The sequence below is a fragment of the Fibrobacter sp. HC4 genome, from assembly GCF_023373925.1.
Classification (GTDB): Bacteria; Fibrobacterota; Fibrobacteria; order Fibrobacterales; family Fibrobacteraceae; genus Fibrobacter.
In genome coordinates this window covers 1-57671 of sequence record NZ_JALCZV010000019.1, presented here as the reverse complement: position 1 = coordinate 57671, position 57671 = coordinate 1, and the positions used below count along the sequence as shown (strand labels likewise).

The window sequence follows — 57671 nt, the reverse complement described above, 5'->3', positions numbered from 1 at the left end:
GTACTGAACGTATGTGGGCAGGACGCTCCTACCCCGTCAACATCATGTATGCAGAAGAATGGGCTACTATCTATAGCGGTATCGCAGTATCCATCATTTCTACTAACCCGAACCTGATCGCATGCGACTCCCTGGGCAACATCATTGACGAAGTGGTCCTGGTAGCAGGCCATGCCAGCTTCTATATCAAGGCCCAGGACGAAGTGATTAACGCCACCTTGACAATCAAGAGTGCAGGCGCCAAGAACGCTTCTGTAGACTGGACAAACATCAACATTGCAGTCCCGCCTGTTCCGCAGATTGATTCCGCATTCATCTACGACAGAAATGGCGATGGACGCGCTGACAGCATCTGGCTTCACTTCAACAAGGCCCTCGGCGGCCAGAGTGTTCTGGATTCCCTGAAGTTCGTATTCGGAAGCAATTTCGATACCCCCTACAAGGCAGTCTACAACGACGGTGAAGATTTCGCCTATGTCGTTGCAAGTGGTTCGGGATTCAGCACCTCGATCTATACCGGCGGTGCAATGGCTCCCTACAACGGAAAGATTACCGTTTACTACACCTACACTGACGAATCCGGCAAGCAGTCCTACTTCCCTGTGGAAGGCATCCTGTACGACAGAGTCGGTCCTGTTATCGTCGCCGCTGAAATTGAATACATGAGCGACGGTAATACGTTCCTGAGACTGTCCTTCAGTGAAGGCGTCAACGAGGAAAACGCAAACATTGATTTGTTCAGTTTCCACTGCTGGAAGGACAAGGTTCTTCATACTGTAGTAAAGACCCCCGGAAGAATCGGCGCAGGACAGCCCAACCAGTGGAGTCTTGTATTCTCCAAGGGTAGCACACAGGATATCGTCCCTGCCGTAGGCGACTCCATCAGGTTCACGGTTCCCTCTATGGGCGGACAGGCTCACGACCTAATCGGAATTCTCCCCCACGAAGGAAACCCCTGGGTACGAATCACCGGCGAGCAGAAGGTTACCGTTACCAGCCCGAAGGTTGTGGCCCTGGATCCTGCCGCAGAGAATTTCGAGAGAGCAAAGGAAATCATTACCAACCCCAACGCCACGGTTCCGAAGCTGGTCGTTAGCGAACAGGCCATGAGCGCAGAGCAGGTCGCCGCAGTTTACGGCACACAGGGTCATTACCTGGGAGACCTGGACATGGCACAGTTGGTAGAAAATGAGATTGCCGAAATTGTGAAGGCCGTTCAGAGCACTCCCAGCTACGTAGACAAGAAGGCAGCAAACGATCCCGCTAACGCCGACAAGACCTACACCATCGATGAAATCATCACCGCCGTCGCAAACGGTACCATGAGCATCGGTGAAGCCAAGGACAGATTTGACCTCAGCGAAGTCATCGTAGACGCTTACGAAAACGGTCTTCTGAATGTCGAAAATCTGCACTACTACTCCAGCGGTACCGAAGCCGACATCAAGAACATCGTCTCTACCGTTGCAGAAAGCACCGTGCTGACTTACAAGACCTTCTACTACACCAGCCTTGGCCACTATGTTAGCGGTCAGACCGGCAGACTGACCTGTAACGACGACATCTTCAAGGATGGCGGACGCAAGAACTGCCTGGATTCCGACGGCAAGCTGTTCCTGGCCTGGAACATGCGCGCAGACAACGGAAGACTCGCCGCAACCGGTGTCTACATCGCCCGTCTGGAAATCAAGATCAAGGTAAACACCAAGACCATTACCGACAAGACCCAGGACTTCCTCTGGGGCGTCCGTCGCGGTCAGGTTAACGCCATTGACCTTGGTCTCTAATTAGACTGTCCTAAAAAATTCTTACACGGAATCCCCCTGCCAAAGGGGGATTTTTTTTGGAACGAACTCCCCCAAAAAGGCCTCAAAAAAAGTTTTCTCCGGTATTTTTACAAAAACGCACTCTTTACTTGTTGCATTCCAATCAGGAATAATTTATTTCTACGGAGACCTAGAGACTCGTTTGGTGTAGCGAGCCTCACTAAGGAGAGATTGGATGGTGTGTAGAGTACTTCTTGAGAAGGCAAGGAAGTTGCCTTCCCTTGTTTCGTTTAACAAATTTAAACCCCTTCGTGCGATCGCACAGGCAGGGTTAGTCTTGGGCCTTTCGGCCGCAGCGTTCGCCGCAGATTACACCGCTGACGTGGAATACGCCGACGGAAATCTCTATTACACCGTTACTTCAGGCAGAAACAATCTCACGAGATGTACAAGCCTCGCCAATGGCATTTCTTTCTCTACAGTGGATGCCAAGAACGTCACCATCAATTTATACACCAACAGGAACTGCAATACTCCCCTGACAGTCCAGCGCAGAAACGTCACCATCAAGGGCGCGGACCTCTTCAAGGACGGAGCCACTTCAGCAACAGCCACACTCGGCAAAGACGGCAAGCTGACTCTCGAAGAACCCGGCAGCCGAAAGACGATCGCCTTCTTTACCCCCTGGAGCAACACCAACGCCATCCTCTTCATGAACGGCGACTCCGTGGGCATCATGCAGCCCATCAAGAATTATTGTGGCTGGTTCGCCGCATCGGTCAAAACTCCCGAAAATGGACTCAAGGTTTACTTTAAACAGACTGTCGGTCGTAACTATGTAGGCGCAGAAGGCGTCACCATCACCGAACCGACCATCGCCAGCGAAATCTCCCTGGATTCCATCGCCAGCATTTCCGACACCATCTGGGTGCAGGGTTACAAGGCAGACGTTCCCGCCTTATTCTCCAAGTACCCCGGCGTCCTAGGAGACTGCCCCCTCAAGAAATTCCCCGTTACCGTATTTGACTGGCTTCATGGCGACAAGGGCGACGGTGACGATCCCGGCAAGAACGGCGACCCCGCCAACGGTGTCAGCGCCGACTTCGGTTCTGGCGGTTGTGGCGGATCCAACAACAACAAGGGATATATGGGAGGCATGGTCCAGAAGAATCTGGGTCCCAACGGCGTTCCCGTTCCCGCAGATCCGTTCCCCGGAGACTGTAAGATTACCACCCACCTGGCAAACTGGTTCCTGCCCGAAGTGGTGGCTACCGATGCCGCCGGCACCCAGTACACCAACATGACCTGCCGCGACATTTACATCTCTATGGACAAGGAAGGTTTCTGGCTGGCCGAAGTTTCCTCTGACAATGTTTCCGAAGGAAATGACGCCACCAAGGGCGGCATGTTCCTTGTAGACGACTTTGAATTCCTGGATGACGCCAAGACCGTCAAGAATCCCTACTTTGACCAGCTAGGCAACGGCCAGAAGCATAACTTCGGTTTCGCCGTCAAGATCCAAGCCACCTTTGAATACGTTCCCGGTCAGTACTTCGACTTCTACGGCGATGACGACGTGTGGGTCTTTATCGACAACCGCCTGGCAGTAGATATCGGTGGCCAGCACCGACAGGTTGCAGGTGCCGTAGACCTGGACACCATGGGACTTGTCGAAGGAACTACCTATGACTTCCATATTTTCTATGTGGAACGCCATACCAGTTCTTCTAATTTCCGTATGCGTACATCCATCGACCTGCAGGTGGACGCCTCCATTTTCGTAACGTCCATCCCCCTGGGTGATGAAACCAATTACAAAGTCTGGCAGGTCAATAAGAAGAACAAGCTTTCCTGCGGTTATGACGCCAACTCTACAGAAACGGATACTACAGGCGGCGCTTCCACATTCAAGCTTACCGGCGGCAATCTTTCTGAACCCCAGATTCTTGATGTGGGCTTGCATTACGAAGGCCTCAACATTACCAGCGACTCTACATTCAGCGTCAACGTAGAAGCCATCAAGGCTAACGGCGCCCTGGCTCCGGGCCACTACTTCCTGGAAATCACCCTGAAGTCCGATCCCAGCCAGACTACAAAGGTCGAAATTACCGTCCCTGCCTACGACCTCCCCAGCGTAGCATTCGCAAAGGAAGACTGGACAGTCCTCGGCACGGCCGTTTCTGGCGACACCACTCAGATCGGCGAATGGGCTTACGCCACCTACCAGGTCAACATCACCTTCTTTGAAGAATGGGCTACAGTCAATAATTATAACAGAAAGATCAACCTGTCCTTCTCTGACGTAAACATCGACATTCTTGATACCATCGGCGGAAAGAAGATTACTTCCGTCAACCTGGATTCCAACGGCAGAGCCACCTTCTACGTACACGCCAACGCCCCTGTTACCGGAGCAACACTTACCATCAAGGGCGCAGCAGCAGGTTCTTCTGCCTGGACAAAATTGAATTTTGCCGATCCGCCAATTCCGCAGATCGTTACAGCAACCATTTTTGACAGAAACGGTGACGGTCGAGCCGACAGCCTATATGCACAGTTCGACAGAAGCCTTTCTGACAAGAGCCGTCTGGATTCCATTCAGTTTGAATTTGGCGAAGCCTTTATGGCAACCGACAAGTTCAGACTCATCAACAACAATACCATCGTCCTGACCGCCGAAGATATCGATGTTGAAAAATGCACCGACGCCAAGTGCGGTTTCGGTAGCCGCCAGTTCACCGGAGGTGCAACCAATATCTACACAGGTTCCCTGAACAACTGGTTCACCTACAAGGACAATGGAAAGACAAGTCAGTTCTACAAGGAAAACGAGCCCATCAGCGACGGCATGGGCCCCATTATCGTAAGTGCCGTGAAGTCCAAGAGCAACGATGGTAACCGCCACCTGGCACTGACTTTCAGCGAAGCCATCTCAGACGATTCCCGTATTCAGTTCGCCACCATGTTTGAATTTATCTGCATGCGCGGTGGCATCAACGAGAAACCCGAAACCCCGGTACTGCAATCCGGTAGCGGCAATACCATGACCCTGGTTTATAGTTCGACCACACAGGACGCCGTATTGCCCAACAATGGAGACCTGATCCGCTTTGTCCCCGGAAACGGTTCCGCAAACGAGACCATCGACCTTGTTGGCAACGCTCCCCACAAGGACAACGCCTGGGTAACCATCACTGGCGACCAGGAACTGACCAACGAAAGTCCGGGAGTCATTTCTATCGGCGATGACCCCTACGGCATCATCAAGAAGGATACCGTCACACAGAGCCTGCTGATCACCAACACTACCCAGGACGCTCAGCAGATCGGCGACTCCCTCGGTGTTCAGGGCAGCCTCATTGACTACGACATTTCCAAGATCATGTTGGAAGAAACCCAGAAGGACATCAACTCGCTGGACGCATTCATCGAATCTCAGCTGGGAAGCACCACGACCTACGATACGACATATATATGCATCAGCGAAGAAGAAGCCCTGACGCAGGTCTTTGCCGATATCAGAACCGGAGTGGTTGGCGAAAACTTCGGCTTTAGCGAAGCCACCGTCATCGCCATCATGGAAGGTACTATCAACGAAAGCAATTACCAGTCCGCCCTAACAGCAGAAGAAAAGGGCATCATAGCCAAACTGACCGAAGACAATATTGAAGCCAGCAGGGACACCCTGACCGAAATCAGTTCCATTTCGACCACCACCCAGACGGATTTGTTCAACTCGATCAGGGCAGGTCTACTTGATGAAAAATTGAAGCAGGCCGGAGTCAGCCAGACCGTCATTGACGCCATCAAGGACGGCACCCTGAACGAATACAACATCGAAGAATTCCGCAACGGTTCCAAGTCCCTGATTGCAGACGACGCCATAGAACTCTTCTACCGTACACGTTACTACAGCCAGTATGGCGAATATGTGGGCGGAACTTCCAAGTCCATCAAGTGCTCCGACAAGGAAATCTATGGCGAAGAAGGCTGCATGAAGAACAAGGGCAAGATCTTCCTGGCCTGGAACATGCGCTCCAACAACGGCCGCCTCGTGGGAACCGGTGTGTATATCGCCCGACTGGAATTGAAGATTATCGTAAACGGCAAGACCACCATGCATCAGACCCGCGACAAGCTGTGGGGCGTGCGCCGTGGAAAAGTCAACAAGCTTGGCCTAGAATTCGGGCCCTAGAAAAGAAATTAAACCTCTCTCATTAAAGGTGTCCGGCCAAATGCCGGCGCCTTTTCTTTTTTTTGCCCGCTGACCTTCAGTTTTACACACTTACTAAACAAAATCAGCAAATTCTTACACAGTTATTTTTAAAAAACATTGATTTTTACAAGATTTTAAATATTTTTGGAAAACTTCTTCAAATATTTGAAATTATTTCTAAACACTTCGTCTAAAAATGGGATTAGAGCAAATGGGTGTTTAGAAGGAGAAATCTATATGTGGTGTAAGAATCTCTCCAAAACAATCCTCATGGGACTCGCCTTGAGCGCATGTCTCGTTGCCGCTAGACCCGGAGCCAACAATACAGACCGCCCGGGCAACGAAACTCCCGCAACAAAAACCCCGGCCAAAGTCCTCCGTTTTCTTGCCCCCTGGACCAACACCAACGCCATCGCCTACGTCAACGGAGATTCCATCGGTGTCATGACTGCCGTAGACAAATACTGCGGCTGGTACGAAACGGAAATCAGCAAACCCGATGGTGAGTTCAGCGTCTATTTCAAGCAGACCGTAGGAAACAAATTCTACAGCGCAGAAGGCGTCGTTTCTAAAGCCCCCGGCACCGAAAACGAAATCAGCCTGGACAGTCTGGCGGCCGAAGGCGACACCCTCTGGATTCGCGCCTATAAGGCAGACGCACCCGCCCTCTTTACCCAATACCCAGGCATCCTGGGAGATTGCCCCACCAGAAAACTCCCCGTCATGATGTTCGACTGGTATGACGGCAGCCGCGACAACCACAAGAAATTCAGGCCCACCACCCGCGACGAAAGCCTCTGCAACCTGGGCGACGGCGCGGACCACTGCACCGACACATTCGGCGGCGTGGGAACCAGCGCAGACTTCGGCGGCGACAACGTAAACCTCTGCTGGCCCAATTCGCCCATGTCCAAGAGGGACTACGCCGAAGAAGACCGCAATCTCATTGACTACACCGCCAGTCTCGACCAGGTGCTGGAAGGCATGGTGGAACGCAAACTGGGAAAGAACGGTGTCCCCGTCCGAAATGAGAATTTTGACTGGAAAGGAAAGTGCCGTAACGCAGAACATCTGAATCAATGGTTCCTGCCCGAAACGTTGGTGGTCAAGAATGGCAAGGCCTACACAAACGCCACCTGCCGCAACATGACCCTGCAACTGGACGAAGACGGCATTTGGCGCGCCCAGATGGACAGCGATACAAAATCTTCCGTAGGCGAGGCCCGTGGCGGCATGTTCCTGATCGACGATTTCCAATGGCTGGATTCAGCAAAGACAATTCCCAACCCTTATTACGATTCCATCCCCAGCGGATTCGCCGGCATTGACGGCAGCGGGAAAAGTTCCAGCAACGCCTACCATAATTACGGCATGTCCATGAAGGTGCAGGCCAACTTCGAATATGTCCGCGGCCAGTACTTTGAATTTTTGGGCGACGATGATGTATGGGTTTACATCGACGGAAAGCTAGTAGTGGATATCGGTGGCGTTCACGACAGAAGAAGCCGCGCCGTAGACCTGGACACCCTTGGCCTGATCGAAGGAAATACCTACGTATTCAACATCTTCTACACGGAACGCTACAAGGTCGAAGGGAACTTCAAGATGCGAACATCCATGGACCTGAAAGCCGACGCCAGCCTACTCATCTCCAGCTACGCAGAAAAGAATCTAAAGAGTTACGAAATCTGGCAGGTCAACAAGCGCGACGCCCTGAGCTGCGACTTTTCCAACAGCCAAACTACAACGGATACAACCGGCGGCGCCTCCACCTTCAAGCTGTCCGGAGGAAACCTGGACGACCCTCAGGAGCTGGGAATCGGCGACTGGTACGAAGGCATTCATATCACCAGCGACTCTACGTTCAGCATCGACTCGGCCGCCATCGTCGACAATTACACTCTGGCTCCGGGACATTACTTCCTTGAAATTTCCCTGAAGTCCGATCCCAGTCAGACAACCTCTATTGAGATAACCATCCCCTCTTACAGCATTCCCAGCGTTGCGTTCACCGACAGCACCTGGAAAATCCTGGGACAGGAAATCTCCGGTGACACCCTGCAAATCGGACACTGGGCCAACACCGAATACGACGTGTACATTTCCTTCTTCGAGGATTGGGCACAGGTCAACAATTACAACAAGAAAATTAATTTGTCCATTTCACATCCGGCTGTAGACATCCTTGATACAAATGGGGACGTCATCACTTACGTCAACCTGGACAAGGAGGGCAGAGCCCACTTCAGGATTCGCGCAAACAGTGCCGTCGAGGGAGTCACCTTGGTCGCCAAGGGATCCGCAGCCTCGGCATCCTACTGGAAGAACCTGAACTTCGATAACTCTCCGGAACCCCACATCACCAAGGCCATCATCTTTGATAGGAACGGCGACGGCAGAGCAGACAGCCTTTATATTGAACTGGACAAGAAGCTGGATTCCAAGAACATACTGAATGACATCCAGTTCACGTTTGGAGAATCCTTCCCCACCACAAAGGATTTCGACATTTCTTCTAGCAGAGACGAAATCATCGTCACGGTGGACTGCGACGACAACATCTGCGGTTTCGGCAAGAAGCAATTTACCGGCGGAGAATCCGAAAAATATTTCGGTTCCATCAAGGCCAACTTTACCTACAAGGAAAATGGAATCGAGGAACACTTCAGCCCTTATTACGAAAACATCATCGAAGACGGCATCGGCCCCATCATCGTAAAGGCTGTCGCCGCCAAAAAATCCGATGGAAACCGCGAACTCGCTCTCACTTTCAGCGAAGCCATTACAGACAAATCAAGGGAATATTTCAAGAATCTTTTTGAATACACCTGCATGCGTTCCGGAGTCAACGAAAAGCCGGAATCCGCCATCCAGCAAAGCGGCAGCGACAACACCATGACTCTCATCTTTAGACAGTCTACGGATAACGCTATCCTGCCCACCAACGGCGACCTGATTCGTTTCGCCACCTCCGCAAGCAACACCGCAGAAGACCTGCTGGGCAACGCGCCCCATCGCGACAATCCCTGGGCTACCATCACCGGCAACCAGGAAGTTTCCAACGAAAGTCCGTCCCTCATTACAGTCAGTACCGAAAACGAAATTATTGCCAACCCTGCAGCCTCCCAGCCCATGCTCAACGCCGACAGCAACTTGACCGCGCAGGAGATCGGCGAAAAGTACGGCGTGCAGGGCAACCTCCTCAGTTTCAACATCGCAAAAATCATGCTGGACGAAACGGGAGAACAGTTCAACATCCTGGACGCATTCATCGAAAGCCGCACAGGCACCGAAGCCACGGATCGCTACGACACCACCTACACCCTCACCAAGGACGAAGCCCTGGAACAGCTCTTCGTGGACATTAGCGCAGGTATCATTGGCGAATCCTACGGCATCAGCGATGAAGCCGCGCAGCTGATTTCCGAAGGAAAGGTGACCGCCAAAAATTACAAAAGCGCCGGCCTGGCCGACAGCGTCATTGAAGCCATCGAGAGCCTTTCCCTGAAGAACTACGAAGACGGCATGAAGGTTACAAAGGTCACCTCCACCACAACAGTTTCGATCCAGGACATTCTGGATTCCATCGCAAGCGGCTGCTTCGACAAGGAACTGAAAGAGGCGGGCATTAGCGATGCCACCTTGCAGGCCATCAAGGACGGAAGCATCGACGAGGCACTCATCAACGAATACCATCTGGCAGGAAATACAGACAAAGAAACCTTCCTGCGAGAACATTCAAACCTGATCGTTTCCGCAGATGCAGTCACCCTGAAATACCGCACCCGCTACTACAGCCAGTATGGCGAATACGTAGGCGGAGCCGCAGGCGAAATCAACTGCAACAGCGACCTCTATAAAGATGCGTCCGGTGAAGGTTCCTGCCTAGACCACGAAGGGGAACGCCTCTTCCTGGCATGGAACATGCGCGACAGAACCGGCAGACTGGTCGGAACCGGCGTCTACATCGGACGACTGGAATTAAGAATAGAAGTCAACGGCAAGACCATACTGAACCAGACCCGCGACAAGCTCTGGGGAGTCCGCCGAACAAGGCCGTAACTCCAGACAAAAAGAAATCCCTCCAAACCAACCAAACCAAAAGGACCGCGCGATTTATTTCGCGCGGTCTTTTTTGCGCTGACGGAACAGCAAGAAGCCAACCATAAAAAAAAGAGCCCGCGATTACAACCGCGAACTCTCTTACAGTTCCAAGAAAGTCTTACTTGTTTTCTACACAGCGAACGTTGTAGGCACGAGTATCGCCACCCACATGCTGGACTTCGTGAGGTTTATCGCCAGAATAGTTCTTGATACGATAGGAATTGTTGGTTCCGTTATCTTCGTACCAGATATATCCCTGGTCACCTTCATTTCCAAAGCTATTGCCTTCTTCAACGTTCACACGGCCGCCAATGGACCACCATTCATGTTCTACAGCATTATCCAGCGCGAGAACTTCTGCCTCGGTAGGAAGTCTCCATCCAGTGGGGCAGGCGGACAATGCAGCGGCATAGGTATAATACCTGCCATACTTGGCACACATATCAGCACCGTCCTTAGTGGGGCAGAAACTATTGGCCTTGGTTTCGTAATTCAGGTTCTGGGTCATCCAATGAACACCGGCGATAGTCTTCAAGGCGTAGGTCTTGTTGTCTCGCAGGTCAACCATCTGAGTTTCTGTTACGTTGGGCCACACTTCCGCCTCGGAAGAGACTCCAATAACGATGGTATCCATGCTAGCGCTGGAGGTAACCGCAGCCGCTTCGCACTTTTCGCTCCAGCAGAAAACACCGCTACTAATGTAGGGGGTCTCATAATTGCTGGCAGAAGACAAATACACAGTCTTGTTGACAGTATCTGTTACGGCAGAACCACTAGACTTGACTTCAGCCTGTACCCCAGAATCCTTCTTAGAAGACGATGATGCAGGAGCGTCACCCTGAGGGGCGTTAGAATCGCTGGAAATAGAGCTATCCTGCTCAGCAATTATCACATCAACGTCTGAGATGGTATCGGAACAAGCCGAAATCATGCTCACTACACCCACAAATCCCAATAATGCAGTGATCTTTTTCATAGGCTCAAATATAGTTTACAAAACCATACCTAAACAGCAAAAAGTTTTTTACTATCTTTGTGCTCACTATGACGAACGTTGAAATTTTCGACACCACTTTTGCCATGACCATCCTGGTCATTTTGGCCCTCTGCATCCCCACTGTCCTCTTGGTTGCCAACTGGCTTCTGCATCCGGGCAAAATCAAGGAAACCGCCATCAAGGGTACCTCCTATGAATGTGGTATCGCCCATGTATCCGGCACCTCCAGCGAACGCTACCCGGTCAAGTACTACATGGTGGCAATGCTGTTCCTGGTGTTCGACCTCGAAGTTGCATTCCTCTACCCCTGGACCATCCAGTTCCTGGCTGGTGGTTGGGAACTGCTCTTTGTTCTTCTCGCCTTCCTGGTGATTCTCGAAGCCGGTTACTGCTACCTCATGAAGAAGGGCGTGCTGAACTGGACTCGCATTCAGGACTAATTCCTGAATCCACAGATATTCTATCTCAAAAATGGTGGTTGCGACCTTCGGGGCGCAACCACTTTTTCATACCCGACCTTCGGGGCGCAACCACTTTTTCATACCCGACCTTCGGGGCGCAACCACTTTTTCATATCCGACCTTCGGGGCGCAACCACTTTTTCATACCCGACCTTCGGGGCGCAGCCGCATTTTTACTTCCGCCCTGCGGGGCCTATTTTTTGTTTAAACCTCGGGAACTAGAACGCAGACCGGATATAAACAGTCATGCCGAACTTCTCGTAGTCCACCCAGGAAATCTCACCACGGGCGTAAAGCCGTTCCTTCAAGTTAAGGGCCAGCATCCCTCCAAACCCAACAGCCTGATGCCACCGATTCCGTAGAAGTTCGCTAAAGTGGTCCCCCACCTTGGCCCCTTCAAAAAAGATATCACCGGCCAGGCGCCAACCTAAATATTTACGAAGTTCCGCCTGTAAAATCAGACTCTGGTTATCGCGAAAAAACAAGCTCTCTACACCGCGAAAGCGTTTCGTTCCATCAGGGCCAGATAGCATGTCAAAGGGAACATCCCCGCTAGCCCTTTGCCAGAGGGCTGCCGTCGCCACGGAGATATTCCAGAACAAGGGCGTGTACCCACGGAGGTCCAGATCCTGAACACCGAAGTCATAATCCCCTAGCCAGTCGCTGTAGAACATCTGCTGCCAGCGAACAAGGAAACCGCTCCGGGTCCAGTTCAAATTGTCGCGGGTGTCGTAACTAAGAATATAGCCGCCCCCATTCCGCCAACCATTATGCAAATCCGGTAAGTCCATATCGGCACAGCGATCCTTGGTGCAGTCATTAAAATCGGTAGACGACCTTTCTGCAACAACCTTCACACCATAATTGAACGACCGGGGCAACCCTATGGAAGATTTCAATTCCGTAGAAAAATGCAGACGTTCTCGATCGAAGCCGATGTACTTGTCGAAGTCCACATCGTTCCCCATGCCGAAGTAACTGCCTACCCAGTTCTGATACCTGAAGTCTACGATACCGCCAATCCTGTCGTGGTACAGATAGAAATAGGGAACCATCAGAAACTGGAACTGCTTTCGGGTAGAACCGTATGCCGTAATATCGATTTCCTGGACCTTACCACCAGGTTCGTTGGGCTTAAAGAACAGAAGCGCCATGGCACCATACTGCAGTTTGGTTTCTTCCGAATAACCTAATATGGGAAGGGCAGAAAATCGCTGAAAATGATCCTCATCATTCTCTAAAGCGAAGGCGGCTGGACCAATACCGCACACCGCAAGGGCCACCACGCTCATAATCTTGCGCAGTAGCTTGCAGTTCTTTTGCGGCACCTTCGGACTCATGGTTCACAATATATATATTAGTGCCGTTATGAACCATATTGCAATTTTTATTGATGCAGAGAACCTGACCAACTGGGTAAGAAACAATGGCGTGCAGTCCTTAATGGACGAACTGCTGCCCCTGGGGCAAATCGTTGTGCGTAAGGCTTACGGCAAGTGGTCTAGCCCCCAGCTGATGCCTCTGCAATCCGCATTGAACGAAAACGGTTTCGAGCTTGTCCACACCTTCCATCCTGTCAGCGGAAAGAATTCCACCGACATCAAGATGACCGTAGACACCATGGAAGTGGCCCTGGATTCCCAGGTGCAGTGGATCGTGCTGGCCACCGGCGATTCCGACTTTTCGCCCCTGTTCCGCAAACTCCGCGAACAAGGCAAGGAAGTCATCGGCGTCGGTCCCAAGTCCCCTCTAAGCGAGTGCGTCAAGAATTCCTGTTCCCGCTACGTTTACACCGACGACGCCACGGCCGCCCCCGTGGACGAAGATGAAGAAGAAAACGCCAAGGACAGAAGCAGCCTTATCGTGTCCGAAAAGATCGACTCCATGGAAATGCTCCGCGACATCCTGCAGAAGGAAGACGGCCCGCTGCCCCTTGCCGCCGTCAAGCCGAAAATGCTGGGCATCGACAACGCCTTCAACGAAAAGCGTCTGGGATTCAAGAACTTCATGGACTTCGTCAAGTCGGCAGACTTCGTACAAATCAACGACATCGGCGGCGGATCCTTCACCGTATCTCTCGCCGAGCAGAAAGTCTCTGTGGAAGAAGACGCCCAGATGGTTCTGGCCAAGGCACTCAAGCGCAAGGGCTGGGACATCTTCCCCAAGAACATGCTTAAGAAAATCTACGTGGCCGCCTGCGACCTGAGCTCCTTCGTTCCCATGAGCAAGCAAATGCTGGTAGAAGAAATCGTCGCCATGAACATCACCGGCACCACAAGCAGTTACATCAACCGCGCCCTGGGAACATTCTTCAAGGCAAAGCTGGTAACCGTCTCCACCAGCGACGATGGCGACAAGCTTTGGACGCTGACAGAAAACAATCAGTACTGGAAGGAAATCGACAAGGCCATGCTGGACCGCCTCCACGTAAGCCTCAAGGAGACCAAGCAGAAGGTTCCCAAGAAGGACGTCATTGCCATGCTTTACGGAAAGTACGCCGAAGGCGAGGCAGAAAAACTCGTTTAGTTTATACTTATTGATATAAACAAATTAAACGTAAATAATTTCCGCATACCTATAAAAAAAAGAAGGACTCGCTTTCGCGAGCCCTTTCTTATTGCAGTTCCTAATGTCTAAGCCTTAGTCAACCAGACGAGACGGCATCAGGAGGAAGCTATAGTTCAGGTCTTCACCGACCGGTTCGATAATGCAGGCGCCAAGAGGGCTGTTCATCTTGAGGATGACTTCTTCGCTCTTGCACATGCCGAGGATTTCGGAGAAGTAACGACCGTCAAAGCCCATGCTGAAGTTGCCTTCGCCATTGTGAGTAATGGCCAGTGCTTCGCGGCATTCGCCACCAACATCCGGGTCAGTTGCAGAAAGTTCCATGACGTTGCCGTTCATGTGCAGACGGATCTGGTGAGTGCGGGGATTAGCCATGGGGAGAATGCTCTTGACCTTGCCCTGAAGTTCGGCGCAGTTGGCCTGCACGGTACGTTCAAAGTTCTGGGGGATCACATTGCGGTAGTTAGGATACGGTCCTTCGTACAGCTTGGAAATGATCTGGGTAGAACCGGTGCTGAACAGCACATGGGTTTCGGTAGTGCGAATTTCGATGATATCTTCGCTCTTGGCAATGCGCAGGATCTGCTGCAGAACCTTGGGCTGGATGATAATGCCGCTAGCGAGAGTAGCGCCTTCCTGGTCGATGCTTGCACGGCCCATGCGGTGACCGTCGGTAGCGACCATGGAAACCTTGCCATTGTCAGCTTCGAAGAACACGCCATTCAGGTTCATGCGGACAGAATCGTTGGAAGTTGCAAAAGCGGTCTTTTCGACGAGGAATGCAAGTTCGCTTGCAGCGAAGTTCAGGCTGTCGCCTTCCACTTCCGGGAACGGAGGGAAGTCACCAGCGTCAAAACCCATGATAGAAGCCTGACCGCGTTCGCTCCACTTGATGCGAGCCAGATAATCCTGGACATCGATGCTGATGGTTTCGATAGCGGGATCGCTAAGAGCCTTGATCAAGTCAGAGAACTTGCGGGCATTGATCACGACTTCGCCATCACGTTCGCCGTTCACTTCCAGCTTGGTCCTGACACCAAGGTTCAAGTCGGTTGCGCAAATTTCCAGGATGTTTCCTTCGAGACGAAGAGAATAGTTGTTCAGAATCTGAAGAGTAGACTTGTTGGGAATTGCGGTAATGGCAGTCTGCAGAGCTTCCTGCAGGTCGGACTTCTTAATATCGAACTTCATCTTAGCCTCTCTGGATTAGCATGGTGCCAACAAAGAAGATTACGGCGAGAGCTCCAAGTACAGCAATAATCTTGGGGTCCAGTGCGTTCTTCTTGTTCGGGGTGAACTTCTTGACTTCTTGTTTAGCGTGTCTACGATCGCGACGACTCATGGTATTTCTCCAAATTTTATACGGATAAAAAACTAATTTTTTTACAGACATTGGAAATCATCTTATGAGTAAAATTCCTTTAAATAAGCTTAAAAATTCGGCTATGAACTTCGCCTCTACCGCACTTTTGCGGGTAGAACTGGCAGCCGAGGAATCTAGGCTCAAAAACCGCTTCCAGGCACTGGGTCAGAAACTTCACGGAGCCGTCCGTGACGACCTTCTTTCCGCCATCAAGGACGACCCGTCCGTGGTAGAAATACTCGGCGCCATCGAAGAACATAAGCGCAAAATCAATTCCTTGCGGGAGCGTATCGACGGTGAAAAAACTTGAAATCCATGTATTCCCCAGCAAGACCACCTCGGGTAAGAGCTACAGCGTATCCCTCCTAGGGGCCATACTCTCTGTATTGAGCGTTTGTGCCGCCGTGGCAGGCTTTATCATGTTCTCTCCCGTCCGCATTATGGATAACATAACAAGCGGAAACGTAACGAATGTCTATCGCCAGAATGCAGCTATCGAAAAGGAACTGGTAGCCGTCCGCGCCTCCGTAGACTCTTCCATCCTCAAGGCCGAAGAAACAAGGCTTCTCCGCGACAGCACCCTGAAAATGGGAGGTCTGGGATTCACCCTGGAAACCACCAGCGACGAAGAACGCGCCGCCCGCAAGCGCAAGAGCCTGATGGAACTGGAAACCACTTTCCGCAAATTGCTGAACGCCCTGGAAAACGATTCCGCCCTGGCCGCCAAGCTGCCCGTACTTCACCCCATGAAGGGTGAACACGCCGTCAAGAAACGCTTTGAAATGGCCTACGATCCCTTTACCGACAGACAACTGCCCCATCGCGGCATCGACTACGTGGCCGTCGAAGGGGACACCGTCTATGCGACAGGTGCAGGTGCCGTCATGGAAGTCCGCAACCATCGCGGTTTTGGCCTGTCCATGAAAATCGAGCATGTGAAGGGCGTCCGTTCCTTCTACGCCCACCTAGGGAAATCCCTTGTCCCCCAGGGAAGCTTTGTAAAACGCGGTCAACCCATCGCCCTCATCGGCGAAAGCGGTCGCGAAACGAGCCTCGGCCTGCACTACGAAATCCGACTGTCGGGCAACTCCATCAACCCCGAAAGTTTCTTCATCACCAAATAGGTGGACAGGAACGAGGTCAATATGGCAAATTCCGCTTTTGAACAGAACATCATCGCCATGGTATGGGACTGCGACAAGACGCTCATCAGCTCTTACATGCAGGAACCCCTATTCCGTCATTTCAACGTTGACGGCGCCAAGTTCTGGCAAGAAGTGAACGCCCTAAAAAGCCACTACGCCGCCCAGGGAATTTCCGTCAATTCCGACACCAGCTACCTGAACCACATCTTGACCTATGTGAAGGCGGGGCTGTTCAAGGGACTTTCCAACAAGATGCTCCGTAGCTTCGGCAAGGAACTTGCCTTTTACCCGGGCCTTCCCGATTTTTTCGGCGAAATCAAGAAGCTGATTGAAGAAGATCCGAAATACAAGGCCTTCGACATCCGTCTGGAACATTACGTGGTCAGTACCGGTTTTGCCGAAACGATCCGTGGCAGCGCCATCGCCCCCTTTGTAGATGGAATTTTTGGATGTGAATTCATCGAAGAAGTACTGCAACCCGGTTTTCTGGATGCAAAGGACGCAGCAGGGAACGTCCCTAACGCAAACGAAGTATCCGCAAACGAAATTTCCCAGATTGCCTGCGCCCTGGACAACACTTCCAAAACCCGCTACATCTTCGAAATCAACAAGGGCAGCAACAAGTACCCCGAAACCATCGACGTCAACTCCTCTATCGCACGAGAAGTGCGCCGCGTTCCCTTCCAGAACATGGTATACATCGCCGACGGTCCCAGTGACGTTCCCGCCTTCAGCATCCTGAACAACAATGGCGGAAGCACCTTTGCCGTTTACCCCAAGGGCGACGTAAAGGGCATGCGCCAGGTGGACGCACTCCGCCGCGATGGCCGTGTGCAGATGTACGGCGAAGCGGACTACAGCGAAGCCACCACCTCCTGGCTGTGGCTTACCGAAAAGGCCCGCGCCATCGCCGACAAGATCGTCGAAATAAAGCAGGCTGCCATCAAGAACAGCGCCGGCGCGCCACCCACCCATCTTCAATAAAAAAGCGGGCTCAGTCCCGCCTTTCTTACATCATCCAGATTTGCTGTTCCGCCAACAGGGCAATGGCCATAGGCAACACGCCGTTTGTCGCAAACTTGTCCTTGACCTTCCTGCGGAACATGTTGACCGTAAAAAGCAAGGCCGCCGCAAGAACGATGACAGATACGTAGGACGCCTTCTCATCGTAAAACTGGCAGGCGACACCAAGATAGACGTCAAGACAGATTCCCAGAACAGCCTTCCCCATCAGGAAAAAGGCGACTCCAAGATGGAACTTCTTCTTCTTGGCCATGGTAAAACGCCGGGCGATCTTGTACCCGATACCAAAGCAAAAAAACGGAAGAATATCCATGGTAAAGGTGATTCCGCATTCGGTAACATCAAACGAACCATCAAGAATTTTATGGGCGACGTCCTGCACTCTCGAAACAACGAATACGGCCATGAGAGAAATCCAGAAAAGCTTGCGGATGAAAAGCTTTACCGGCGATTCCCTATTTGCAGAATCTTCCCTTGCCGCCTTGACGGGCTTTACCTTTACTTTCTTTTTTTTGTTAGACTTGTTCGTCTGAATTTCCGTCTCTAACTCATGGATCCGTTCCATTACGATCTTGACTCGTTCGTCAGAGGAATCCTTCTTGACGACACCCAAAACTTCGTACAGTTCACCCAACGGCAAATTGTGAATCTTGCCGGCATAATCTTTTAGGTAAAGTTCGTCTCTTAAGTTGATCTGGTCAGACATAGATTTTTCTTCTTCCTGGAGACGAAAGATATTAAAATCTAGAAGACGAGAATCCCGATCTCACTCAGAAAACGATTCAAGCAGAAGAGACCGAAGCCTAGAAGGAAAATCTGGATGATGATGAACGGTATGGGGTGCTCCCTGAAATGGTAATCACTGCCCTGGTGAGAAATGTTGCCGCGGACAATATTGCTGATAAACCAGGCGAAGAAAATGATGGTGAGGAGCAGGGCCATGCAGGGCAATCTACTAAATTATTGGCTTAGTTGGAGCCGAATAGTTCATCGTACTCTTTGTTGGTGTAGATGATGCCGTCCTTTTCCTTGTAACGGTATGCGGGGAGGGAATCGCCGTTGTCGCACTTGAAAATGGGATCGTAACGGCTCGGTGTATTGCAGACGATGGGAACGATGCCGTACAGAGGGGCGTTTTCATCAGTGGATGCGTAGCTTTTGGAGGCGTTTTCGCATGGAGACGGAACGTATACGGTGCTGTCCTTGCAGTGTACCGAGGGATCGGAATAGAGCACGTAGGGATATTCGCTATTGACGCTGGAAGAGGATTCTCCCATGCCGGAGGAAGACTCTGCGCAGTTACCTTCGGTGCAGTCACCGGTTATGCTGCTGGAGCTGATGTCATAAGTGGGGGCGACGCCGTAGAGTGCGATGACAGCACCACCGCCACATTCTTCATTTTGCTCGTTTGTACAGATGTTTTCGCCACCTTGGATGTATTCCGCCTCGGTGCCGCTATCGTTACAGCCGGCCCAGAAGCTGGCGGCGATACTCAAGGTGATTTTTCCCCAATGTTTCCTGATGGACATAGAGCCCCCTGGTTTCCCAAATTCCTTACGGTTAGAATATAGACTTTGGCGAAACTTTTTTGATGCGCTGGCTGAAAAATATGTTGTACAATTTGTCAACGGTTGGGGGCGTTGCGGGGGCGTGCCCCCGCAGAGGGGGTAGCAAAAGACCTTAAAAAGGGCTTGAGCGAGGGGGAGGCTTCCCCCGCATAAAAATCATATTATATATTTATGGTCCCCAGGTTTCGCGTTGGCAGGCAGTCGGTACTTTCCGTCAAGAAGCGCGCGGGGCTCGGACAGGGCCCATACTTTTGGACCGGTCTTGGGGCCAAAATCTATTATCGTGTCTATCAAGTTTTGTCGAACTTTTAGGAGTTTTAATGGCAAATAAGTGTAAGCGCGGGATTTTGATTAGCAAGACGCCTTATGAAAAGCGTATCGCTATCATGGAAGACGGTGAACTCGTCGAATTGGTAGTGGAAGGCGTTTCTTCTAATCGAGTTCTGGGCAATATTTATAAGGGCGTGGTCCAGAAGGTGCTTCCGGCACTGAAGGCTGCGTTCATTGACATCGGCCTGGAGAAGGCCGGCTTCCTCCATCAGGAAGACGCCGTCGATCGCAACGAACTGCTTCGTCGCGAATACGGTGACGATGATGACGAAGGCGGTTCCTCCAAGGAAGTGCCTATTGATGAAATCCTCCACGAAGGCCAGGAAATCATGGTCCAGGTGGTTAAGGAACCCATCAGCACCAAGGGTGCCCGTCTGACCACCCATCTCAGCTTTGCCGGCCGTTTCCTGGTCTGCATGCCGGGTACCAACTTTATCGGTGTGTCCAAGCGTGAACGTGATCCGGCCAAGCGCCGCGAATTCAAGAAGGTGGTCCGCCGCCTGAAGGGTCGCGATGTGGGCTATATCGTACGTACCAACGGCTTGAACGAATCCGAATTCGAAATCAACAAGCAGATGCGTGAACTGGAAAGCAAGTGGGAACAGACGAAGTACAACTTCGAAAACCAGCCTGCCGAAACCTGCATCTACGAAGAATCTGATTCCATCGAACAGACCGTCCGCGAATACTTTGGCGATAACACCGACTACGTGTATATCGACAACCGCGACGAATACTTCGCCCTCCGCGACTACCTGAAGGTTCTGTCTCCGGACAAGCTGGACAAGGTGAAGCTGTGGAGCAGCAACGAAAGCCTGTTCGAATACTTCAAGATCGAAAACGACTATGCACGCTCTCTCCAGCGCCAGGTCCCGCTGCCCCGCGGTGGCAACCTGGTCATCGAGCAGACCGAAGCACTGGTGTCCATCGACGTGAATACCGGTCCCAAGGTCCACGGCAAGGACCAGGGTAAGATTATCCTGGAAACCAACATCGATGCTTGCCACGAAATTGCAAAGCAGCTCCGTCTCCGCGACGTGGGCGGCCTGATCATTATCGACTTCATCGATATGGAAACCGAAGCCGACAACGAGACCGTCTACCAGGAATTCCGCAAGGCAATCCGTCGCGACAAGGCTCCCATCACCCCCGCCCCCATTAGCCAGTTCGGCCTGATGGAAGTGACCCGTAAGCGCGTCCGCGTGAACCTGATGACCGAAAAGACTCAGGTATGCCCGGTCTGCTGCGGTGGTGGCCGTATCGCTACCCTGGAAAGCACTCTCGGCATGATTGACCGTTGGATGGCTCGCGCCAAGGCCAAGGGCAAGCTCCGCGAAGTGACCCTGGTGGTCAGCCCCTTCGTTATCGACGTGATGTGCAAGGACCTGAACCGCATGTACAACTATCTGGAGTACAAGCACGGCATGAAGATCAACCTGGTGGAAGACGAACATGCCCACATCAACCAGTTCTGGATGTACGACAAGAACAACGAAGATATTACAGACCTGTACAACTTCGCTTAATTTGTCTAAAACAATCTAACGAAATAGAAAGGGCCTCGGATCCATCCGAGGTCCTTTTTAACGTACCCGCCAGGAGCCTGTTTTGTCGGAACCCTCGCGGTAAACAACACCCATTTGCTGTAATTTAGACATTTCCCGTTCTACAGTTCTCGACGAAACTTTCAACTTCTTGGCAATCTGCTCAACAGTCAGCGTTTTTTCTCGCAGATAATCCAAAATTTTGTTCTGTCGGATAGAAAGTTCCACACTTGCGGCATCATCACCCTTTTCTTTAAGGGATTCTGCAATGTTTTTAAGCAAATCCAGGATTCCCCGCAAAAGGAACTCCACAAAGGGGCCCGCCTCGCCTGCCTTTATGGCCTTCACAAAGGCAAAATAGTAGCGACGCTGCTGATCTTCGTCCCAATGTTCCCGGGACAGGTTCGAAAGAACGGGACTCAGCTTCTTCAGGAGCAACGATTGCCAGAGCAATCCCATGCGGCCATTGCCATCCTTGAAGGGGCGGATGTAATCCAGGGCGTAATGGAAAATGCAGGCCCTGATCAGCAGGTGGTCCTCGCTTTTCTGGAGCCACTGGAAAAGTTCCTGCATCATGTAAGGCACTTCGCTTGCAGGGGGCGCCAGGTGGATACACATCTTGCCGTTGAAAACGCAGCCGTTCCCCGTCCTGAAAGATCCCCCGTCAGGCTGGTTCGCCCCCGCCAAGTCGGCATGGGCCCGCAAAAAATCCGACAGCGAAAACACGTCGTAATCCCCCTGAAAGGGTTCATCGCAGAGGTCTCTACCGACACCGCAGCCAAAGCCGCGATGCCCCTGACGGCCTTCCAGCCAGGCCTCGCATCGGGTCGCCAAAACGGAAATCTCGATAGCCAGATTCACAATCTCCATGCTCAACTTTAAGGACGGACGATACATAATTTACCCCGACATATACATAGACAAATACAACGTCATATAGACCGACAGGAATAATATACATCCCTTGATATTGCTAGTCAAGAGGGGAATGAGCGGTGAGGCATGAGATATGAGGGATGAGGGATGAGATACGAAAAAGAAAAAACCGCGTTGTCGCAGAAGGACATCGCGGATTTTTCAAAAATCAAGATACTGGTTTCAGATATGAGACTTCGCTATTCGCTCATATCTTGTATCTGATATCTAAACTAGACCTGTGCCAGAGCCTGTTCCAAGTCGGCGATGATATCGTTCACGTTTTCGATACCCACGCTGAAGCGGATCAGGTCAGGTGCAACGCCTGCTTCGATGAGCTGTTCGTCGGAAAGCTGACGGTGGGTATGGCTTGCCGGGTGCAGCACGCAGCTACGGGCATCGGCCACATGGGTCACGATGCAGATCAGCTTCAGGGCATCCATGAACTGGATGGACTTGTCGCGGCCACCCTTGATACCGAAGGTGAGCACGCCGCAGGGCAGACCGCCCTTGAACTGCTTCTGGGCCAGGGCGTAGGAAGCGTTGTCTTCGAGACCGGCGTAATCCACCCAGGCAACCTTCGGATGGTTCTTCAGGTACTTGGCGCAGGCCAGAGCGTTTTCGCAGTGACGGGGCATACGGAGGAACAGAGTTTCCAGGCCCACATTCAGGAGGAAAGCATTCTGGGGAGACTGGATGGAACCCAGGTCGCGCATGAGCTGCACGGTAGCCTTGGTGATGTAGCAGAGCTTGCCGAAGGACTTGGTGTAAGTCAGGCCGTGGTAAGACGGATCCGGTTCGGTGAGGCCCTTGAACTTGTCGTGCTGGGCTTCCCAGTCGAAGTTACCGCTGTCAACCACAACACCACCCACAGCCATGGCATGACCGTCCATGTACTTGGTGGTAGAGTGGGTCACGATGTCTGCGCCGAATTCGAAGGGGCGGCAGAGAATCGGGGTGGGGAAAGTGTTGTCGATGATCAGAGGCACGCCGTGCTTGTGAGCCAAGTTGGCGAAGCGCTGCAGGTCAAGAATCTTGCCGGCGGGGTTAGCCACAGTTTCACCGAAGACGCACTTGGTGTTGGGGCGGAAAGCCTTCTCGATTTCTTCGTCGGAAGCGTCCTGGTCGATGAAGGTGCATTCGATGCCCAGCTTCTTCATGGTAACGCTGAAGAGGTTGCTGGTACCGCCGTAGATTGCGGAAGTAGAAATGAAGTGGTCACCGGCTTCGCAGATGTTGAACACGGCGTAGAAGTTTGCAGCCTGACCGGAAGAGGTGAGCATGGCACCTACGCCACCTTCCAGCTGAGCGATCTTGGAGGCAACAGCGTCGTTGGTGGGGTTCTGGAGACGGGTGTAGAAGTAGCCGGATTCCTTCAGGTCGAACAAGTCAGCCATCTGGGCGGAAGTGTCGTACTTGAAAGTGGTGCTCTGGTAGATGGGGAGCACGCGGGGTTCGCCCTTCTTGGGGGTCCAACCGGCCTGAACACACAATGTTTCGAGATTTGCCATATTTTCCTCTTTATGTTAAATGCACTAATCGCTTCGGCCACCTGCCGTGCAATCTGATGCACGCGGGGTTAAACCGCAGATTGATGCTCCAAATATAGCTAGTTCCTATAGCCAACACAATATAAACACCCGCCATATAAAACAATCCTGCAAGATCTTCCCCCTGCTATAAGGTTTTAATTATAAGCGGCAATAAATAAAAACTATAACATTCAACATTCTCTTTAAAATTTGCGTTTCCCGTATGCTTATCAAACCAAAAACAGAATTTCTATCTTTGAAGTCATGATTTGGCACCTACTCGCAATTGTCACCATGATTTTCTGGGGTACCAGCTTCGTCAGCACCAAGGTTCTGATCGAGCACGGCTTTTCCCCCATCCAGATTTTCTTTATACGATTTGCGACAACCTACCTGATGCTTTTGATCGCCAACCACAAGAAGTTCTTTTCTGACTGCAGGAAAGATGAGCTCAAATTTTTATTGGGAGGTTTTACCGGCTGCACCACTTACTTCTGGGCAGAAAACACCGCACTGTCGCTTTCACCAAGCAGCAACGTGTCGCTGATCGTGTGTACCAACCCCCTGATGATCATGATTGTTGGCGGCCTGCTCTACAAGGCGGAGCGTCTGAACCGGCGCCAGATTTTTGGAAGTATCGTCACCTTCCTGGGTGCCGCGCTGGTGGTTCTAAACGGGAAATTCATCCTGAAGCTTTCACCTGTCGGCGACCTGTTGGCATTCGGTGCCGCCGTGTCCTGGGTATTCTACGCCTTCAGCACCCAGAAGACCCGCGAAAAGTACAGCACCAGTTTCGCCATTCGAAAGATTTTCTTTTACGGGGTACTTACGTCCCTGCCGCTGATGATTCTTGACTGCATAGGAATCCCGGGTTCAACCCTATTCGGGCAAACTCACAACATCCCATGGGAGGCGTTCCGGGAACCCGTGGTCATCGGAAACTTTTTATGCCTCTGCATTTTCAGCAACCTGTTCGGCTACCTGATATGGAACAAGGTGATGATGAAACTGGGGACGGTTCTCGCCAGCAACTACATTTTCGCCATTCCCCTCATTACCATGATCACGGCGGTCATTACCATCGGGGAATACATTTCTCCCGTGGCAATCGCAGGGGCGGTCGCCATTATAACTGGGATGATTTTAGCGGAATATAAACGCTAACCTTCCAGGAACTTCTTGAGAGCGGGAATCAAGCGCTCGCCATCCCGCAGGCCCATCTTGTAAAGTTCCTTCAGCTTTTCGGTATCCTTTTCGATACGGCTGATCTGGAACGGTTCGCTGGGGCGGAACACAAAGGACTTGCCTTCACCTTCCCACTGCTTTAAGGTGGCCAGCGCCTGGTTGTAGCGGATATGGCGAGTAGCAGCCGCGGCAACGAACTTCGGATACTTGCGGTACATCAGCTTGAACAGCGGGATCATGGAATTGGGCTTCTTGACATAACCTTCCTGTTGAGTCAAGATGACCACCTGCTTCTTGAAACCCTTGCTATCCATGAACTGGAAGGGGATGCTGTCGGCAATGCCGCCATCCAGAAGTTTTTTACCGCGGAGTTCCACAATCTTACTGACCAGCGGCAAGGATGCCGAAGCGCGAACACATTCAAGACCGTCGCCCTTGTCCACATCCTGGGTCAGAAGGTATTCGCCTTCGCCCGTTTCCAGGTTCGTGCAGACAGAATAAAAATCGGAAATATGGGCATTCTCTTCGAACTTGGCATAGTCAAAGATGTCAATCTCGCGGGGAATGGTAACGTAGCAGAACTCTCTCGGGAAAAAGTCTTCGCCCTTCAACAGATACTTGAAACCGCTATACCGCGGATCCTTGGAATGGACCGTATCGATGCGCATATTGCGTTCGCGCTGTTCCGACAGAAAACTGCAGATATGGGTGGCGCCGGCAGAGGTTCCTGCATAACCGCCAAACTTAATCCCGTGATCCAACAGAATATCCAACACGCCGCCAGAATAGGCGCCACGCATGCCGCCACCTTCAAGAACCAGAGCTACATCCTTAAACATTGCCATATAATCGTTCCTTCAGTATGTTAGAGCACCAAGTTGCTTTCCAGCCAGGCATAATCCTTGGGATGGTCTACGAACTTTTCGGGATTCAGCTTATGCTTCGCAAAAAATTCTTCGCGGGTCATCCATACAAAATCGTCCACTTCGCCAGGCTGGGGAACAAGGCTAGCGGCCTCTTCATCAGACAGGACAATCTTGTAGGTGTCGTAATATTCATTGTCCAGATAGGAGCCACCGTTCAGCACGCTCTCATGTCCAGACTCGAAAAGGTACTCCAGTTCTTCGGCGGTTTTCGTAACGCCCAACTCTTCCCGCAATTCACGGACAGCGGCATTACGGCTACTATCGCCCGCAGAAATATGGCCTGCGCAACTGGTATCCAGAAGCCCCGGATTGTTTTCCTTTACAGCGGCGCGCAGCTGAAACAGAATACGGCCGCTCTTGTCAAAAGCCCAGATATGCACCGTTCTGTGCCAAAGGCCCTTCTCGTGTACTTCAGTACGGCCACGGGAATAGCCAGCGAAAGTTCCATCCGGATTCAACACATCAATCTGTTCTTCAGTCATTTTATTACCTCATCATGCCCGATGATCCTTGGCAAAATCCGTAAGGACTTTCAAGAAGTTACGATATTCGGCCATCAGCGCGTCATGATGCATCTGCACATAGTCAAAATGCCCATCCTTGCAGGCAAATTCCATGGCCTTGGCACGGCTCGAAAATTCCACTGCGCCAATAGTCAAGGAAGTACTCTTCAGGGAGTGAACGCAAATTCTATAGGATTCGAAATCGCCATCCTTCAAGGACGCATTCAATTCAGATTCCTTATTGGTCTTCACAAATTCGGTCAGCATTTCGCGATAGAACGTTTCATCATTCATGCAATAGCCTAGACCGATTTCTACATCCACAAAACCCGTTGCAGAAAGATCCACCAGATCCTTGGAAATATTCAAAGCCTTTCCATATCTTGGAGACTTTTCTTCCGGCTGAGTTTTTTCCTTATTTGCAAGAGGCACAGAAACTACAGGAGTCTGATACAGGTCATCCAACGACTTGGGCTCCGCAACAGGCTTAGGCTGGTCAACCATCACGAGAAGGTCAGACGGCAGATAGTCCAGCAAGACACCCAGCAAATCCGCTTCGCGAATCGGCTTTGACAGATAATCAGAGAATCCCGCCTGCAAATACAGATCGCGGGCATGCTTATCGGCATTGGCGGTCAGCATGATTACAGGCGTACTCTCGTTCGGATGTCCAGAAAGGGTATGCATCAGCGAAACCGTTTCCATACCATCCATTACAGGCATCATATGGTCAAGGAATATGACATCGTAATGTTTGCGCTTGATTTTTTCCAGAGCTTCCATTCCGTTGAGTGCAGTATCGATCTGCACCTGCGTATCCTTCAAGAGGCCACTCATCACACGAAGATTCATGGGAACGTCATCAACCACCAGGATATTGGCGTGAGGAGCCCTAAAGCGGTTACGGGAAATATCGACCGTCACTGCCTTGTTGCAACGTTCATTAAAATCACCAATAGGTTCGCTACGCTTCACAATCTGCGGAATCGCCACGATAAACGTAGAACCCTTTCCATATTCACTTTCCACCTGGATGTCGCCACCCATCAAGTCAACAAGACGCTTAGTCAGATTCAAGCCAAGGCCCGTTCCTTCGATATTGCGGTTACGCTTTTCTTCTAGGCGCTGGAACGTCGCAAACAACTTGTCGACATCCTCATTGCGAATTCCAATACCAGTATCCTGAACGGCAATCACCAAATTGATGGTACGGAGATCCGGAGAACCCAACTGCGAACCCATATTGTTCCGTTCGTAAGACACTCTCAAGATTACGCTTCCACTGGGAGTATACTTGACCGCATTCGACAACAGGTTATTGATAATCTGACGCACACGGACTTCATCACCCATCAAGCCCGATGGCATGGACTTATCCACTTCTACACGAAGATCCAACGACTTTTCGTTGGCGCGCATAGACACCATGTTACGGCATTCATTGAGCACAGAGAACAAGTCATATTCAACAGGAACGATTTCCATGCGGCCCGATTCAATTTTGGAAATATCCAGGATGTCGTTAATAATCGAAAGCAGCGTATGGCCCGCACTCTGAATATTTAGGGCATATTCCTTCAAGGTCGGATCCTTGCATTCCTTCAGCAACATTGTATCCATACCCAGAATTCCGTTAATCGGAGTACGAATTTCATGGCTCATGTTAGCCAGGAACTGACTCTTGGCCAGGCTTGCCTTTTCTGCCAGGACCTTCGCTTCTCTCAAGGTCACATTTTCTTCCGCCTTACGTTCCGACACAAATATGAAGCCAAAGCCGATAAGGAACAAGAGCAGCAAAATTCCGAAAACCCAGAAAATCAGGAGGGTAATATCTTCAACACCCTTTGCGGCAACCGATTCGGGAACCATGCCAACAAGAGAAAGACCAGGTTGCTTCAAGTCCGCCATAAAGAAGAAGTAACCCTTTCCGCCCACATCTTCGCGTACGGCTGCGGCAATAGAAACATTCAGAAGTTTTTTCAGCTGAACGCGAATGGGATCAAAGTTTCCGTTCTGCCAAATCGGATTTTCAGAAAGCGGGTTATTGGCCGAACCCACAATCACCTGATCATCGGCATTACGAATCGAAGAATAGCATTCCCCATCATAACAGCGATTGTCGAAATAGCGAAGAACTTCAGACTCGCTATAGATTTTATAAAGGACATAACGAACGTTTCTACCATGGTATATGGGAACGCTAAAAAGGAAGCCCTTGCCCTCGCTATAGCTGACAGCCTCATTCCCTCGAAATGACTGGGCGATGCTTGAAAAATCGGCAGGCGAAACCGTTACTGACGTATCACCCACAATAAGCTTTCCCTTTAGATTCAACACTCCATAGGAAATCCCATTTTCCTTTCGGTAGCTTTCCAGGATTACGGACATTCTTGAACTATCCTTTTCCATTTCCCTAGAAATTCCCGACAGGAATTCAAGCTGGACGCTCACCCGTTCATCCACGAGTTCAGCCATGATGGCAGCCTGCTTTGATACCTGGCTTGAAACATATCCATAAAAAAGGCTATCCAGTCTAAAACGCAGCAAACCGGCCACAAGACACAGGACAGAGGCAAACGCCACCATCCAAAGGATCATCCTCAATCGAATACTAGTCTTCATAAATGACCACCCCCTTCACAAACCAATCCATACTATCACGTAAAATTTGATCGCTGACAATTTCATCCTTGGCACAACGCCTTTTCTTCTTATTGTCATAAATCGGACCGGAAAAAACATCCATCCCACTTTTCATCTGGAGAACAGTTTCGTTCAAGACGTTCTTGACAGAATCACTTACGAGAGAAGAATAAAAAGACAACCCTACTGCATCAGTTTCTATGCCAATCCAATAATTAGACAGACTTTGCTTTTTCTGAAAGTAATCCTGGATGATGGACTTGTAGACAATTTCCCAATTCGTCGAGACAGATGTCAGCACATTAGGCGAATAGGAAGAAGAGTCCAAATTATAACCGATGGACATCACGCCCATCACTTCGGCTTCCTTCAGAACCCAATCCTGATTTTGATGATATGCCACCAGGTCAACGCCTGCACCATTCACCAGACGATTCACATTATCCTTTTCAATATCCTCATCATCCCAGGCACCCGTCCACGAAACAAAAATCTTTGCTTCAGGATTTACCTTGGCAACGCCCAGCGCAAAGGCATTTATTCCACGATTCACTTCATTATTATTCATGGCTGCCACATAGCCAATCTTGTTGTTCTTCGTAGACAGGCCAGCAACAATTCCGGAAAGGAACCTGGCCTGATAAACTCTCGCAAAATAAACCTTGTAATTTTCTTCATCCGACATGGACAGGTAAGAGAAGAACATCACCTTGGGATATTTACGTATAGTTGACAGGACTTCCTGCGGATAATTGTAGCTGCCAAGAATAACCATCTTTGCGCCAGCCTCAACAAGGCTATCAATTGCAGCTGCACAAAGTCCCGAGTTCTCACGAGCATTTTCAACCAGCAAAACTTTTACGCCCAAATTTTCGGCGGCTTCCGCAATACCCTTGTAATGAATGCCGTTCCAGCCCAATTCATTCACGCGGCCGGGCATAATGACTCCTATCACTGATTCAGGAGTCTCCTTTTCGCTACCAAAAGACAAAATCGACGAAATAATGACCGTTGTCAGGATGATGCAGACAAGGGGAATTGTCCATAACAATTTATTCATTCACCACCCCTTTCACATACCAGTCAAAATGTTCAAGCATATCCACATCGGTCATGCTTTCACCATCATTTACGCGAACATCTCCATGGTTATCTTCAATGGGGCCATAAAAGACATCGTAGGCGCCAGATTTCAAACGTTCGAATTCTACGTCAACGATTTTCCTTGCGGAATCCGGAACAAGAGCCGTCATTGGAGCCAGGCCAATAATATCGCTATCAACACCAAGCCAGGCATGATCGCCAACAAACTTGTCCTGCAAGATAGCCATGATCTTGGGAGAGTAATAATTCTCCCAGCGCCATACCGGGGCTGTCATAAACGTTCTCGGGAAACGGTTTCCATTATCCAGGTTATACCCAATCATCCGAATATTCCGATGTTCTGCAATATCGTAAGGGCTCAGGGCATCCACATGGACCGTCAACACGTCTATATTATGCTTATTAATCAAGTCATTAGTCGCATCCGCAGCCAAGGCAGAGTCTTCCCAGGAATGACTCCAACCCACAAAAACCTTCGCTTCGGGGTTCACTTTGGCGACTCCCAGCGCAAAGGCGTTTATGCCACGATTCACTTCAGAAATATCAAATGCAGCCACATAACCAATTTCGTTCGTCTTCGTAGTAAGACCTGCCACGATTCCCGACAAATAACGCATCTGGTAAATTCGTCCAAAGAAAGTAGATACGTTAGATTTATAATCGATACCTGACGCATGTATAAATTTGACTTCAGGATATTTCTCGGCCATCCGCATTACAGTTTTTCCAAACCCGAAGGAATTGGCCACAACAATACGAGCTCCTTTTTTTATGGCAGATTCCATAATGCGTTCCGTCAGGGAATCTTCGGACACATTCTCATAATAGAGCACTTCCAGATTAAGCCTGTCAGCAACTTTCTCCATGGCCTCATAATGAGATTCGCTCCAGCTGTGATCATTTCGCGAGCCGTTCATGATTACGGCCACCTTCGTACGATGGAGAGTCACATTGGTCTCAACTTTCTTATCCTGCATCATCAAAATGCCGATGGCAATGATCATCAGGATACTTCCAAATACAAAGCCTACCATTCTCATTTTGCGTTCAATCCTTCACGAATCTTTCGAAGAACATTGGCATATGAAGCAATCAGTTCAACATGCCTCTTACGCACATAGTCAATCTTACCTTCCTTGCAAGCCATCTCGATCGACTTGGCATCTCGTGACAATTCCTCGGCACCAATTGTGCGGGCAGTACCTCTAAGGGCATGAACCAGAATCTGATAATTCATCCATTCACCAGAATCGTATGCACGTTCCAATTCCTTCCGCTTGTCATCCAGCAGGAATTCAGAAAGCATTTCCCTAAAGAATTCCTCGTCATTAATGCAGTTTTCCAGTCCAAGTTTAACATCCAGGACATCTTCAAAAACAGACAGGCGCTCATTGGGACTTTGAGGAGTAACCATATCCAATTCCAGGTCGCCAACAAGTTCACGCTTTTTCTTCTTTTCAGATTCGCTAGAAGCCACCTGATAGAATCCGTTCACCTTGTCATAAGTGGCCAGTAGAGCCGACGTTTCTTCTTCCAGGTTCTTAGCGGACATCTCTTCATAGGGAGACATATTCAAGTCTTCTCGGGTAAGAACCAAATGCTTGGGCAAATACCACTTCAAGGCACGAAGCAAATCTTCTTCCATAAGCGGCTTAGGAATATAATCGGCAATGCCCACACTCAAATAGGATTCCTTATCTACAGGAACAGGGCCTGCAATCATAATGACCACAGGAGTGTCCTTGCACAAGTTGACAGAGAGGCGCTTCATCCTTTCAAAGGTTTCTCGGCCGTCCATCATAGGCATCATATTGTCAAGCAAAATCAGATCATAATGTCTTACCTGGACCATATCCAGACACTGAGACCCATTTAATGCCGTATCGATTTGAACGCGGGTTTCCTTCAGCAAACCACGAATCACCTTCAGATTCAATTCTGCATCGTCGACCGCCAATATGCGGGCAGCAGGAGCAAACAACATTTCTGAGCCCAGCGATTCCTTTTCAGAACCGTTCTTATAGCGAGTCGCAAAATCGCCCATAGGTTCAACATTCAACACGAGCTGCGGAATCGAAACCATATATGTAGCGCCCTCACCAAAACGGCTCTTCACGATAATTTCGCCACCACACATGGAAATCAGTTTTTTTGTCAGGCTAAGACTAAATCGAGTTCCGGCAGGTTTCGGTTCATTCGTCATCTGGAACAATCCGAGAATGGAATCCGTATTTTCGTCGCGGATTCCCACGCCCGAATCCTTTACCGTAATTTTCAGATTGATGCATTCATCCAGACGTTGTTCACCCTGATTGGGAATCACATCATAACTGATAATCAGACGAACTTCACCTAATTCCGTATACAAGATGGCATTGGTCAGAAGGTTCACAATAATCTGACGGATTCGGTCTTCATCACCCCACAGGCTAGACGGAATATCAGGATCACATTCCAGGGAGAAGTGCAAATTTTTGGCGGTAGCCCTTGGCGAAACCGTATCAAAGCAATCCTTCAGCACCGAATACAATTCATACTGCACAGGATTCAATACAAATTCGCCACTTTCTATTTTCGCGATTTCCTGAACTTCATGAACGACAGACAAAAGTCCTATAGAGGCGACCTGCACGTTTTTAACATAGTCATGAACACTTTCATCACGGGCATCACGAAGGAGAATTCGAGTCATCCCCAGAATTCCGTTCAGAGGCGTCCTAAGTTCCTTGGCTACGGAATCCAGGAAGTCAGACTTTCTACGTACCGATCTGACAACACGGATTCGATTGATCAAGGTGATTGTACAAAGCACTACGATTACAATAAAGATCGAACCAAAGACAACCAGCACCTGCACCAGAATTACACGGGAACGGCCAAAGACCTGGCTCTTTTTAACAAGGGAGACCATGTTCCAACCATTTTGGACAGCCATGGAGAAAACCATATATTTGTCTTTATGGTACACAAATTCAAAGGGCTTTTCACCGGCCAGCAAAATTTCACGAGCAAGCTTTTCTTCATCCATTCCCCATGCTTCAGAAGAAAGACAATCAAAGCCCTGGCGAATTTCACCGGAACTGGCTATAACAAGGCCATCCCTATCCATAACCATCCAGATATCGCCAACCTTTTCTTTTCTGGAGGCGATGAAACGGGACAAGCTCGCCAAGGGCAAAGTAAATGCGACCACATTTTTTTCGTCCAACAGGCTCTTGCTAAAGGAGATTACAGGCTTTGCGGAATTAGTGCTGGTAAACGGTTTTCCAACGACAACACGACCATGAGTACGCACAGCATCCTTATACCAGGGTCTACGCAACGGCATATACTCATCGCCAGGAAGCCAGTCTCCATCGTGAACAAACTCTCCATTCACAACTCCAAACACATTGCCTGATAGGGAATCCGTCTGCTTAGAAGCCCTTTTCATTTCCAGGGCCATAAATTCCTGGATTTTTTCGACAGGTTCGCCGGAGGCAATCAGATGATCAACAATCATCGCGGCCGACTCTAGCGCAAAACTTGCCCTATACAGAAAGTCATTCAAGGCCTCGGCATTCTGACGGTGCTTGAAATCAGCAAGAAGAACGGCATCCCGCTCATTCTGTCTCAAAAAATTTTTCGAAACGAACATTGCACATAGGGCGACGCAGCCCAAAAACAACATCATCACAATGATGTAGTATGCAACATAACGCCCTTCTCTTGCACCGTTTCTAGATGTCATAAACCAAGAGCCTCATTGATCTTCTTTATCACCACCTGATAGTTCTTCATCATCGAGCCGTGATTACATTTCACGAAGGCAACATCTCCAGAAGAGCAAGCCATTTCCAGAGCCTTGGCCTCTTCCGACAATTTCTTTGCACCGATGGTAAGAGAAGTGCTCTTCAGGGCGTGCACAACAATCCTGTAATTCTTCCAGTCTGCCGCAACGAAAAACTTTTCCAGTTCTTCGCTCTTGTTTCCGGCAAGATATTCCTGCAGCATTTCGATGTAGAAACTTTCGTCGTTCATACACAGTTCAAGGCCGGACTGGGCATCAAGTTCGCGAAGAGTACAAATCTTTTCGTAAGTAGACTTCTTTTCCTTTAAGTCGGAAGCGCTGGAACTTTCAGCAGAGGAATCACCATCTACTCTTTTTTCGTTTCCATCAGAATGATTCAGGTATTTCCTAATCAGGAATAGCAGTTCCTGCTCACGAACGGGCTTTGACAGATAGTCGCTAAACCCTTCCTTAAGGTAATATTCCCTGGCACCGATAATCGCATTGGCGGTAAGCATCACTACCGGGACTTTTTCATTCTTATTTCCCGGAAGACTCCGCATCAGACGCATGGTTTCCACGCCATCCATTTCCGGCATCATGTGATCCAGGAAAATCATGTCGTAATTATTCTTTTGGACCATCTCCAGGGCCTGACGACCACTCAAGACGGCATCCACCTGCATGCCAGTATCCTTAAGCAAGCCCTCCACAACCTTCAGGTTCATCTTGACATCATCAACCACAAGAATGCGCTTGCCGGCCGCTTCCAGATGAACCTTGGGCAGTTCCTGCTTTGATGCCAGGGAACGATACTTCTCGGAGAAGTTACCCATCTTATCAGGATTCTTTACAACCTGAGGAATGCTGACAAAGAACGTGGAGCCCGAGCCATACTCACTGATGACGTGAATTTCGCCATCCATCATATCAACAAGCTTGCGAGAAAGATTCAAACCGAGCCCGGTACCTTCCACATTGCGATTCTTCATTTCGTCAATGCGCTGGAACATCTGGAAGAGTTTGCTCTGGTCTTCACACTTGATTCCCTTACCCGAATCGCTTACCGCGATTTTCAACAGGATCTTGGAACCAACTTCCAAGGTATCACAATCCAACGGTTCAAAACCAACCGTAAGCTTTACAAATCCCTGTTCGGTGTATTTCACTGCGTTAGAAAGCAGGTTGTTTATAATCTGACGAATTCTAACTTCATCACCCAAAAGTCCGACCGGGAGATTCTCATCCACATCCAGACGGAAATTCAAGTTCTTGTCTTCGGCCTTCGTCACAACCATGTTATAGCAGTCATTCAAAACCGAGAACAACTCATAGTTGTTCAGCAGAATTTCCATTTTTCCGGATTCAATCTTTGAAATATCAAGGATAGAGTTGATAATCGAAAGCAGAGTATGGCTTGCACTCTGAATGTTCAGCGCATACTCCTTTAAATTATCATCATTACATTCCTTCAACAGCATGGTGTTCATGCCCAGAATACCGTTGATAGGAGTGCGAATTTCGTGACTCATGTTCGCCAGGAATTCAGACTTGGCGCGGCTCGCCACCTTCAAGTCTTCCATGGTTTCGCGAAGTTTCTTTTCCTGGTCTAGTAGCAAACGGTTCTGCTTTCTGTAGGCGTAATCCTGGTACTTAAAGATGGTTCCGAAAATTGCAGACACAATGGCCAGCGAGATGACCATATTCCTGATTCTAAAATCGGCAGGCATTTCTGCAAGCAGACCAGGATGTACGTCAAAGTAAAAGATACAGGCACTGAGCGACACCAGCCCCACCACATACACGATATAGCTGAGCGCACCACGCAACGTAAGGAAGGCAAAAATAAGTCCCAGCACGAACCACAGAATCGTACCGCTCTCAAGACCACCCAAATTCTGATAAATCAACGGAAAGAAAATAACGTTTGCGCCACCAGTCACCACAACACCCGCAAGCTGAGGATGCTTCTTTACCGACAGCACAAGTCCAACGCAAACAACCGCAAGAAGAGCAAGAATAATAAGCCCGTACTTATCCCTTTCGAAAAAAAGCACGAACATCGAAATGACAAAGCCACCCACCAGAACAGCCCAGAGGATCAGATTCAGAAGACGAGTCTGAATCTCGATTTTTTCATCGAAAAAAATCTGCCTGAACTGTTGCAACCGAGACTTAGAATTCTCCATAAAAACCCTCATCGCGCATTTCGTAATCAGCGTCTTCCCAAATCATTTCCAGCATCAAGTCTGCAATCTGCGGATCGAATTGTAGGCCGCGTCCCCTCTCGATTTCAGCACGGACCACCGCCTGAGGAAGCGCACTACGATAGCTACGACGGGAAGTCATGGCATCATAGGCATCTGCGACAGCAATGATTCTTGCAATTTCAGGAATAGCATCACCCTTCAATCCGTCGGGATACCCCGTGCCATCATAACGTTCATGATGCCAGTGGGCGCCAATTTCCATATTGGGCATTTCAGAAATATTCTTCAGGATTTCCGCACCAATGGAAGGATAGGCCTTGATGACTCCATACTCAGAATCAGTCAACCGACTGGTCTTGTTGATAATGGCATCGGGGATGCCGATCTTGCCGATATCATGAAGCATGGCAATAAAGTAAATCTCTTCCAGTTCAGAAGGAGTTTTGCCCATACGTCTCCCAAGTTCACGGGAATACTTGGCCACGCGTCTTGAATGACCATTGGTATACTTATCCTTGGCGTCAATGGTACTGGCAAGAGTCGTAACCACCTGCAATGACAAGTTGGCCACCTTGCGACGACTATCGCTCAATTCCGCAGTACGCTTTTCCACTTCTTCCTGAAGGGAATCCTGCAAGCGCTTCAAATCGAGAATTCGGTTCAGTCGGTGCAACAGCACGTCCGCCACGAAAGGTTTCTGGATGTAGTCCAGGGCGCCAGCCTTGAACACCTGAATTTCGGTTTCACGATCGTTGTCCGCAGTCAAAAAGACAACCGGAAGTTTGTCACCGTCCGGCAGCAAACGGATCTGCTCCAGCAACTGGAAACCGTTCATTTCCGGCATATGCAAATCCAGCAGGGCCAGGGCAGGAGTAGAAGTCTTCAGATACTCAAGGGCAGCCTTACCCGAAGACACGCAAGACACATCGTAATAGCTCCCCAGCATACGCTGAGCAAAACGAAGGTTCATGTTGTCATCATCAACCACAAGAATGCACTGCCTAGAAGTTTCGCGGAAAACCTTGGAAATCTGTTCTACCAGGCTAACAGGCAAAATGGGCTTCTGTATAAAATCCAGGGCACCCAACGACTGTACAATCCTCTTTCGTTCACCATCGATGGTACCCGTAAGAAAAACGACCTTTGTACTTCTAATCTTTTCTTCGGCCCTAATAAGCCTCAACGTATCCAGGCCATTCAGTCCCGGCATTTCAACATCAAGGAGAACAAGGTCCACCTGAGACCGACGCAATACATCGAGGCAAGATTCCCCTGAATTGGCTGTCAAGACCTCAAAGGAAAATCCTTTCAGGATCTGTTCAGTCATCTTCATGGATAGATGATCGTCGTCTACAACCAGGATTTTTTTCCCTCGCCCTTCCATATCGGCTCCTTCTACAGTCTTCCTTAACCTCAAACATCCATACAAGCAAAATATAAGATTTATGAATTATATTTTTGGGCTATGAATTTTAATGAAAACAAGTTGAGCAACCTTTTAGACGAAGCAAAGGCCCAGAGCATATTCAACAAGGCCGTCGCCGGGTTCATCCTCCCAGACGGGACAAGAAAAATCCTTCACTTGGGCACTCCGGAAGACACCGTTTTCGACATTGCAAGCCTGACCAAGGTATGCCCCACTTCAACGCTAGCGCTTTGCCACATTCTCGAAGGGCGGCTATCCCCCGAGACCAAGGTCATCGACTATATTCCGGAATTAAGGACAAACTATCGTGAAGAAATCCGGATATTCCACCTCTTGACCCACAGCCTGGATTACAGGGTCCCCATGAAAACCTTGCGGGAACTTCCGGCCGAAAAAATCCTGGAAGCCCTCTACAATTACCAGTTCCAGGCTCCACCGGGCGCAGACTTCAACTACGGCAATCCGGCAAGCGTCCTTCTGGGCATTATCCTGAGCCGCCTTACAGGTATGGATTTACAGCAACAGGGACGTCTAACCTTTTTTGATCCGTTAAAAATGAACCGCAGTGGCTGGGATCCGCTTACAAGGGACTTCAACAGAATTCCCAAGGAAGAAATCGCCCCTACAGAAATCTGCGCATTCAGGAACCGCGAAATCCAGGGAGAAATCCACGATGAAAGCGCCTGGGTATTGCGACAGCTCTTCCCTGTAGGGAGCGCCGGCATGTTCAGCTGCGTACCGGACCTGCTGAAGTTCGTCCAGATGGTTCTTAACGACGGCACCGACCCCGTCAGCGGCGAGCGGATCGCCCCGGCAGGCCTGCTGGAACTGGTCAGCACCAACGCCTTCGACGCAGAAGGCCACCACACAAGCGCAGGTCCTGTCAACGCCTGTACCGCCCTAGGCTGGGAACTGAACTCTCCCAAGTTCATGGGAACGAAATGCTCTCCACGCACCTTCGGAAAGACGGGCTTTACAGGAGCAAGCATCGTCGCCGACCCCCACAAGGGTGCTGCCGTGGTCCTCCTCAGCAACTTCACCTATCCCCATCGCGAAGCCAACGCAGACCGCATCCACGCTTTCCGTGCCGCCCTGGCCGACGCCTTCTTCGAAGACATCGGCTAGCCGCCCCACAAGCCGCAGACAACCTCCATAGGTACAGCAAAAGCCCCGCAAGTCCTACCGGACCTACGGGGCTTTTTTCAATCTCTAGAGAAAGACCGCACTAAAGGCAATTACTTGCTGGCATTGCGCTTCATCATCTCGCGGCGCTGTTCTTCAGCCAACAGGCGAGCCATTTCAAGACGGCTATCTTCCTTTTCCTTCTTCTTGGTCTCTTCCTTACAGTTTACGCACTTGGTAGCAGTAGGAACAGCCATCAGACGGGCCTTGGGAATCAGCTGGCCACAAACCTTACAGATGCCGAACGTACCCTTCTTAATACGCTTCAGGGCTTCTTCCAGGTACACCAGGTACTTGCCTTCGCGGGCAGCCAATTCGAAGTTTGTTTCGAGAGCGTTGTAGTCGGTAGCAAGGTCTGCACTATTGGATTCGCCACCGTCACCAGCCTGGACCTGGCTCTTGAAAGTCTCCGCCTTTTCGGACTCGCTCTGTGCGGTCACGATTTCGCGGCGTTTTTCAATCAGCATATCTTCAAAGAACTTGAGATCAGCGTCGCTCATTTTTACAGGTTTCTTTTCAGCCATGGTAAACTCCTTGGTTGTGAATTACTCTATCAATAGAGTGATAAATAACTTTTTTTTTACAAAATAGTTTGTTTCTACTAAAAAAAATTAGAAAATGTCCACATTAAGCTTGACACCGTTCTTTTTTATATCGGAAAGCAGGGCATCTATGTCAACTGTCAGCTTTTCTATGCTCTTGCCGAATGCGCCATCCTGATCTAAAATCAGACCAGCCGTGTTGTCATCCTTGGACAATTTTATCAAAAGGTTAGCGCTCTGGTCCTTCATGTCCTTCAACTTAAGAAGCAAGGCGTCTACTCGGCCCAGCAGCTCCTCCACCTGGCCTACCTTGGAGCCACCCTGCACCACAACGCCGTCAAGCGCCTCCTTCACCTTGTTCAAGTCTTCATCCAGCTTGTCAAAGATGGCTTCCGCATCGGACTTCCAGGCCTTGACGTCCTTCTCGGCCACACTGATTACGTTCTTGCCCTTCTTGATAACCCTTTCGGTCCTCTTGCCGATGTCACCCCGAAAAACGGAATCCACGAACATGCGCAGGGCGTCCTTGATTTCAGCGACGTCATCCAGCATTCCCACCAGTTTGAGGCCCACACCCGACGTACCCTCATCATAGTGCCCCTTCAAGGTATCACCATCATGGATCAGGCGGGAATCATCCCCGGTTAGAACGCACATTTCACGTTCGCCCATCAAGCCAGAGTTAATCAACCTGAACTCGGAATTGACAGGAATCTTGGTGGTTGCATAGACCCGCGCCGTCACAAACACAGCATCCTCGGTCAACTCCACCTTGGTAATCTCGCCGGCACCGATACCGCGAACCTTCACCGGGTTCCCCGGCGACAGCGTACCGATAGCATCGTAACGCACCACGAAAGAGTAACGGGCATGGTAGGGGCTAGACGGGTGATAGTAATACCAGGCGCCAGCACATGCCAGCACCAGTATCACGAACACGATGGAGGGAATGATGTTTTCCCTGACAAGCCTCACGAATCTATTCATAGTATGACCAGTTCTCCGGGTCAAAATCTAGCAAATCCTCAACGTATTCGCCCTTGGCCTTGGCCTTGATCTTTTGCATGAGGGCTTCGTTAAAGTCTTCCGCCACATTGTGCCCGTTCATCTTCATCAAGGTGTTCATGGCAATGACTTCGGAAATCACCGTCAGGTTCTTGCCAGGCGCCACCGGAATGACGATCTTCGGGATGTTCACGCCCATGATGGTTTCCTGCTGCTCGTTGAGGCCAGTACGGTCATAACCGCCTTCCTGGCGCCACTGCTGCAATTCCACGATGGTTTCGATCTTCTTGGTCTTACGGATAGCGTGAATACCGAACATAGACTTGATATCCAGAATGCCAACACCGCGGATTTCCATATGATGCTTGATCAGGGGATCCGGTCGGCCGATAATGGAACGGCCCACATGACTGATATGGACTACGTCATCGGCAACCATGCGGTGACCGCTTTCTACCAGGTCCAGCACGCATTCAGACTTACCTACGTTACTGTCCCCCACGAACAGCATACCGATACCGTACACGTCCACAAGGCTTCCGTGAATCACGGCGTGAGGTGCAAAAAATTCTTCAAGAATACGCTGAGACAGCTTGATGAATTCGTAGGTATGGAGCGTCGTAGAGAACAGAGGTATTCCCAGGCGTTCACACATGGCCTTCAGTTCCGGATGAGGCATCTGGGCATGCGTCACCACCCACATGGGAGCCTTGAAATCCTTCAGGCCTTCAAAAACCTTGGCACGACCTTCAGAACCGATTGATTCCAGATAGTTCCATTCAGTATGTCCAACGACCTGAATCTGCTGGGAACTATAAACCGCCGTGTAGCCTGCCATGGCGAGGCCGGGTCTGTGAATACCACTTTCCGCAATGGGAGCGTCCATAAAACTTTCGGCAGTGTGGCAGGCCATCTGCAGGTCCTTGCCGTACCGACAAAAAAAGTCCCGCACCAGGAAGCGTTCCCGATGCAGGATCTTGATATCTTTCAGTCTTGATTCAGCCATAGACTAAAATTATACAATTTTAGCGCGGCTGTAATTAGACGACGTCAGACATAGGCTGAGCACGATGGTCATTCTGCTTGTCGTTCGCCTTCTTCAGCTGGACCTTGACACGTTCGAGGGTTACATCCACGGCCTTGCCCATATTTTCTTCGTCGGCAGAGGCTACAACCTGGGAGCCAACAATGTTCACGGTGATTTCGCAATGACGGCGATTTTCAACTTCGTGATCAAGGACGACGGAGGCGCTTGTGATATTCGGGTAGAAGCGAGCTAACTTGTCCATTTCTTCCTGAATACGATCCTGGAGACCTGCAGATGCGTTAAAGTGGCGAGCAGAAAACTGAATATCCATAGTAAAAACCTCCGTAGAAAAAAGTGAATATCTGCGAGGCGGAGCGCCTCACGTTTAGGTATATACATCTTTTTACTTCAGAAAACCAATAGGAGCCGTCATTTTTGTATAAAAGAAATGTTCCAACTTGGAATAATGGGGGTGCAGGCCCATTGAATTTACTTTAAGATCTTGCGCTGACTTGCCGTAAGAATCTTCAGGGAATTTTCACGGTACTTCGCAACGGTACGGCGAGCCACCTTCATTCCCATTTCCGCAAGTTTGTCGGAGATAGCCTGGTCAGAAAGAGGCTTTCGCTTGTCTTCCTCATCGATCATCTTCTTCATGGCGTCAAGAACCTGGGCAGAACCGAGAATTTCCTCTTCGGCTCCGGAACTGGATTCGGCACTCCCTGCAGAGGGCTTCTGCTTGATACCCGAAGTAAAGAAACGCTTCAGTTCATAAACACCGTAAGGGGTATCCACAAACTTTCCGTTAGTCACTCGATTCACGGTACTCACATCGCGCTTTACGTCGTCTGCAATATCCTGCAGCACCATGGGCTTCAAAAAGGCAGGGCCCTTAGAGAAGAACTCCTTCTGACGTTTAAGGATAGCCTGCATGACCAGTTCCATGGTAGAGTAGCGGTTATCTACCGCCTTCATGAATTCCATGGCCTTGTTCAGGTGGGTCTTCACATAGTCACGGTCAGACTTGGAGGCATTCTTGTCGTCGATAATGGCCTTGTAGGTCTGATTGATGCGAAGGCGTTTCTGCATGGGGGAACGGACCGCTTCCGCAGAGAACTTTCCGCGTTTTTCAATAATTTTAAGATCGGCGGATACCGTCTGGATGCGTGCGTTAGACAGAGAGAATCCCGGATGGGGATTCAGCCTTGCAAAGCTGGCAATAGCCTTCTGCACAGATTCCGTCGGTTCGCCAAGGGCCTTTCCAATCTTGGCGTAGCGAAGTTCCAGAAGGTCTTCATAGCAGTTTTCAAGAATCTTGATGGCCAGGGGAGAAAAGTTGGGAATGCCGTAAGCCTGAATCAAGAAACACTCGCGCTGGTCGCGGGCACCGATTCCACGGGGATTGAACCCCTGCAGCACATGCAAGGCCTCTTGCACCGGAAGGGAACATTCTTCCAGCTTCTTCTCGCCACGAATCATGGTTTCAATTTCATTGATAAATTCATCGTCAGAAATATTGATGGGGGCGTTTTCCTGTTCGCCCACCTGCAAGAAACCATCTTCGTTCACGGAATCGATCAGGTATTCAACCAGTGAACGGAATCGCTTTTCAGAACAGTTATTTTTTGCCAGTTCTTCCAGCTGGTCGCGAGTTCCAGACCAAAGCATCAGCTGGTCGCGAAGTTGTTCCTGAAGGCTCTTGCCGTTATCCTTGATGGGGCGGTCCCATTCGTCATCGGCTTCAGCATTACCCGCATTCAAGTCCTTGAAGGGTGCGTCATCGGAACCGGTTCCGTCAGAAAAAAGCTGTTCGTAATTCACATCGCCATCGGAACCATCCAAAAGTCCGCGATCCACCAGGGCGCTATCATCCAGAGAGCCGCTTTCACGATCGTCGGCATCGCCATAGGCGTCATTGTCAGCAGAGGATTCGCCAGAACGTTCCGCCCCGGATTCCGAGAGTTCATCATCGCGAACTTCACGTTCCTCGTCAGGCATGGAATCATCCAGTTCCAGAAGGGGATTGCTTTCCAGCTCATCCTTGATGGCGGTTTCCAGTTCCAGGGACGTTTTCTGAAGGATATTGATGGACTGCAACAACTGGGGCGAAAGGGTCTGCTCCAGTCGCTGACTCGTGCCTAAGTTCATTCCTAAATCCATAAAACCGTCCTTAAAACTTTCAATAATTTTTATTTATAAAATTTGCATTTCCTATATGCAAACCCAATTAATCCAATCTAAAGCTATCGCCGAGGTAAATACGTCTTGCCTCGGGGTCGTTCGCCAAATATTCAGAGGAGCCTTCCGTAAGAACCTGGCTCTTGTACATAATGTAGGCCCGGTCCGTAATGGAAAGGGTTTCACGCACGTTATGGTCTGTAATGAGGACTCCCATACCGCGGTCCTTCAACCCGGAGATGATGCCCTGGATATCGGCCACGGCAATGGGGTCGATACCGGCAAAAGGTTCATCCAGCAGAAGGAAGCTGGGGTCGCTGGCCAAAGCACGCGCGATTTCAAGACGGCGACGTTCGCCACCGGAACAGCTCATAGACTTGGTCTTGCGAATGTGGGTAATCTTGAATTCTTCCAGGAGCTGCTCCAGACGAACCTTGCGTTCACGGCGCTTCATGTCCTGAGTTTCAAGAATGGCCATAATGTTATCTTCTACGCTAAGCTTGCGGAAGATGGAAGCTTCCTGAGGAAGATAACCGATGCCAAGTCGTGCGCGCTTGTACATGGGCTTGTCGGTCATCTCGATATCATCAAGAAAGATATGTCCAGACTCAGGGCGGACCATTCCCACGATCATGTAGAAAGACGTGGTCTTGCCGGCACCATTGGGGCCAAGAAGGCCGACAATCTCACCCTGCGACACACGGATAGAAACGTCGCTTACGACCTGACGGCCACCATAAACCTTTCGCAGGTGTTCTGTGCGTATGGTACTGACAAGGTTCTTCACTTTTTTTCCTCTACATGCTTAGAATTTACATTCACCGCGGATGAATCCGATGGAGTTTTTTCTGATTTTTTTCTGGACCGATTCCTGTCCAACAAAGCCTTCTTGAAAGCCGACGGCTTTTTCGCGGGTTGCACTTCCCGTTCCTTACTATCGATAGAAGCACCGGCTTCTGTCAACGAATCCGCCTTATTTTCTTTTTTTAATGAATCCACCTTCGCCAGGGAATCCTTCAGGGCAAGTTCCTTGTTACGGCGTTCCTTTTCCAGGTCAACATAACGGCCGCTGGCCATAGTGGAATTACCTAGAAGCTTCAGGGACTTTACTGCATTCTTCTGGGCGTCAAACAAGATATGGATGGTATCGCCCGATGCCTCATTCTTGCCAGACACGGAACGATCCTTCTTGATGTAGAAATAGGTACTCTGGGCCTTGCCGGAGACCACGGCCTTGTCCATCTTGCCCTTGTTAAAATACATGTCAAGGCGGTCGCCGTCCATCAAGTTTCTGTAATCCTGCAGGTCCGTCTCGTAAAAGAAACCGCGGGCGTTCAAGTTCACATAGAGGCGTTCGATCTTGTTTCCGCTGAATTCTGCAAAGAGGGTATCGCCAAAGGCTTCCGTCACGCTACCCGGAGCATTCCTCTTCGGTTCTTCCTGCTGGATGCCGTGGGCATTACGAATCACCAGCGCAGACTTCAGGGAGTTGCCGGTAGAATCCAGCACCAGGAAAATGGAGTCGCCCGTCAGGTGATAATTCTTCAGGTCGCAAGTCGGGTTGCCTTTCATCGAAAGCCAGTTATTCTTGCGGTCAAAATATCCCGTATCGCAAGTCACCACCATGTCGTTCTGGGTCAGCTTTACATGATTGAAAGCCTCGGCGTAATCGTCCTTCTTGCTGTAATTCATATTGTCAGCAGAAATGGCCACGTCCTTCTGGGTAATGGTCACATCGCCGCGGGCTTCCGCATAGCCATCTTTCTTGTTGTACACAATTCGCCTGGCCACAATCTTTACGGTATCCTCGCCGCCGGACTTGTTCTTCTCGAACTGGCGGAGCACCGGCTTTGTAGGCATGGTCAGGATTTCCTTTTCCTTATCATACTCCAGGTACTCGCCGGTAAAGTAGTAGGTATGGGCGGAATCACCAGCATGGACATCGCCGGTAGCGGTGGCGAGGCCACGTTTCTTCTGGTACACACCGTTGCGGGCATCGATATAACCCGAGGGGTGGGTAAACAGGAAGCCGCCATCACATTGGACCACTTCACCATCCTTATTCCAGATGGCGCGCTGGGTCTTGAACTGCACACTATCGTGAAGGAACTGCACACGGCCATGCAGCAAGAGAGTTCCGCGCTTGCGGGCCACCGCAAGACTGTCTGCATGCTTCATGATAATAGGCGAAGACTGCGCCACCGCCTCGCCCGAAAACAAGATCAGAATCGCAAACGCCAGGAACAGACCAAACTTGAAAGAACCAATGTATCGAGACATCTTCTAGTCCTTCGCCTCGTCTTTCTTCGTAAGGGTGCGCTTCCAGGATTTCTTAGGTCCAGGTTTTTTCTTGGCGCTGTCAGCCGGAGCCTGCGACGCAGAAGATTGCGGCACCCGTGTTCCAGAAGATGAAACCACGCGGGCAGAACCAGCAGTCGGTCTAGCCCTCTGCAAACTATCGCGGGTCTCGATTTCGGAAGCCTGGTTCTTGTCCTCTTCCTTCAGGCGTTTAGCCGCATCCTGGAAAATGCCGGTCACGTCAGAAAGAATCCGCCAGTTGTCCATATGGGCGTCACTTTCAAAACCCTTGCCCTGAAGCACGTCGCCGTCTTCACTAACCACACGAACATAACTGTCAGTCTTTACCAGGTTGTCCTTCTTGTTCCACAGGAGGGAATCGGAGCGGACCGAAGCCCCCTTGGGCGTCAGGGCATAAACGTGGCCATAGGCATACACATAGGTAAACTTCATATCCAGGCGGCCGGAATCGGCACGCAGGAACGCGGTACGTTCTCCCAGGGAATCGTAAATGTCCACCAGGACCGGCTTCACAAAGACAAGGTCCTTGTCGCCCCAACGTTCCAGATAGGCCGTCTTCAGTTTCCAGGCCTGCACACCCTTGTCGTAACTATCCAGAAGGGTGGTGTCGGTAAAAAGCATTTCCGGACGTTCCACCTGGATCCAGGGCTTTTCTTCTTCGATTTCCTCGCAACCGCACAGGAACAAAACGACCCACACCGGAACGAGAGCCAATCTCAAAAAAAGTTTATGTCGCAAAATTCGTGCCACAATCAAAATTTAAAAATAAAGGAATGACTGAATCGCGCCAACATGGCCATAAAACAGCAAAAAAGGGCCCGCGACCGAGGGACGCAGGCTCCTTTTTTTTTACAGTATTTGTACGGAACAAAAACCAGTCTGACTTACTTGGACTTGGCTTCTTCCAATTCCTCTTCCAGTTTCCTGTTTACACCGTCCTGCTTCTCGCAGATGTTCTTCAGGTTGCCGATTTCCACGTCCATCTTGGCCACCTGATCCTTCAGGTCTTCGCACTGGGCGGCATAGGTCTGTTCGGATTCGATGCGGCTGTTCAGTTCCTTGCGGAGGGAATCCACGGAGCAGCGGAGGGTTTCCACGGCGTTTTCAGCATCCTTCAGGGCGGGATTTTCTGCGTTTCCTTCACAACTGCAAGACGACTTCAACTTCTTGGAAACAGCAAGGGCGGCAGCAGCGCCAAGGGCAAGACCGGCAAAAAAACTAGATGCTTTCATAGAGGACTCCTTAAAAAAATATTTACAACGGATATAATATCTCTTAAGAAAATGTAAAAGTCAATAGAAAACGCCCATTTTATGGGAAAATGTGATAAAATACCGCATACAATAAAACAAAAACCCCGAGTCTTGCGACTCGGGGTCTTTGCAGCGGGAAGAGCGAGATTCGAACTCGCGATAGGATTAAGTCCTATACGTCCTTAGCAGGGACGCGCCTTCGGCCAGCTCGGCCATCTTCCCATCTTGGGGGCACAAATTATACTTTATTTCTAACGCTTTTTCAAGGGGATTTCCCAAAATTTCTAACTTTTTTATATGCGTTTTCTAAAAAAGTTGTTGAAAATTGTGGCAGCATTTGCCCTGGTGGGCCTCATTTGCTGCATTCCCGTCTACATCCTGGTCTTTAAGGTGTTACCCGATAAGGATCCCGACAACCAGTTCAACAGGGAATCCATATTGCAGGTCCTTTCTGGCGAGACCCGCGTCTATTACAATGACGGCAACACCTTGCTAGGAGCCTTCTTTGACGCCAACCACCGTATCTATGTACCCTACGGCGACATCCCCTCCAATATCGTAAACGCCCTGGTGGCCGCCGAAGACGCCGGCTACTGGAACCACAACGGCTTCAGCATTTACGGTTTCACCCGCGCCATGGCATCAAACATCAAGGCAGGCCACATGCGTCAGGGCGGTTCCACCTTGACCCAGCAGACCGTCAAGAACATTTTCGGCCGCGAGGAACGCAGCATCAAGGAAAAGGGCAAGGAACTGATCAACGCCCTCCGCATGGAACGCCATTTCAGCAAGCAGGACATTCTTGAATTCTACCTGAACCAGTTCCACGTTTCCGGTACCGGTAAGGGTGTAGCCATCGCCGCCCAGTATTTCTTCAACAAGGAACTGAAGGAACTGAGCCTCGCCGAATGCGCCTTCATTGCAGGTTCCGTAAAGGGGCCCTTCAACTACGACCCGTTCATCCAGCGTAGCGCCGAACGCCGCGAAAAGGCAATCAAGCGTGGCGAGGAACGTCTGCGTTACGTACTTGGCCGCATGGTCGACGAGAAATACATTTCCGAAGAAGAAATGGCCGAAGCCCTGGAAACGCCGCTGCAGTTCAACCACGGCAACTTCCGCTTCTCTGTCAGCACCATCCTGGAACGCATCGAAGAAAAGCTGGACGGAGACTTCTTCAAGGCTGAATTCGAAAAGCATGGCATCGAAGACTGGCGCAAGGCTCAGCTGACCATCATCTCGACCCTCGACGAAAGATCCCAGGATGCCGCCAAGCGCGCCCTGCAGACAAATATCAGCGGACTCCAGATGCAGTTGGGCGGTTTCGTACTTCCCAAGTCCCAGTTCGCCAACAAGGCCCAGAGCGCCCGCCGCGGCGACTACCTCTACGGCGCCGTCGACAGCGTATTCGTGGATTCCACCGGCAAGCTGAAATCCCTCACCTTAAGTTTCGGCCAGCTTAAAGGTATCGTCACCGAAAAGGCCATCAAGGATTTCGCCGTACAGATCAGCGGTGACGCCCGCAAGCCCGGCGACGTGAACAAGGCTCTGGCACCCCAGTTGAAGAAGGGGGCCATCCTCCTGGTCAGCATTCTGGACGTAGAAAAAATCAACGGTTACGTTCCCTGCAAGATCGAGACGGAACCTGTATTGCAGGGCGGCCTCTTCGCCATTAAGAACGGCCAGGTAGTCGCAACCCAGGGTGGTTTCCACAACACCGGATTCGACAGAAGTTTCAAGGCATTGCGTCAGCTGGGCTCCAGCTGGAAACCCCTGCTCTACGCATTGGCTCTCAAGTACAACTACAATTACCTGGACCCGCTTGAAAACGACTTCAACGTATTCCAGTTCACGAACCAGTTCTACTTCCCTCGCCCCGACCACAAGAACAAGGGCGACATCGTAAGCATCGCCTGGGCCACCACCCGTTCCGAAAATATCGCCAGCATCTGGCTGCTGGAACACCTGCTGGACAAACTCAGCCCCGAAGAATTTGACGCCGTCGCCAAGGAAAACGACTACGCCCGATTCGACAACGAAGAACGCAAGGCCTACTTTGAAAGACTCCGCGACAAGTTCGGTCTAACCTTGAAGGAAGAAGTAAAGAAGGAAATCGAATTTACCAAGGCCAAGTTCGCCCTCATCGAACGTTACAAGGGTGAAGGCAAGGACGCCAAGGCCAGGGCCGTCATCAACCTGCGCTACGGCACCCACAACGACATCGCCATGAAGCAGTCCAAGAAGGATGCCCAGACCGTCAAGTTCATCCAGCACAACTACAAGAGCTATTATGAAAAGCTCCGTGCCCGCGAGGCCCTGGAACTGGATCCGGATATGGCAGCCCAGCTTCCGCCTCTGGAATCCGTGGAGCTGTTCCCCGACTTTACTCTGGCCGACATGAAGCGTCTGACCACCATGATCGAACCCGTCGATGGCGAAGCCGATTACCTGGATGCAGACCACATCCGTTTCTGGCCCGACTACAGACGTTCCCTGGCCATGGCCGACTACGCACGCTTCGCCAAGGAAATCGGCATCCACCAGAAGTTGCAGAAAGTGTTCAGCATGCCCCTGGGCGTAAACGAAATTACCCTGTCAGAAATTTCTACCGCATACCAGACCCTGCTTACCGGCAAGATCTACAAGAGCCTGGATGGCGACTGGACCGACCCCAGCTTTATCAAGGAAATCAAGAATCGTGACGGCACCACCATCTTCAAGAACAAGATGGAATCCAAGACCATCCTCGACGACAACATTACAACCCAGATGGCCGTAATGCTCCACTCCGTATTCAGCAACGGTACAGCACGCAGCCAGTATAACGCCATTACGGTTACTTCCCCCGATAGCACCGTCAGCCTGCGCTACCCTGCATTGGGCAAGACCGGTACTACAAACGACTACAGAAACGTGGCCTTCATGGGCGCGATACCCACCTACAGCGGCGAAAAGAACGGAGCCACTTTGGACTCTGTCGTGGCCATCGGTAGCTACGTGGGCTTCGACAACAACAAGCCTCTTAAGTCTGGACGTACCCGCATTGCAGGTGCCTCTGGCGGTCTCCCCCAGTGGGCAGCCTTCGCCAAGGAAGAAATTGAAATCATGGGCACTCCCAAGAAGGTGGACTTCCTGGATATTTCTGTTCTGGCCGCAGGCGAAGTCCCGCTGCAGCTAGGCAATGAACGAGGCGAACTTGTAGTAGATCCCATGACCGGTATGACTCTTGCCGGGGCCAGCGCCGAAGCAGGACGCCCTCTCCCCTGGATCGACATTCCGGGCTACACTCCTCCGCAAGTGCAGGAAATGGCCGCGGAATCTGCAGCAGAATCCGGCATCATGGTTAGCTTACCCATGCCCGCTGCAGAACAGCCCGAAGCCTCCACCGCCCCAGCAGAGGTTGCAGCATCGGATTCCACAAGCGCACAGGCTCCCGCAACAGAAGCAACTGCAGCAGCGGAACCCGCACCTCACGCACCGTCTGTTACACCGGCACCGGCCGCAGCCGCCATGCCCAAGGATGATGACTGGGATCTGCCCGAAGGATTCAATGGCAACAACGCATTTGTTCCTATCGAGGCCGAATAAGTTTTTAGCCCTTTGAAAAAGTTCAGGACGATTTTAAAACAAAGGATCTTTGTATGAATTTCAGTTCTCGTATTTTTTTAAGTACCGCAGGAATCGCAGCAATGGGACTTTCCCTTTCTGCATGTACAGGAGCCCCCGCCCCCTGCACCGAGCCTGAAAACACAGAACAGCAATCCTCTCAAGGAGCACAGCAGGCAGCACCCGAGCAAGTTCAGGAGCAGTCCTCCTCTGCGATTTCTGAATCTAAACCTCAGCAAACCGCAGTACCCTCCTCCAGTTCAGCAGTCCCTAAGAACGAACTTGTTTCCCAGTCTGCGGAACCCGCCCAGCAGTCCTCATCCTCTATGGCCTCCGCCCAGGAAAAGGTCTCGGAAAATGAACCCATGGCCCTTACGGTCATCGACCCCTACACGGCGTTCCCCGCCATGGCAAACGAAGTTTTCGAATACGCCGATAGTTTGTACAAACAGGGTAAGGTCGACGACGCTGTAAAATATCTCCAGCGTTTCCGCGTCATCAAGCCCCTGTGGAATCAATGGGAAAATCAGGCCGACTCCATGCTGGCCGAATTCGGAAGGACCAATGCGGAACGCGCAAAGCAGTTCGAGCCGCTGGTCCTTGAAATTCAGAACATGAACCGCGCCCGTTCCAACTACAGTCTGGTGGCCGAAGCCGCCGATAACCTCATCGCGCTGGTTCCCGGCGATTCCCTGACCAACTTCGCCAACCAGCAAAAACAGATCGCCTACAACAACACCCTGGACAAGGCCCGCAAGGAAAAATCCGAAATCCTCAAGTTGGCAAACGACCAGGCAAAGTTCACCGAAGCAGAACAGAAAGCCTTGGAATTCCAGATGCGTTATCGCGACTTCGAAGACCCACTTAAGATCCAGGCCATGATCGACGACATCCGCAACATGTCCGCCAACAACGACGCCGAAGCCGCCGCCTACTGGCAGAAGAACGATCCCGCCGATGCACTTGCCAAGGCAAAGGACCTAGTGGAAAAAAGCAAGTTCGCCGAAGCCAAGGAACTTCTGAACAAGCTCAAGTCCAGCCCCCTCCGCAAGGAAGCCATCGAGGAATACAACAAGCTGGCCGACGCCTACTGCAACGCCCAGCGCAAGACCACAAGCCAGCTCTTCGGCAAGGCCCAAAAACAGAAGGACGCCGCAAAGAAGGCCGCCCTCCTGAACGAAGCCATCGCCTCCCTGGATAAATGTCTGGCGGAATATCCCGACAACTCCCAGAAGCAAAAGGTGATCGACAACAGGAACTTCCTGCAGAAGGAACTGAGCAAGTAAATGACCGCAGCATCCGCAGATTGGTGGCAGTACGGCCAGTATCCCGCTTTCTTTATCCTGGGCGCTGTCGTCAGCCTCATCAATAGCATCGCCGGCGGCGGAAGTTCCCTCAGCCTTCCCATCATGATCTTTCTGGGAATGCCCCCGACCGTGGCCAACGGCACCAACCGCATCGGCCTCATCATCGGAAACCTGAGCAGCGTCCACAACCTGGCAAAACACGGCTACCTGAACAAGAAACTCTTCAAGCAGCTATTCTGGCCTTCCCTGGTGGGAGCCCTCCTTGGCGTAGGATTTCTCGCAAACATCGGCGACAAGGTATTCCAGGCCATTATCGCCGGAGCCATCTGCCTGGTAGTCATCATGAGCCACACCCGCAAAGACCTGTTCGGAAAGCCCCCTGCAAACCCGCCCGAAAAATTGACCCTGGGCGGAGCCATCGGGTTCGCCCTGGTTTCAGTCTACGGATGTATCGTGCAGATTGGCGTTGGATTCGTGCAGATCTTTAGCCTCACCCGTTACACCGGTCTAGACCCCATCCACGTAAACGCCCTCAAGAACTGCCTCACAACCGTATTCCTGGTGGTCAGCACCGCGGTTCTCGCATTCACCGGAAAAGTGAACTGGCCCATCGCCATCGTCATGTCAGCCGGCGCCTGGTGTGGCGGTTATTTCGGCAGCGCCCTCCAGCGCAAGAAAGGCAACAAGTTCATCCAGAATTTTATCAGCGTCTGCAGCCTGGTCATGGCAGCCTACCTGGTGGTGGACCTGGTCCTTCAGTAAATCAGATTTCGCAGGAATCAAGATTCTTTTTTTGGGGGGATAAGCGGGCGTTTTACCGCAAACCTGGAACCCCTCCGGGGTTTTAAAAGCTGGTCGAGACTTCCCATCAGAACCGCTTCCAGAGTCTTGTCTCCGGCAGCAAGAACTTCCTTGTCGGATCGTTTCAGCTTCTTGATTCGAGCCTCTAACCGCAAGGCATGCTCCTTGGATTCCAGCTCAAAAGTTCGCAGAATACACTCCGGCGGAAAAGCCTTGGTAAAGCGAGCCCCCTTGCCAGTCAGATGCTGCTGAAAACGGGCCTCCACATCCACGGCATAACCCGTGTAGATGCGATTCCCCTTACAACGAAGCATGTATACAAAATGCGGCATTATTAAAAAAGGGCGGTTACCCGCCCGATTATATCTTAGTGGTGACCGTGTCCTTCAGGTTCATCCTTGCTCGGCTTAGAAACCAAGCTCATATAGATGGTACCCAGGATGGCGGCACTGAAGCTTCCCAGCAGAATGCCCAGCTTTGCGGAATCCTGACGATCGCCAACATCGAAGGCGAGACTTGCCACGAACAGAGCCATGGTAAAGCCGATACCGGCCAACATGCCACCGCCCCACAGAGCCTTCCAGCTGTAGCTCGGACGCTTTGAAATACCAATCTTCACAGAGAGGAAGCTGAACAGGAAAATGCCGATAGGCTTACCGAATACCAGAGCCAGGGCAACAGCGCCCATCACGGGAACTTCCACACCGCCAAGCTTGATTTCGACACCGGCATTGGCCAAGGCGAACAGCGGCATAATGAAGAAGTTGACCCAGGGAGCCAAAGTCTTGTAGAGGCGTTCCTGCATAGAAATACTTTCCTTGGCGCCCTGCTTCAGCAGGCTGAACACGCGATATTTCTCTTCGCTGTCGGTAGCTTCGCCAGAAAGAACGTGACCCACATTATTTGCAAACAGGCCCATCTTGCCGCCGGCAATCACAGCCCTGGCCGGAACGGAAAGACCAAGCAGCACACCCGAAATAGTGGGATGCACGCCGCTCTTTACGAAGAAGGCCCACACAGCTACGCCGATTACGCCATGGAGCAGCAAGTTGCGAACACCCAGACGGAACAGCACATTGATCAAGACCAGCAAGGCAACGCCAGTACCCAGAGCGGCAAAGCTGATACCGTCACCGCTGGGGTAGCCAATGGCAATCACGAGAATGGCACCGATATCGTCGGCGATAGCCAAAGTCAAAATCATCACGCGGAGAGCATGGGGCACCTTCTTGCCAAGGATAGCCATACAGCCAACCACGAAAGCGATATCCGTTGCCGTGGGAATACCCCAACCACGAGTCGCGTCCGTACCTGTCAGACCGTTTACAGCCAAGTAAATCAAAGCCGGGAAAAGCATACCGCCGGCAGCCGCGAGAATCGGAAGACTTGCAGCCTTCGGATCGCGAAGTTCGCCGTAAGTCATCTCGCCCTTCACCTCGAGACCCACGTTAAAGAAGAAGATGGTCATCAAGGCATCATTGATCAGCCAATGCAAATCAGCAGTACCAAGCCAGCTACCGATAGTCACGGCAAAAGGCATGTGCCATACATGATGATAGGACTCAGGGCTGAGATTAGCCCACAGCAAAGCTGCAATGGTCATAATGATAAGAACGATACCGCCAGTAGTCTCCACCTTCATGAGACGTTCAATGGGGGTAAGGATCTTGCGGACCGGAGTTTCCGGGAAAAGTTCTTCGATGCGATCGCTGCTAGTCACTTTTGCGGACATACACACCTATGGTTGATTGTTTTTGTTTTTCAGCCCTTGCACATTAAAGATAATCAAAATTTTTTTTTAGTCTACGCAATTCGCCACCGAATTCACCCTAAAGACCACAATCTCAAAATGTGCCATAACGCACTAAAAGTTTTATAATATAAATCACCATTCCGTAAGTAAATTATATTAAACTTGAAAAATTCTTGCAGATATTGTCAAATGAAAGAAAGAATGAAGAAACACCCCCTTCTGACCAAAGTCGTTATCGCCCTACTCTGTGGACTTACCTTCTATTTGTTAGGTTTCCCCTGCCGAATATTCCTCAAGATTTCGGATACGACGGAAGTCCGCCTGGTTGCAGCCCTCCCCATGCTGTTTTCCATGACCTTCGGTCTCCCCGGAGCCCTGGGCTGCGCCTTCGCAAACCTCTTCTCCGACATCCAGTCAGGATACTCCGCCGCCGTCTTCATACCGGGATTCCTCATCCAGATTATCTACGGGTACATTCCCGCCAAAGTTTGGCATTACCTCCGCCGCAATAACATCAACAAGTTCCGACTGAACCGAGTCCACAAAGTCGTAGAATACCTCATCATATCCACGGCAGACGCCCTCCTTGTGGCGTTCCTTATCTGTCTGCTATTAAAGTGTGTCGGCCTCCCGTCGAATTTTATCCTGGGCGAAAATATCTTCTTCAATAACTTACTGGCGATGATCGTAATGGGCATCCCCTACCTAAGCCTATCCTCCGTCGTGTTCCAGTATAAGTACCACCGCGCTTCCCCCAGGAATACCATCCTCTCGTTCTCCCTTAACGAAAAATTCCTGCTGTTCATACTCCTGCTGAGCATCCTCATTTCTATCTGCTCCGGTATCGCCGCCTATAACGTGTTCCACTATAGGTACAACCTCAGCAATCTGGACCTATGGAACAAGGTCTACTACAGTGCCGTCATTACCTTGAACATCCTCATTTGGGGAAGCCTTATCCATCTGCGGTTTATCGAAAGCACCGTTATCAAGCCCATCGAAAAGATGAGTGAAATCGCCATGATATTCAGCCACGATTCAACCATGGAAAAGAAGCTGGAGGAAATCTCCAACAAGTGCGAAAAGTACCTGAAGTATACCACCGAAATCGGCGCCCTTTCCCGCTCCTACGTAGACATGTCCCGCAAGATCGATGACTACCTGAACCACATTATGGCAATGACGGCGGAAAAGCAGAAAGAACATACGGCCCTTGAAATTGCGACAGCCATCCAGCTGGCGGCCCTCCCCAAGCCACTCCACTCCAAACGATTTGAAAACTACGCCATGATGGACCCCGCCCTAGAAGTTGGCGGTGACTTCTATGACTTCTTCTTTATCGACGAAGACCACATCGCCCTCTGTATCGCCGACGTATCCGGCAAGGGCATCCCCGCAGCATTATTCATGATGGTCAGCAAGATTATCCTGCGCCACAACCTGATGAACGGCTACTCTCCAGCCGAGGCCCTGGTACGAACCAACCAGGAAATCTGCGAAAACAATACCGTCGACATGTTCGTCTCCATCCTCTGCGGCGTTCTGGACCTAAAGACAAACGTCCTCACCTTCTGCAATGCGGGCCACGAAAAGCCAGCACTCCTGAAGAAGGGCAAAGAATTCTACCTGGCCCAAATCAAGAGCTTCTTTGTAGTCGGCGGCATGCCTGGCATCAAGTACCAGAACTTCGAATTGCAAATGGAACCCGGCGACATCATGTTCACCTACACCGACGGCATTCCCGAAGCCATGAACGAAAACAACGAGGAATTCGGCAACGATCGAATGCTGGCCGCACTGAATGCCTCCAAGGACAAGCCCCTGGAACAACTCTGTAAGGACGTTCGCGAGGCCGTCAGGACCCATGCCGGCAAGGCTCCCCAGTTTGACGACATTACCATGGTGGCATTCCGAATTAATGAAGGAACCTAGGTATAATCGCAAACAGAAAAATCTAACCCATAGAAAAAGCCTCGGACCAAGTCCGAGGCCTTCTTTAAATCGCTTACATTAAACCGTATCGATTCAGACTAGAACTGCTGAGGCGGCCAACGGGGATTCTTGGAGCTCATGTCGATCTTGTAGAAGTCACGTTCGAAGCGTCCATCGTCCATGCCGTAAGTCTGCATGATATGGCGAGCCATCCACTTGCCCAGCTTCAGCACGGTGAGCTTCTTGCGGAGACGACCCTGGCAGTCGCGATTCATGATGTCGGGGAGAGTGGAGGTGGTCAGAATTTCATCGATAGCGGGGCTGTTCAGCTTTTCACGAGCTTCTGCACTGGTGTGGAAGTGGGTGACGCCGAAGCACACGCGGTTGGGATGACCCTTCTTGATGTGTTCGCAGCACTGCACGATAGTAGTACCGGTACGGACCATGTCATCGAACACGATCACGTCCTTACCTTCAATTTCATCGATGCTGATGTCAGAAAGTTCCGGGTTGAAAGTCATGGAGATTTCACGTTCGCCAGTACGTACCTTGTCCATCACCACGCGCTTGCATTCGGGGAGCTGGAGAGCATCGAACACAGCGTTCATGAAAGGACGTGCGCCCTTATCCGGAGAAACGATCACCAGGTTGTTACCATCCTTACCAGTCTGCACGAAGTTGCTGTTCTTGATGTAGTGTGCATAGACATCGGTAGGAATCAGGTTGTGGAAATGACCTTCGAAAATATCGTTGAACAGGTTCTGAACCTTGATGCTGTGGTTGTGGCAGGTAACAACAGCGTCCACACCGGCCTTCTTCAGAAGATCGGCATAGAGCAAGCTAGTGAAAGCCTGACCATCAAACTTCTTGAGGTCGATATCCGGGCGATCCTTTTCCAGTTCGCCAATACGGTGGGGACCGCGGTCCTGTGCGGAGTAGAACAAATCCGGTTCTACGAGAACAACCTGTTCGGCGCCGTTATCCTTGGCAGCGCGTGCCAGGATGCAGTTACGCATAGCGTAGTCGTTACGACTACGTTCATGGTTAGAAACAGAGCAGATCAAGACAATCTTGCCTTCCAGACGGCGGCCGATATGTTCGATATCATCGGCATCCAGCATATAGCGGGGGCAGAATTCAGAGTTGGCGAAAGTCTTCAGGGAGACCACGTCGGAAATGTCTTCGCGGAGACCGATGTACTGAGCCATATCAATGGCAAACGGATCATCGGTGAAGTTGCCGGTCACGATAAAACGATCTGACATAAGATTGCCTTAATTTAAGGTTTTTTGGGGGTTAGTGGCCCAAATATAGATAGATTAGGACATCCTTGCAAGTAAGGCAACGCAATACATATCTATTACACAAATTGATAGACAGCTTTTTGAGGGGATGATTCGTCGGGCAGGCCCCGCAAACCTGGGGACAGGCGGAAAGGCCGCCGGCAGGGTACGCCTTTCCCGGTAAGCCTCCC

Annotated in this window: 44 protein-coding genes and 1 tRNA gene (1 of these 45 running past the window's edge); 15 read left to right on the top strand and 30 right to left on the bottom strand. The window is 50.7% G+C overall.

Features of this window, described 5'->3' with window-relative positions; genetic code table 11:
• The 3 genes from MMG03_RS12310 to MMG03_RS12300 form a co-directional block, all read left to right on the top strand.
• A protein-coding gene (locus MMG03_RS12310; protein ID WP_249506406.1) for a fibro-slime domain-containing protein crosses the window boundary here: on the top strand, positions 1-1787 show its end. It extends 2101 nt beyond the left edge of the window; the window shows 1787 of its 3888 coding nt (coding positions 2102-3888); its start codon lies off the left edge, out of view; it ends in the stop codon at positions 1785-1787.
• 316 nt (positions 1788-2103) lie between these two features.
• A complete protein-coding gene (locus MMG03_RS12305) occupies positions 2104-5961 on the top strand; it encodes a fibro-slime domain-containing protein (RefSeq protein WP_249506405.1) in 3858 nt (1285 codons plus the stop codon).
• A 258-nt stretch (positions 5962-6219) separates the two neighbouring features.
• Positions 6220-10044: a fibro-slime domain-containing protein gene (locus MMG03_RS12300; protein WP_249506404.1), complete on the top strand. Its 3825-nt coding sequence runs from the start codon at positions 6220-6222 to the stop codon at positions 10042-10044.
• Between the two features lie 160 nt (positions 10045-10204).
• Here the strand turns inward: MMG03_RS12300 and MMG03_RS12295 are convergent, their stop codons facing one another.
• On the bottom strand, positions 10205-11062 hold the full coding sequence (locus MMG03_RS12295; RefSeq protein ID WP_249506403.1) for an FISUMP domain-containing protein: 858 nt from the start codon (positions 11060-11062) through the stop codon (positions 10205-10207).
• Between the two features lie 68 nt (positions 11063-11130).
• Here MMG03_RS12295 and MMG03_RS12290 point away from each other — a divergent pair, with 68 nt between their 5' ends.
• The gene (locus tag MMG03_RS12290; RefSeq protein ID WP_073237446.1) at positions 11131-11523 is read left to right on the top strand and encodes an NADH-quinone oxidoreductase subunit A; all 393 of its coding nucleotides are present in this window, start codon (positions 11131-11133) and stop codon (positions 11521-11523) included.
• Positions 11524-11762: 239 nt separating this feature from the next.
• Here the strand turns inward: MMG03_RS12290 and MMG03_RS12285 are convergent, their stop codons facing one another.
• Entirely contained in the window at positions 11763-12884 is a 1122-nt protein-coding gene (locus MMG03_RS12285; RefSeq protein ID WP_249506402.1) for a BamA/TamA family outer membrane protein, read from the bottom strand.
• A gap of 28 nt (positions 12885-12912) precedes the next feature.
• On the opposite strand from MMG03_RS12285, the gene MMG03_RS12280 reads away from it, so the two are divergent.
• The gene (locus tag MMG03_RS12280) at positions 12913-14070 is read left to right on the top strand and encodes an NYN domain-containing protein (RefSeq protein ID WP_249506401.1); all 1158 of its coding nucleotides are present in this window, start codon (positions 12913-12915) and stop codon (positions 14068-14070) included.
• A 114-nt stretch (positions 14071-14184) separates the two neighbouring features.
• Here MMG03_RS12280 and dnaN read toward each other — a convergent pair whose 3' ends face one another.
• Together dnaN and MMG03_RS12270 are read right to left on the bottom strand one after the other, a co-directional pair.
• A complete protein-coding gene (gene dnaN, locus MMG03_RS12275; RefSeq protein ID WP_073161168.1) occupies positions 14185-15300 on the bottom strand; it encodes a DNA polymerase III subunit beta in 1116 nt (371 codons plus the stop codon).
• Between the two features lies 1 nt (position 15301).
• Positions 15302-15451, bottom strand: coding sequence for a hypothetical protein (locus MMG03_RS12270; protein WP_158236529.1), 150 nt, complete (start codon positions 15449-15451; stop codon positions 15302-15304).
• Between the two features lie 103 nt (positions 15452-15554).
• Here MMG03_RS12270 and MMG03_RS12265 point away from each other — a divergent pair, with 103 nt between their 5' ends.
• From MMG03_RS12265 to MMG03_RS12255, 3 genes are read left to right on the top strand one after another with little or no spacing between them, the layout of a single operon-like run.
• A complete protein-coding gene (locus tag MMG03_RS12265) occupies positions 15555-15782 on the top strand; it encodes a hypothetical protein (protein WP_073161170.1) in 228 nt (75 codons plus the stop codon).
• Positions 15769-16596: a M23 family metallopeptidase gene (locus tag MMG03_RS16160; protein ID WP_073161171.1), complete on the top strand. Its 828-nt coding sequence runs from the start codon at positions 15769-15771 to the stop codon at positions 16594-16596. Before MMG03_RS12265 ends, MMG03_RS16160 begins: the two co-directional genes overlap by 14 nt.
• A gap of 21 nt (positions 16597-16617) precedes the next feature.
• A complete protein-coding gene (locus tag MMG03_RS12255; RefSeq protein ID WP_249506400.1) occupies positions 16618-17601 on the top strand; it encodes an HAD family hydrolase in 984 nt (327 codons plus the stop codon).
• A 25-nt stretch (positions 17602-17626) separates the two neighbouring features.
• Here MMG03_RS12255 and MMG03_RS12250 read toward each other — a convergent pair whose 3' ends face one another.
• From MMG03_RS12250 to MMG03_RS12240, 3 genes are read right to left on the bottom strand one after another with little or no spacing between them, the layout of a single operon-like run.
• Positions 17627-18346 carry a hypothetical protein gene (locus tag MMG03_RS12250; RefSeq protein ID WP_249506399.1) on the bottom strand — a complete coding sequence of 240 codons (720 nt, stop codon included), beginning with the start codon at positions 18344-18346 and terminating at the stop codon, positions 17627-17629.
• A 38-nt stretch (positions 18347-18384) separates the two neighbouring features.
• Positions 18385-18582, bottom strand: coding sequence for a hypothetical protein (locus MMG03_RS12245; protein WP_073287001.1), 198 nt, complete (start codon positions 18580-18582; stop codon positions 18385-18387).
• A 26-nt stretch (positions 18583-18608) separates the two neighbouring features.
• Positions 18609-19169, bottom strand: a complete 561-nt coding sequence (locus MMG03_RS12240; protein ID WP_073161175.1) for a hypothetical protein — start codon at positions 19167-19169, stop codon at positions 18609-18611.
• Between the two features lie 359 nt (positions 19170-19528).
• On the opposite strand from MMG03_RS12240, the gene MMG03_RS12235 reads away from it, so the two are divergent.
• Positions 19529-21064, top strand: a complete 1536-nt coding sequence (locus MMG03_RS12235) for an Rne/Rng family ribonuclease (protein WP_073161176.1) — start codon at positions 19529-19531, stop codon at positions 21062-21064.
• Positions 21065-21121: 57 nt separating this feature from the next.
• Here MMG03_RS12235 and MMG03_RS12230 read toward each other — a convergent pair whose 3' ends face one another.
• Positions 21122-21979, bottom strand: a complete 858-nt coding sequence (locus MMG03_RS12230; RefSeq protein ID WP_249506398.1) for a Fic family protein — start codon at positions 21977-21979, stop codon at positions 21122-21124.
• Between the two features lie 251 nt (positions 21980-22230).
• Positions 22231-23508 carry an O-acetylhomoserine aminocarboxypropyltransferase/cysteine synthase family protein gene (locus tag MMG03_RS12225; protein WP_073161178.1) on the bottom strand — a complete coding sequence of 426 codons (1278 nt, stop codon included), beginning with the start codon at positions 23506-23508 and terminating at the stop codon, positions 22231-22233.
• Between the two features lie 285 nt (positions 23509-23793).
• Here MMG03_RS12225 and MMG03_RS12220 point away from each other — a divergent pair, with 285 nt between their 5' ends.
• Entirely contained in the window at positions 23794-24693 is a 900-nt protein-coding gene (locus MMG03_RS12220) for a DMT family transporter (protein ID WP_249506397.1), read from the top strand.
• On the opposite strand, the gene MMG03_RS12215 is transcribed toward MMG03_RS12220, so the two are convergent.
• Genes MMG03_RS12215 through MMG03_RS12180 form a run of 8 tightly spaced genes read right to left on the bottom strand, consistent with a single transcriptional unit; the run spans position 24690 to position 37286 of the window.
• Positions 24690-25559 carry a patatin family protein gene (locus MMG03_RS12215; protein WP_249269400.1) on the bottom strand — a complete coding sequence of 290 codons (870 nt, stop codon included), beginning with the start codon at positions 25557-25559 and terminating at the stop codon, positions 24690-24692. The genes MMG03_RS12220 and MMG03_RS12215 overlap by 4 nt on opposite strands.
• Before the next feature lie 20 nt (positions 25560-25579).
• Positions 25580-26122: an NUDIX domain-containing protein gene (locus MMG03_RS12210; protein WP_249506396.1), complete on the bottom strand. Its 543-nt coding sequence runs from the start codon at positions 26120-26122 to the stop codon at positions 25580-25582.
• Between the two features lie 12 nt (positions 26123-26134).
• On the bottom strand, positions 26135-28765 hold the full coding sequence (locus MMG03_RS12205; RefSeq protein ID WP_083538267.1) for an ATP-binding protein: 2631 nt from the start codon (positions 28763-28765) through the stop codon (positions 26135-26137).
• The gene (locus tag MMG03_RS12200) at positions 28755-29846 is read right to left on the bottom strand and encodes a BMP family ABC transporter substrate-binding protein (RefSeq protein ID WP_073286990.1); all 1092 of its coding nucleotides are present in this window, start codon (positions 29844-29846) and stop codon (positions 28755-28757) included. The genes MMG03_RS12205 and MMG03_RS12200 overlap by 11 nt, the downstream gene beginning before the upstream one ends.
• Entirely contained in the window at positions 29839-30930 is a 1092-nt protein-coding gene (locus MMG03_RS12195) for a BMP family ABC transporter substrate-binding protein (RefSeq protein WP_083542187.1), read from the bottom strand. The genes MMG03_RS12200 and MMG03_RS12195 overlap by 8 nt, the downstream gene beginning before the upstream one ends.
• Positions 30927-33620, bottom strand: a complete 2694-nt coding sequence (locus MMG03_RS12190; RefSeq protein ID WP_249506395.1) for a response regulator — start codon at positions 33618-33620, stop codon at positions 30927-30929. Before MMG03_RS12190 ends, MMG03_RS12195 begins: the two co-directional genes overlap by 4 nt.
• On the bottom strand, positions 33617-35848 hold the full coding sequence (locus MMG03_RS12185; RefSeq protein ID WP_073237473.1) for a response regulator: 2232 nt from the start codon (positions 35846-35848) through the stop codon (positions 33617-33619). Before MMG03_RS12185 ends, MMG03_RS12190 begins: the two co-directional genes overlap by 4 nt.
• On the bottom strand, positions 35835-37286 hold the full coding sequence (locus MMG03_RS12180) for a response regulator (RefSeq protein WP_249506394.1): 1452 nt from the start codon (positions 37284-37286) through the stop codon (positions 35835-35837). The genes MMG03_RS12185 and MMG03_RS12180 overlap by 14 nt, the downstream gene beginning before the upstream one ends.
• Positions 37287-37334: 48 nt before the next feature.
• On the opposite strand from MMG03_RS12180, the gene MMG03_RS12175 reads away from it, so the two are divergent.
• On the top strand, positions 37335-38420 hold the full coding sequence (locus MMG03_RS12175; protein ID WP_073161185.1) for a serine hydrolase: 1086 nt from the start codon (positions 37335-37337) through the stop codon (positions 38418-38420).
• 110 nt (positions 38421-38530) lie between these two features.
• Here the strand turns inward: MMG03_RS12175 and MMG03_RS12170 are convergent, their stop codons facing one another.
• The 10 genes from MMG03_RS12170 to MMG03_RS12125 all read right to left on the bottom strand — a co-directional run bounded on the left by MMG03_RS12170 (position 38531) and on the right by MMG03_RS12125 (position 47023).
• Positions 38531-39001 (bottom strand): TraR/DksA C4-type zinc finger protein, encoded by a 471-nt coding sequence (locus tag MMG03_RS12170; protein WP_073161186.1) that lies wholly within the window; start codon positions 38999-39001, stop codon positions 38531-38533.
• 87 nt (positions 39002-39088) lie between these two features.
• Positions 39089-40006: an MlaD family protein gene (locus MMG03_RS12165; protein WP_249506393.1), complete on the bottom strand. Its 918-nt coding sequence runs from the start codon at positions 40004-40006 to the stop codon at positions 39089-39091.
• Positions 39999-41030, bottom strand: coding sequence for an HPr(Ser) kinase/phosphatase (gene hprK, locus MMG03_RS12160; protein WP_073161188.1), 1032 nt, complete (start codon positions 41028-41030; stop codon positions 39999-40001). Before hprK ends, MMG03_RS12165 begins: the two co-directional genes overlap by 8 nt.
• A gap of 34 nt (positions 41031-41064) precedes the next feature.
• Positions 41065-41382: a ribosome hibernation-promoting factor, HPF/YfiA family gene (gene hpf / locus MMG03_RS12155; protein ID WP_073161189.1), complete on the bottom strand. Its 318-nt coding sequence runs from the start codon at positions 41380-41382 to the stop codon at positions 41065-41067.
• Between the two features lie 158 nt (positions 41383-41540).
• Positions 41541-43211 carry an RNA polymerase factor sigma-54 gene (gene rpoN / locus MMG03_RS12150; protein ID WP_073161190.1) on the bottom strand — a complete coding sequence of 557 codons (1671 nt, stop codon included), beginning with the start codon at positions 43209-43211 and terminating at the stop codon, positions 41541-41543.
• Positions 43212-43278: 67 nt separating this feature from the next.
• A complete protein-coding gene (gene lptB / locus MMG03_RS12145; protein ID WP_083538271.1) occupies positions 43279-44016 on the bottom strand; it encodes an LPS export ABC transporter ATP-binding protein in 738 nt (245 codons plus the stop codon).
• Complete coding sequence (locus MMG03_RS12140) at positions 44013-45509, bottom strand: LptA/OstA family protein (protein WP_073161191.1); 1497 nt, start codon at positions 45507-45509, stop codon at positions 44013-44015. The genes lptB and MMG03_RS12140 overlap by 4 nt, the downstream gene beginning before the upstream one ends.
• Positions 45510-45512: 3 nt before the next feature.
• Positions 45513-46298, bottom strand: a complete 786-nt coding sequence (gene lptC, locus MMG03_RS12135) for an LPS export ABC transporter periplasmic protein LptC (RefSeq protein ID WP_249506392.1) — start codon at positions 46296-46298, stop codon at positions 45513-45515.
• A 134-nt stretch (positions 46299-46432) separates the two neighbouring features.
• The gene (locus MMG03_RS12130; RefSeq protein ID WP_073161192.1) at positions 46433-46780 is read right to left on the bottom strand and encodes a hypothetical protein; all 348 of its coding nucleotides are present in this window, start codon (positions 46778-46780) and stop codon (positions 46433-46435) included.
• Positions 46781-46934: 154 nt separating this feature from the next.
• Positions 46935-47023: transfer RNA gene (locus MMG03_RS12125), tRNA-Ser, on the bottom strand.
• A gap of 75 nt (positions 47024-47098) precedes the next feature.
• On the opposite strand from MMG03_RS12125, the gene MMG03_RS12120 reads away from it, so the two are divergent.
• The 3 genes from MMG03_RS12120 to MMG03_RS12110 are packed head-to-tail and all read left to right on the top strand — an operon-like array spanning position 47099 to position 52473.
• The gene (locus MMG03_RS12120) at positions 47099-50386 is read left to right on the top strand and encodes a transglycosylase domain-containing protein (RefSeq protein WP_073161193.1); all 3288 of its coding nucleotides are present in this window, start codon (positions 47099-47101) and stop codon (positions 50384-50386) included.
• 53 nt (positions 50387-50439) lie between these two features.
• Entirely contained in the window at positions 50440-51690 is a 1251-nt protein-coding gene (locus MMG03_RS12115; protein ID WP_249506391.1) for a hypothetical protein, read from the top strand.
• On the top strand, positions 51691-52473 hold the full coding sequence (locus tag MMG03_RS12110) for a sulfite exporter TauE/SafE family protein (protein WP_073287310.1): 783 nt from the start codon (positions 51691-51693) through the stop codon (positions 52471-52473).
• A gap of 17 nt (positions 52474-52490) precedes the next feature.
• Here MMG03_RS12110 and MMG03_RS12105 read toward each other — a convergent pair whose 3' ends face one another.
• Together MMG03_RS12105 and nhaA are read right to left on the bottom strand one after the other, a co-directional pair.
• A complete protein-coding gene (locus MMG03_RS12105; protein WP_249506390.1) occupies positions 52491-52826 on the bottom strand; it encodes a GIY-YIG nuclease family protein in 336 nt (111 codons plus the stop codon).
• Positions 52827-52879: 53 nt separating this feature from the next.
• The gene (gene nhaA / locus MMG03_RS12100; RefSeq protein WP_073161197.1) at positions 52880-54244 is read right to left on the bottom strand and encodes a Na+/H+ antiporter NhaA; all 1365 of its coding nucleotides are present in this window, start codon (positions 54242-54244) and stop codon (positions 52880-52882) included.
• 210 nt (positions 54245-54454) lie between these two features.
• On the opposite strand from nhaA, the gene MMG03_RS12095 reads away from it, so the two are divergent.
• Positions 54455-56197 carry a PP2C family protein-serine/threonine phosphatase gene (locus MMG03_RS12095; RefSeq protein WP_249506389.1) on the top strand — a complete coding sequence of 581 codons (1743 nt, stop codon included), beginning with the start codon at positions 54455-54457 and terminating at the stop codon, positions 56195-56197.
• A gap of 98 nt (positions 56198-56295) precedes the next feature.
• Here the strand turns inward: MMG03_RS12095 and MMG03_RS12090 are convergent, their stop codons facing one another.
• Positions 56296-57462: a ribose-phosphate pyrophosphokinase gene (locus MMG03_RS12090; RefSeq protein WP_073161199.1), complete on the bottom strand. Its 1167-nt coding sequence runs from the start codon at positions 57460-57462 to the stop codon at positions 56296-56298.
• Between the last annotated feature and the right edge of the window lie 209 nt (positions 57463-57671).

Bases quoted from the DNA above. Each gene is read 5' to 3' on its own strand.
- MMG03_RS12300 (WP_249506404.1), top strand. From the start codon at position 6,220: ATGTGGTGTAAGAATCTCTCCAAAACAATCCTCATGGGACTCGCCTTG.
- MMG03_RS12295 (WP_249506403.1), bottom strand. From the start codon at position 11,062: ATGAAAAAGATCACTGCATTATTGGGATTTGTGGGTGTAGTGAGCATG.
- MMG03_RS12290 (WP_073237446.1), top strand. From the start codon at position 11,131: ATGACGAACGTTGAAATTTTCGACACCACTTTTGCCATGACCATCCTG.
- MMG03_RS12285 (WP_249506402.1), bottom strand. From the start codon at position 12,884: ATGAGTCCGAAGGTGCCGCAAAAGAACTGCAAGCTACTGCGCAAGATT.
- MMG03_RS12280 (WP_249506401.1), top strand. From the start codon at position 12,913: ATGAACCATATTGCAATTTTTATTGATGCAGAGAACCTGACCAACTGG.
- dnaN (WP_073161168.1), bottom strand. From the start codon at position 15,300: ATGAAGTTCGATATTAAGAAGTCCGACCTGCAGGAAGCTCTGCAGACT.
- MMG03_RS12270 (WP_158236529.1), bottom strand. From the start codon at position 15,451: ATGAGTCGTCGCGATCGTAGACACGCTAAACAAGAAGTCAAGAAGTTC.
- MMG03_RS12265 (WP_073161170.1), top strand. From the start codon at position 15,555: ATGAACTTCGCCTCTACCGCACTTTTGCGGGTAGAACTGGCAGCCGAG.
- MMG03_RS12255 (WP_249506400.1), top strand. From the start codon at position 16,618: ATGGCAAATTCCGCTTTTGAACAGAACATCATCGCCATGGTATGGGAC.
- MMG03_RS12250 (WP_249506399.1), bottom strand. From the start codon at position 18,346: ATGTCTGACCAGATCAACTTAAGAGACGAACTTTACCTAAAAGATTAT.
- MMG03_RS12245 (WP_073287001.1), bottom strand. From the start codon at position 18,582: ATGGCCCTGCTCCTCACCATCATTTTCTTCGCCTGGTTTATCAGCAAT.
- MMG03_RS12240 (WP_073161175.1), bottom strand. From the start codon at position 19,169: ATGTCCATCAGGAAACATTGGGGAAAAATCACCTTGAGTATCGCCGCC.
- MMG03_RS12235 (WP_073161176.1), top strand. From the start codon at position 19,529: ATGGCAAATAAGTGTAAGCGCGGGATTTTGATTAGCAAGACGCCTTAT.
- MMG03_RS12230 (WP_249506398.1), bottom strand. From the start codon at position 21,979: ATGTATCGTCCGTCCTTAAAGTTGAGCATGGAGATTGTGAATCTGGCT.
- MMG03_RS12225 (WP_073161178.1), bottom strand. From the start codon at position 23,508: ATGGCAAATCTCGAAACATTGTGTGTTCAGGCCGGTTGGACCCCCAAG.
- MMG03_RS12220 (WP_249506397.1), top strand. From the start codon at position 23,794: ATGATTTGGCACCTACTCGCAATTGTCACCATGATTTTCTGGGGTACC.
- MMG03_RS12215 (WP_249269400.1), bottom strand. From the start codon at position 25,559: ATGGCAATGTTTAAGGATGTAGCTCTGGTTCTTGAAGGTGGCGGCATG.
- MMG03_RS12210 (WP_249506396.1), bottom strand. From the start codon at position 26,122: ATGACTGAAGAACAGATTGATGTGTTGAATCCGGATGGAACTTTCGCT.
- MMG03_RS12205 (WP_083538267.1), bottom strand. From the start codon at position 28,765: ATGAAGACTAGTATTCGATTGAGGATGATCCTTTGGATGGTGGCGTTT.
- MMG03_RS12200 (WP_073286990.1), bottom strand. From the start codon at position 29,846: ATGAATAAATTGTTATGGACAATTCCCCTTGTCTGCATCATCCTGACA.
- MMG03_RS12195 (WP_083542187.1), bottom strand. From the start codon at position 30,930: ATGAGAATGGTAGGCTTTGTATTTGGAAGTATCCTGATGATCATTGCC.
- MMG03_RS12190 (WP_249506395.1), bottom strand. From the start codon at position 33,620: ATGACATCTAGAAACGGTGCAAGAGAAGGGCGTTATGTTGCATACTAC.
- MMG03_RS12185 (WP_073237473.1), bottom strand. From the start codon at position 35,848: ATGGAGAATTCTAAGTCTCGGTTGCAACAGTTCAGGCAGATTTTTTTC.
- MMG03_RS12175 (WP_073161185.1), top strand. From the start codon at position 37,335: ATGAATTTTAATGAAAACAAGTTGAGCAACCTTTTAGACGAAGCAAAG.
- MMG03_RS12170 (WP_073161186.1), bottom strand. From the start codon at position 39,001: ATGGCTGAAAAGAAACCTGTAAAAATGAGCGACGCTGATCTCAAGTTC.
- MMG03_RS12165 (WP_249506393.1), bottom strand. From the start codon at position 40,006: ATGAATAGATTCGTGAGGCTTGTCAGGGAAAACATCATTCCCTCCATC.
- hprK (WP_073161188.1), bottom strand. From the start codon at position 41,030: ATGGCTGAATCAAGACTGAAAGATATCAAGATCCTGCATCGGGAACGC.
- hpf (WP_073161189.1), bottom strand. From the start codon at position 41,382: ATGGATATTCAGTTTTCTGCTCGCCACTTTAACGCATCTGCAGGTCTC.
- rpoN (WP_073161190.1), bottom strand. From the start codon at position 43,211: ATGGATTTAGGAATGAACTTAGGCACGAGTCAGCGACTGGAGCAGACC.
- MMG03_RS12140 (WP_073161191.1), bottom strand. From the start codon at position 45,509: ATGTCTCGATACATTGGTTCTTTCAAGTTTGGTCTGTTCCTGGCGTTT.
- MMG03_RS12130 (WP_073161192.1), bottom strand. From the start codon at position 46,780: ATGAAAGCATCTAGTTTTTTTGCCGGTCTTGCCCTTGGCGCTGCTGCC.
- MMG03_RS12120 (WP_073161193.1), top strand. From the start codon at position 47,099: ATGCGTTTTCTAAAAAAGTTGTTGAAAATTGTGGCAGCATTTGCCCTG.
- MMG03_RS12115 (WP_249506391.1), top strand. From the start codon at position 50,440: ATGAATTTCAGTTCTCGTATTTTTTTAAGTACCGCAGGAATCGCAGCA.
- MMG03_RS12110 (WP_073287310.1), top strand. From the start codon at position 51,691: ATGACCGCAGCATCCGCAGATTGGTGGCAGTACGGCCAGTATCCCGCT.
- MMG03_RS12105 (WP_249506390.1), bottom strand. From the start codon at position 52,826: ATGCTTCGTTGTAAGGGGAATCGCATCTACACGGGTTATGCCGTGGAT.
- nhaA (WP_073161197.1), bottom strand. From the start codon at position 54,244: ATGTCCGCAAAAGTGACTAGCAGCGATCGCATCGAAGAACTTTTCCCG.
- MMG03_RS12095 (WP_249506389.1), top strand. From the start codon at position 54,455: ATGAAAGAAAGAATGAAGAAACACCCCCTTCTGACCAAAGTCGTTATC.
- MMG03_RS12090 (WP_073161199.1), bottom strand. From the start codon at position 57,462: ATGTCAGATCGTTTTATCGTGACCGGCAACTTCACCGATGATCCGTTT.